The organism is Actinoallomurus sp. NPDC050550, assembly GCF_040655075.1.
GTDB lineage: Bacteria > Actinomycetota > Actinomycetes > Streptosporangiales > Streptosporangiaceae > Actinoallomurus.
Genome location: NZ_JBFAJC010000044.1, coordinates 1 through 53,752, shown reverse-complemented (window position 1 = coordinate 53,752; position 53,752 = coordinate 1). Strand labels below are relative to the sequence as shown.

The following is a 53,752-nucleotide window of genomic DNA, read 5'->3' as shown; positions in this document are numbered from 1 at the left end:
ATGACTCCGGCAGGGCCAGCTCCAGGGGCGGAAGTTCCCGTATCGCCCCCAGGATGTCCGCCAGATGTTCATCTACCTGTTTCATCGTGCTTCGCCACGAACTCGCGCAACCACGGCAGGAACTCGTCGGCCAGCTCGGGCCGGTCGGCCGCGAACTGCACCACGGTGCGCAGGTAGTCGAGTTTGTTGCCGGTGTCGTAGCGGCGGCCGCGGAACAGCACGCCGTGCACCGGGCCGCCCTCGGAGCGGTCCCGCCGGGCGAGCGTGAGCAGCGCGTCGGTGAGCTGGATCTCGCCGCCCCGGCCGGGCGGGGTCTTCTCCAGCACGTCGAAGATCGCCGGGTCGCAGACGTAACGGCCGATGACGATCCACCGGCTGGGGGCCTCCCCCGGCACCGGCTTCTCGACGAGGTCGGTCACACGGACGACGTCGTCCTCGTCGGTCGACTCGATCGCGGCGCAGCCGTACAGCGACACCTGCTCGGGCTCGACCTCCATCAGCGCCACCACGCTGCCGCCGTGCCTCTCCCGCACCTCCAGCATGCGCTGCAGAAGCGCGTCACGCTCGTCGATGAGGTCGTCGCCGAGCAGCACGGCGAAGGGTTCGTGCCCGACGTGCCGGCGGGCGCAGTGGACGGCGTGCCCGAGCCCCTTCGGCTCGCCCTGGCGCACGTAGTGCACGTCGCCGAGCTCGCTGGACTCCCGCACGGAGGCGAGCCGCTTCGGGTCGTCCTTGGCGCGCAGGGCCTCCTCCAGCTCGTACGCGCGGTCGAAGTGATCCTCGATCGGCCGCTTCCCACGGCCCGTGATCAGCAGGATGTCGTCGAGCCCGGCGGCGACGGCCTCCTCGACGACGTACTGGATCGCCGGTTTGTCGACGATCGGGAGCATCTCCTTGGGAGTCGCCTTGGTGGCGGGCAGGAACCGCGTGCCAAGGCCGGCAGCGGGAACGACCGCCTTGGTGACGGATACGTGGTCGGCCATGACAAGACCCTAACCGTCGATCGGGCCGGTTCAGCGGACGGTCCCCCCGTGCGGCGCTCATCTTCACGGAGATCTCACTCTGATTTCACGGGACAATGGAGACGTGCGCGACATGACCGAGGACAAGACGGCCCTGCGTTCGGATCTGCTGGCGGCCCGCGCCCGCCTCACGCCGGACGAACGCACCGCCGCCGGGCGGCTGTTGCGCGACACCGTGCTGACGTTGCCGGAGGCGGAGATGGCCGGCACCGTCGCCGCGTACGTCTCGGTCGGCACCGAGCCGGCCACGCAGAGCCTGCTGTTCGCGCTGTGGAAGCGCGGGACGTACGTCCTCGTCCCCCGGCTGCTGCCCGACGGTGACCTCGACTGGGCCTCCTACGAGGGCCCAGAGTCACTGGAGCCGGGGCGGTTCGGCCTGCTGGAGCCCACCGAGCCCGTACGGGGGCCGGAGGCGATCCGCAGCGCCGACCTGGTGATCGTGCCCGCGCTGGCGGTGTCGTCGACGGGCGCGCGCCTCGGGCGCGGCGGCGGCTCGTACGACCGGGCGCTGGCCCGCGTCGCCGAGAGCATCCTCACGATCGCGCCGGTGTACGACACCGAGCTGGTCGACGTCCTTCCCGCCGAGCCGCACGACCGGCCGGTACGGGCGGCGGTCACGCCATCGGGCGGCCTCGTCCGGTTCACCGGGACGGAGGCCGGCGCATGAGCGACCGCTTCAAGCTGCTCGCCCTCCCGCCCCTCGGCTCCGACCTGATCCACCATGTATTCGACCCGCTCGGCGCCGACGTCAGCGTGCCCGCCGAGCGGAGCCGCGAGGCCCTGCACTCTCTTCTGGCCGACGCGGAGCTGGTCGTCGGCGACTTCACCGGCGAGCTCGCGATCGACGCCGCCGCCGTGGCGGCCGCACCGCGCCTGGCGTTCGTGCAGATGCCGTCCGTCGGAGTGGACTCGCTCGACGTCGACGCGCTGACCGCCGCCGGGGTGCCCGTGGCCAACACCGCCGGGGCGAACGCCCGGTCCGTGGCCGAGTGGGCCCTGAGCGCCGCGCTGGACCTGTCCCGGCAGCTCTCGTGGGCGGACCGGCGCATGCGCGAGGGCGGCTGGCCGCAGCTGGAAACCGCCTCGCGCGGCTCGGACGAGCTGGCGAACCGCCGGGTCGGCGTGCTCGGCATGGGCGCGATCGGCGCGGAGGCGGCGCGGCTGTTCGAGGCGCTCGGCTGCCAGGTCGCGTACTGGTCACGGCGGCGCCGGGACACCGGCGTCTACAAGGAGATCGACGACCTGCTGGCCGGATCCGACATCCTCGTCGTCTGCCTGCCGCGCACTCCGGAGACCGTCGGGTTGCTCGACTCCCGTCGGCTCGCGCTGCTGCCGGCGGGCGCCTTTCTGGTCAACGTGGCGCGGGGCGGCATCGCGCCGGACGCCGACGTGCTCGCCGCGCTGGAGAGCGGCCGGCTGGCCGGGGCGGCACTCGACGTCTACGACGACGAACCCCTGCCCGCCGATCACCCGCTCCGGCGGCACGAGAGCGTCCTGCTGTCCCCGCATGCCGCGGGCTCGACCAGACAGTCGCAGCTGAACATCATCACGGCCGTGATCGACAACATCCGGGCGGCGGTAGAGGGCCGCCCGGTGGCGAACGTCGTCAACGGCCTCGACTCACTCATCCGCCACCGTTAGGACTCACGTCCCGGGCCCACAGGGCCCTGGCCGCGAGCCGACGGCGAACACGCGAACACACATCCGTGGTCGCGCGATACAGCGCGACCGCGTTCCTGGAACGTCCCCGGTCTCCGCACCGGGAGACGCCCTGTCCACCACCTGTGACCGGTTGTGAGAAAGTCCTGATCAAGGGGGTGTCGGTGGAACTCGACCTGTGGCTGCTGCTCGGCTCGGTCGTGGTCATCGCAGCGATCGTGGCGGTGCGCCTGGCGCACCGGAGCGGGCTGCCGAGTCTGCTCCTGTACCTGGCGCTCGGCCTGATGCTCGGCGAGGCGGGGTTCGGCATCCATTTCGACAACATGGTCGTCGCCGAGAACCTGGGCCTGGCGGCCCTGGTCCTGATCCTGGCCGAAGGCGGGCTCACCACCCGCTGGTCGGCCGTACGGCCGGGAGTGCCTGCCGCACTCTCGCTGTCGATCGCCGGCACGGCGGTCAGCATCGTGGTCGTCGCGGCGGCGGCGCACTGGCTCGTGGGCATCGAATGGCGTCTGGCGATGCTGCTGGGGGCGGTGCTCGCCCCGACCGACGCCGCGGCGGTCTTCTCCGTGCTTCGGCGGCTGCCGCTGCCCGAACGCCTGACCGGAGTGCTCGAGGCCGAGTCGGGCTTCAACGACGCGCCGGTCGTCATCCTCGTCGTCGCCCTGAGCTCCCGCCACGCGCCGACGCCGCTGCTCATGGTGGCCGAACTGGTCTACGAGCTGGCCGTCGGCGCGGTGATCGGCCTGGTGGTCGGCCGGTTCGGCGCGTACGCCCTGCGCCGGGCGGCGCTGCCCGCGTCGGGCCTGTACCCGATCGCGGTGCTGTCGCTGACCGTCGGCGCGTACGGCGGGGCGTCGATGGCACACGCCAGCGGGTTCCTCGCGACGTACATCTCGGCCCTGGTGCTCGGCAACAGCCCGCTGCCGCACCGCCCGGCCACCCGGGGGTTCGCCGAGGGGCTCGCGTGGCTGGCCCAGATCGGGCTGTTCATCATGCTCGGCCTGCTCGACTCGCCGCAGGAACTGCCCGCGCAGATCGGCGCGGCCTTGATCTGCGGCTTCGCGCTGGTGCTGGTGGCCCGGCCGCTGTCGGTGCTGGTCTCCACGCCGTTCTTCGGGATCGGCTGGCGCGAGAAGGCCTACCTGTCGTGGGCGGGGCTGCGCGGCGCGGTGCCGATCGTGCTGGCCACCATCCCGGCGTCGGCCGGCCTGCCCGGGGCGCATGCGCTGTTCGCGCAGGTGTTCATCATCGTGGTGGTCTTCACCCTGCTGCAGGGACCGACGCTCGCGTCGCTGGCGCGGCTCCTGAAGGTGACCATCCCCGACCGCGCCCGGGAGATCGACATCGAGGCCGCTCCCCTGGAGGAGCTGCACGCCGACCTGCTGGAGATCCGGATCCCGCCGGACTCCCACCTCAACGGCGTGGAGATCTTCGAGCTGCGCCTGCCCGAGGGAGCGGTGATCACCCTCGTCGTACGGGAGGGCCACAGCTTCGTGCCGGGCCCCGACACGGCCCTGCAGGCGGGCGACGAGTTGCTGGTCGTGGCCACGAGCGCCGCCCGCCCGGCGGCCGAACGCCGGTTGCGGGCCGTCAGCCGGCGCGGGAAGCTGGCTGGCTGGTACGGCGAGCGGGGCGAACAGTGAGCATGGGCGCCGGGAATGATTCGACGCCCGGTAGCATTAGCAGTCATTGAGTGAGAGTGCCAGTCCTGAGGGCTGTGTACAGCTAGGAGGAACTCGTGCCGACGTATCAGTACGCGTGCACCGAATGCGGTGAGCCTCTGGAGGTCGTGCAGAAGTTCAGCGATGACGCGCTGACCGAGTGCCCCGCTTGCGGCGGGCGTCTGCGCAAGGTGTTCTCCGCGGCCGCGATCGTGTTCAAGGGTTCGGGCTTCTACCGCACCGACAGCCGTAGCGGTGCGACCACCTCGTCCAGCGGTTCGGCGAAGAAGAACGAGCCCGCCAAGACCGAGGCGAAGAAGGAGTCGGCGTCCTCCTCCGAGTCTTCGAGCTCCTCAAGTTCTTCGAATTCGTCGAGTTCATCTGGTTCGTCGGGCTCGTCGTCCGGCGAGAAGGTCGCCTGACCCCGGCGCCGGACGACGCCCCGAGTGTGAAGGACACGCACGACGGGCCCCGCGGGTCGTGCCGCTCGGTGACCTTCGGTCACTTTCGCCAACCCGCCGAGGGCCCGTCCGGCGTGATCAGCGAACGGCCTGCGGCAGCGGCCGTTCGCCCGCTGCGACCGGCCGGTCCCCCGCCGCGCGGCCCGGCCACCAGACGCGCCGCCCCATCTGGTACGCCAGCGCCGGGACCACCAGGGACCGGATCAGCAGGCTGTCCAGCAGCACCCCGAAGGCCACCGCGAAGGCCATCTCCACCGTTCCGGTCACCGGCAGGGTCGCCAGTGCCGCGAACGTCGCGGCCAGCACCACCCCGGCCGACGTGATCACACCGCCGGTCACCGTGAGCCCGCGCAGCACGCCGCGCCGCGTACCCAGCCGCTGCGACTCCTCGCGCACCCGCGTCATGAGGAAGATGTTGTAGTCGACGCCGAGGGCGACCAGGAAGAGGAAGATCTGCAGCGGGAACCCCGAGTCTGCGCCCTCGAAGCCGAACACGTGCGTGAACACCAGCCCGCAGACCCCGAGCGATGCGGCGAACGACAGCACTACGGTCGCCATCAGCAGCACCGGCGCGACGACGGCCCGCAGCAGCAGGGCGAGGATCACGAACACGACGGCGAGGATGATCGGGATGATCACCTTGTTGTCGTGCGCGGCGGCACGCTGGGTGTCGAGGTTGACGGCGGTGTTCCCGCCGACCTTGGCGCCCAGGGGCCGTACGGCGGCGCGTAGGCGGTCGACCGTGTCGCGCGCCGCCTGTGTGTCCGCCGCGCTGGACAGCGTCGCCTCGTACTGCTCGTAGCCGCCGAGGGCGACCGGTGCGCTCACGTCGGACACCCCGGGCGTACGGGCGATCACGGCCCTGAGGCCGGGATCGCGCGGGCCGATCACGACCGCCGGGCTGCCGGCCCCGGCCGGGAAGTGCCGCGCCATCACCCGCTCGCCCACCACCGAGTCGGGCGTCCCGACGAACTGGCCGGCGTTGGACACCGGGCCGGTCTTCAGCGACAGCATGCCGAACGCCAGGGCCGCGAGCACGAGCACGCCGCCGACCGAGATCACCCGCGGCCGGGCGCTGACGAACCCCGCGACCCGGGCCCAGACGCCGTGCTCCTTCTCCAGCGCGTCGGGCTCGGCGACGTACCGGACGTCGTACCGGGGCACCGCCGGCCAGAACACGCGGCGGGGCAGGGCCGTGAGCAGGGCGGGCAGCAGTGTGGTCATGGCGACGAGCGCGCAGACGACGCCCACCGCCGCAACCGGACCGAGGCCGCTGGTGGAGTTGAGCTCGGCGACCAGCAGGCACAGCGTGGCGAGCGTGACCGTGGCGGCGCTGGCGAGGACGGCGGGTCCCGCGCGGCGCAGCGCGAGCCGCATCGCCTCGTGCCGGTCCTCGTGCCGGTGCAGTTCCTCCCGGTAGCGGGCGATGAGCAGGAGCGCGTAGTCCGTGCCCACGCCGAAGACCAGCACCGCCAGGATCCCGGTGCTCTGGCTGTTGACGGTGAGCCCCGCCTCGGCCAGTAGATAAACGAGCCCCTGCGACATCATGTACGCCGAGCCGACCGCGAACAGCGGGACGATCCACAGGAACGGGCTGCGGTACGTCAGCAGCAGCATGACGATCACCACGCCCAGCGTGACGAACAGCAGCGTGCCGTCGATCTCCTTGAAGACGCCGATCAGGTCCGACATCGTGCCGCCTGGGCCGGTCACCCGGACGTCGAGACCGGCGGGCGGGCCGCGCTCGACGACCTTCCGGAGCTCGTCGATGGCGGTGAGGACGGCGTCCCCGTCCCCCTGGATCGGGACGAGCAGCTGCATCGCCTCGCCGTCCCGTGACGTGATCGGGCCGGTCACCGGCCCGATGTGCGGCACGCCCGTCAACCGCTCGGCCGCCGACCGCACGGACGCCGCGTCCTGCGCGGTGAGGCCGCCGCGCCGCTCGTACGCCACGACGGTGAGCATCCCGTCCTCATGGTGCAGCTTCTTCTGCAGCTTGATGACCTGGGTGGCCTCGGCGCCGCCGGGCAGGTAGGCGTCGGCGTTGTTCTTCGTCGCGCCCTGCAGCCGGCCGCCGAGAGCGCCGCCGACCATCAGGAGGACGAGCCAGACGGCGAGGACGACCCACTTGGTACGGCGGCCGGCGGGGAGTCCGGCCAGTCGACTGGGCATGGTTCACCTTCCCTGAACGCGATATGTCGTCTCTGTTTGAGAGAAGATATTACGCGTCTGCCGATCCGACAAGACATATCGCGAGTTCGATATGAGTGGTGGCAGGACCCGGTCGCCGGGAGTTGTCCACAGGCTGTGGGGGGCGCTCTCGCGGGGCGGTGTGGCGGGCGGCTAGGGTCCGGCTCATGCATGCAGAGATCGGCGTGATCGGCGGGTCCGGCTTCTACTCCCTCCTCGACGACGTCGAGGAGATCCAGGTCGACACCCCCTACGGCCCGCCCAGCGACTCCATCGCCCTGGCCACGGTGGCCGGCCGCCGGGTGGCGTTCCTGCCGCGGCACGGCCGCGACCACCGCTACCCGCCGCACAAGATCCCCTACCGGGCCAACCTCTGGGCCCTGCGCTCCCTCGGCGTCCGGCAGGTCGTGGCCCCGAGCGCGGTGGGCTCCCTCGTCCCGGAGTACGGCCCCGGCGCGCTCGCCGTCCCCGACCAGCTCGTCGACCGCACCAGCGGCCGCGCGCAGACCTACTACGACGACGGCGCCGTGCACGTCGCGTTCGCCGACCCCTACTGCCCGCGCGGGCGTCGCACGGTGGTGGAGGCCGCCCAGGGCGCGGGCTGGCCGCCGGTCGACGACGGCACGCTGGTCATCATCGAGGGGCCGCGCTTCTCGACGCGGGCCGAGTCCCGGTGGTTCGCCGCGCAGGGCTGGACCCTCGTCGGCATGACCGGCCATCCCGAGGCGGTCCTCGCCCGCGAGCTGGCCCTCTGCTACATCCCGGCGTGCCTGGTCACCGACCTCGACGCGGGTGTCGAGGAGGGCGCGGGCGTGACCCACGAGGAGGTGCTCCGCGTGTTCGCGCAGAACGTCGACCGCCTGCGCGGCCTCGTCATCGACATCGTCGGCGCGCTGTCCGCCGAGCGCGACTGCCCCTGCCCGAACGCTCTCGACGGGCTCAAGCTCCCTCTCGACCTGCCATGACACGAAGGTGCGGCCGAGCCGGCGGTGTCACGCGAGCCGGCGGGCATCACGCGGCCCCCGGGGCCGAGGTCTTGGCTCCCCCCGCCAAGGCGGGCGCGCGGGGACGACGATGAGAGCGCTGCTGAGCCGGCATCGCCGCCTCATCGCCGCGGGGCTCGCGGCCGGTGCGGCGGCGTTCGGCCTGGCCGCCGCCCGTCCGCACCCGCGCGGCGCCCCGGTCCTCGTGGCCGCCCGCGACCTGCCGGCCGGCGCGACGCTGAGCGCCGCCGACGTCGGCGTGCGCACCCTGCCCGCCCGAGCCGTGCCCGACGGCGCGGTCCACCGGGCGGCCGGGCGCACCCTCACCGGGCCGATCCGCCGAGGCGAGCCGCTGACCGACGTACGGCTGCGCGGCGGCACCCTGCTGGACGACGCCGACCCCGGCACGGTCGCCATGCCGGTGCGGCTCGCCGACGCCGCCGTCGTGCGGCTGCTGCACGCCGGCGACCGCGTCGACCTCCTGGCCGCCCGCGCCGAAGGCCCGCTGCCGGCACGCACGGTCGCGGCCGAAGTCCTGGTGGTCGCGGTGCCCCGGCCCGGCCCCGACCCCGACGAGGGGGCCCTCATCGTGCTGCGCACCGGCCGCGCCCAAGCGGCCGCCATCGCCCGCGCCGCCGTCGACTCCCGGCTCTCGGTCTCGATCGTCGGCTAGTACGACGACGCAGGAGGGCCCTGGTCGCCGGTCAGTCGCTGGCGTCGGGGGTGTCTTCCTTCGTGTACTCCCAGTGCCACGGCTCGAAGGGGCTGCTGTAGGCCCACGCCGGGTGGAAGAACTCGTACGTCTTCGAATTGGCCTGGAGCCAGTTGAACTGCGCGGAGCCCTGGCTCTGCACGCCGCCGCACAGGTCGACGGCGGTGCCCCAACCGTGGTTGCTGTGCCCCGGCACGGCCGCCATGCCGGGCCGGTTGGCGTAAATCCGCTGCTGCTCGGCCAGCGGCCGGTAGGAGTCGGTGAGGCACATCTGCGTGCCGAAATGCGCCTTGTAGGCGTTGTTCAGCTTGTAGAAGGCCAACGCGGCGTCCGCGCGGAGGCTCCGGCCGGGCTGGGGCAGCGGGCAGAGGTAGCGCGAGGGGATCAGGCCGTTGGGGTACTTCCGCGCCTCGGGGACAAGGCTCTTCTGGCAGGTGAGCTGCAGCCGGGTGTTGGGATCGAGCTTCTTGAGCGCGGCGGTCAGCTGCGCGGTGATGCGGGAGGAGCGGTCCTTGAGCCCGCTCATCTCCTGCGCGAGCTTCGCCTCCTGGACCGCGTTCTTCGACTGCAGGTCCTGCGCCGACGCGGCCAGTTGCTCGCGTTGCTTCTGCAGGCGGCCCGCCTTGTCGATGAGGGACTTCTGGTCGTTGGTGAGCATCGTCAGGTCGGTCGCCGCGGCCAGCGCGCCGTCGGGGTCGCTGCCCCCGATCAGCCCCGGCACCCCGATGACGCCCGGCTGCTTGTACGCGCTGGCGGCCAGCTGGGCCAGCGGCTCACGGATCTTGCTCAGTTCGGCGCCGGCGGTGCCGAGGTCGGCGAGCGTCGTCTTGAGCTTGGCCTCGGAGGCGTTCAGCTCATTCTTCTGCTCCTGCCAGGCCTTGGTGGCCTTGGACAGCTCGTTCTTGGCCTTTTCGGCCTGCTGGCGCAGGGCTTTGACGCTGTCGGCCGATGGCGATTGGGCCGCCGACGACCGATCCGCAGCGCCGGTTATCAGCAAGAGCACGACCGTCGTGATCGCCGCCATCAGCGCCGCTGACCGAGTGCTTGGCACGCGGAGATCCTCCGGGGGACTGGGGAACTAGTGCGGCGGGACGACGGTACTACAGGTGACGGAGTGCTCCATGCTCTGCCGGAGACCTCAGGGGCGTCCGTGGCCGCCGCGCCGATGTTTGCACAGCTCCCACATCCAGGGCCATTTCTTCAGCTCCGGCGGGCATCGGGTGCCGGTGGGCGGGCCCGTGGTGGGGGCCGGCCGGGAATGCGGGCTCTGCGGCACGCGTGGGGCCCCCGAGGCGGACCTGGACGCGGGCCGTTCGCTGCGGGAGGCCACGAACTCGCCCCACGTGCGCTCCGCCCGGTCGATGGCGCTCGGGTCGTGCTGCCGCGCCGACGGCGCCGCGGCGGCCGTACGAGGCTGGGGCCCGTCGTCCTTTCCGTCTCCGTGGAGGGTGAAGAGACCACCGACGAGAAGGGCGGGCACGGCGATGAGGACGGCGATCAGCGTCACGCCGCGGCGGAACGGCAGCAGTTCGAACCATCCCCACAGACGGCTGATGATGGTCGTTCGCGGAGTGTCCGTTGCGTCCTCGTATACGCCATCCACAGGGAGTCAGAGTAGCGAGAAAGAGCCCGCTGGGTGGTCGTATCCGAAGGACCCGCACCGCCCGATTCAGGGTCACTCCCTGGCAGACTTACCAAGGTGGGCGATCGCATGAGATTTCCGGATCCGGACCGCATGCTGGGATGCCTGCTGGGAGGTGCCATCGGCGACGCGCTCGGCGCGCCGATCGAGGGCCGGCCGATCGCGGAGATCCGGGCGACATACGGCGAGGCAGGGCTGGCCGAGTACAGCGACGCCCGGGTGCGGGCGGGTGCCGTCACGGACGACACGCAGATGACGCTGTTCACCGCCGAGGCGCTCATCCAGGCGTCGATCCGGGAGCGCGGCAAGGGCATCGGCGGCGCCGCGCCCGGTCTGCTGCAGGCGGCGTACCTGCGATGGCTCCGCACCCAGGGCGAGGAGGTCCCCGAGCAGGACGTGTACGCCGGAAGCTGGCTGTTCGCCCAGCCGGAGATGCACCAGCGGCGCGGGCCGGGCCGGACCTGCCGGTCCGCCCTGCACACGATCGCCGCCCGGCAGCGCCCCTACGTCCCCGTGGGGAGCGTCGAGGAGCCGATCAACGACTCGAAGGGCTGCGGCGGGGTCATGCGGGCGGCGCCGGCGGGCTTCCCCTTCTCTCCGCGCGTGCCGGCGGGCGCCGCCGAATGCCGCCGGGCCGCGTTCGCGATGGGCGTCAGGTCGGCGGCTCTGACCCACGGCCATCCCAGCGGGTACCTCCCGGCAGGCGTGCTGGCCGCGTCCGTGTGGGGCCTGCTGCGCGGTGCCGACCTCGCGGACGCGCTCGACGCCGCCCGAACGGAGTTGGAGACCTCCAAGGGCCACGAGGAGACGTCGGCGTCCCTGGACGCGGCGGTCGCGCTGGCCCGGGAGGGCGACGCGCTCACGCCGGAGCGGCTGGAGACGCTCGGCGGCGGGTGGACCGGCGAGGAGGCTCTGGCCATCGGGGTGTGCGCGGCGCTGGCCGTACGCGACGGCGAGCCCGTCGACGTCGTACGCCGGGCGCTGCGGTGCGCGGTGAATCACTCCGGCGACAGCGACTCGACCGGGTCGATCTGCGGCAATCTGCTGGGCGCCCGGTACGGCACGGCCGCGCTACCCGGCCATTGGCAGTCCGGCGTCGAGCTGCGGCCGATCATCATTCGGATCGCCGCCGACGCCGCCCTGGAGTTCGGTCCCAACCCGCCGGCCGACCCGGAGACCGGCGACGTGCCGATGAACTGGCACACCCGCGGCGTCTAGGGAAGTGTGCACGGCACCCCCGATGGAAGGACGCAGTGGGTCCGCGTCGGCGTGACGACGGGCTTGCCAGGGGGGCGCGTCTCAGGCGGCCGTGTCGGCGGGGCCTCGGGCCGTGTCGACGTCGTCCGGACGACCGGCGCCCGGTGCGTGACCTTCGCGGCCGGTGTGGCCCGTGGCGATTCCGACGCGGCCGGCGCGACCGAGACGGACGGCTCGAACGGGTTGGCCGGCGCGGTCAGCATGGACGCCATGGCGGACGGCATCGTGCCCGTCGTATCGCCCTTCGCTTCGCGGCCATGGCGGAAGAGAACGGTCGCACCCACGATGACCAGGCCCAGAGCGGCGATGGATCCGCCGCCGAAGGCGATCCAGCGCAACGCCGACGCCGGCGCTCCCCGCGCGCCGTCCGTGCGAACTTTGCGCGCTTCATCCCGGTGTCTCCCACTCACGCGAGCAGAGTAGCGATCTTGGGTTGCCTGCGAAGATCGAATCGGCGAACACGCACCCCGCACGCACCGGGAGGCGTTCCGGCATGACAGGCTTTTCTCGGATTCCCGCGAAGAAGGGTCGTGCGATGGCCGAGACGACGCAGGGACGGACCCCGCAGCCGGTGCTGAGCCCGCTGACCACCGCGGCGGTCTTCCTCGTGGTCACGATCGACCCCGGCGGCGAGCCCATCGCCCGCGAGCTGCTGGCCGACCTTTCGGGGCTGACGCGGTCGGTCGGCTTCCGGGTCCCGGACGGCAGGTTGAGCTGCGTCGCCGGCATCGGGTCGGATGCTTGGGACCGGCTCTTCGGCGGGCCTCGCCCGGCCGAGCTGCATCCCTTCCGCGAGGTGCCCGGAGCCGTGCACCACGCCGTGGCCACACCCGGCGACCTGCTCTTCCACGTCCGCGCCGGCCGGCTCGACCTGTGCTTCGAGCTGGCCTCCCTGATCATGAACCGCCTGCGCGGGGCCGTCATGGTGGAGGACGAGGTGCAGGGGTTCATGTTCTTCGACGTGCGCGACCTGCTCGGCTTCGTCGACGGCACCGAGAACCCGGTGGGCCCGGCGGCGAGCGAGGCGGTCCTGATCGGAGACGAGGATCCGGAGTTCGCCGGCGGAAGCTACGTGATCGTGCAGAAGTACCTGCACGACATGGACGCGTGGAACGCCCTGCCGGTGGACGCCCAGGAACGGATCATCGGCCGCACGAAGCTGGAGAACGTCGAACTGGACGACGCGGTCAAGCCGTCGAACTCCCACGTCGCGCTGACAACGATCACCGACCCGGACGGCACCGAGCGCCAGATCCTGCGCGACAACATGCCCTTCGGCAACGTCGGCCGCGGGGAGTTCGGCACCTACTTCATCGGCTACGCCCGCACGCCGGCCGTGACCGAGAAGATGCTCGAGAACATGTTCATCGGCGACCCTCCGGGCAACCACGACCGGATCCTCGACTTCTCGACGCCGGTGACCGGAACGCTGTTCTTCGTGCCGAGCGCCGACCTCCTCGATGACCCGCCTCCCGCCGAACCCGCCGCCACGACGGACGTCCTCGGGACGGACACCGGCGCGACGGCGGCGGCGTCCGACACGACCCCCGGCAAGCCGAAGATCACGCCCGACGGTTCCCTGGGGATCGGCGGCCTGAACAGGAGCACGATCCGTTGAACAATCTGCATCGTGAACTCGCGCCCATCTCCGCCGCCGCCTGGGCCGACCTGGAGGCCGAGGCCCGGCGGACGTTCGAGCGCCACGTGGCCGGCCGCCGCGTCGTCGACGTCCCGGAGCCAGGCGGTGTCGAGCTGTCCTCGGTCACGACCGGGCACCTGGACCCGGTCGCCGCCCCCGGTGACGGCATCGTCGCGCACACGCGCCGGTCCCAGCCGATCGTCGAGCTCCGCGTGCCGTTCACCGTGGACCGGCGCCAGGTCGACGACGTCGAACGCGGGGCCAAGGACGCCGACTGGCAGCCGGTGAAGGACGCGGCCCGGCGGATCGCGTTCGCCGAGGACCGCGCGATCTTCGAGGGGTACGCCGAGGGCGGCATCGCGGGCATCCGCGCGAGCGCCTCGAACCCGGTGCTGTCCCTGCCGTCCGACGTGCGCGAGTACCCCGAGGCGGTCAGCCGGGCCGTGAGCGCGCTGCGGCTCGCGGGTGTCGGCGGCCGGAATGCGCTGGTGCTGAGCGCCGACGCGTACACCGCCGTCAACGAGACCACCGACCACGGCTACCCGATCCACGAGCACATCGCCCGGGTACTGGACGGCGAGATCGTCTGGGCGCCGGCGATCGACGGCGCGTTCCTGCTGTCCACGCGCGGCGGCGACTTCGAGCTGCGTCTCGGCCAGGACCTCTCGATCGGCTACCTGTCCCACGACGCGGACACCGTGCAGCTGTACTTCCAGGAGACCTTCACCTTCCTCGCCCACACTGGCGAGGCGGCCGTCGCGCTGACCGCGTAGGCGACGGCGGGGAGGTTCGGCGGCGGGGAGAAGACGTCTCCCCGTCGCCCGCGCTCAGTCCTGCCCGTCCTGACGGATGCGGGTCTTGCACTTCGCCGGCGATTTGCGCAGCCCGGGCGGGCAGTCGCGGCCGGGTGGCGACGCGGTCCCGCCGGTGAGCGCCGGGGACGGCCGCCCGCTCGCCGAGGGCCGCGTCGACATCGTCCGCACGGCCGGGGCCGGAGTCTGCTCGCGCAGCGAGGACCTGACGTGCGGCGAGACTCTGGAGGGGGACGTCGCGGACGGCGCCACTTCGGCCGCCCCTCCGTTCGGCCCCCTGCCTCCGGTAAAGAGGGTGGTCATTCCGCCGATGACCAGGACGAACGCGGCGATGATCCCGCCGACGAGCACTATCCGCCGACGCGGGGCACCCGCCGTCAGTGCACTCAGTCGCCGGACGGCGACCGTGCGCATTTCGCCTCTTTTGTCCCGATGTCGACCACTCACGCGAGCAGATTAGCGGTGTTTAATCACTCATATGGTCATTAGGGCGAGGATGACCGCCCATGGACGAGCGAGGCGGCGGCCACGGGCATAGGACACCGAACAAAACGGGTACGGCAGCTTGAAAGCGAACGAATGAAAGGAGGCGGGTGATGGGGATCGTGTCGCCGGGGTTCCACGGACGGCGGCGGGGAGAGGGCGTGAAGCTGCCCCCTGGCCAGTACCTCACCGAGGACTTCCCCGTTCTGTCGGCCGGCCCCACCCCACGGATCCGGACCGAGGACTGGGAGTTCACGGTCACCACCGAGACGGGCCGGGAGCACCGCTTGACCTGGCGGGAACTGATGGCGCTGCCCAGCGAGACGCCCACGGTGGACATCCACTGCGTCACCAAGTGGTCGAAGCTCGGCACCACCTGGGAGGGCGTGTCCCTCGACACCCTGCTGGAGGACGTCGACACCGCAGCCGACTACGCCCTCGTCCACTCGTACGGCGGCTACACCACGAACCTGCCGCTGGAGGACCTTCTCGACGGCCAGGCGTGGATCGCGTACCGCTACGACGGCGAGGACCTGGCGCCCGAGCACGGCGGCCCGGCCCGGCTGGTGGTGCCGCACCTGTACTTCTGGAAGTCCGCCAAGTGGGTGCGCGGCATCACGCTGATGGACGAGGACGAGCCGGGCTTCTGGGAGACCGCCGGCTACCACGACTATGGGGACCCATGGCGCGAGCAGCGGTACCAGGGCGACTGAGCTGGCGGGTCGCCCGGCTCGCCGAGGCGCGGACGGAGACGGCGACGGCCCGCACACTGGTCTTCGACACGCCCGGATGGCCGGGTCACCTGGCCGGTCAGCACGTCGACGTGCGGCTCACCGCCGACGACGGTTACACGGCCCAGCGCAGCTACTCCCTCGCCGCGCCCGCCGACGGCGACCGCGTCGAGCTGACCGTCCAGGACGTGCCCGACGGCGAGGTCTCCTCCTACCTCACCGAGGGCCTGTCCGTCGGCGACCCGGTGGAGATCCGCGGGCCCGTCGGCGGCTGGTTCGTCTGGCGGCCCGCCGACACCGCGCCGGTGCTGCTCGTCGCGGGCGGCTCGGGCATCGTGCCGCTGATGGCGATGGTCCGGGCCCGCCGCCAGGCGGGCAGCCGTACGCCTTTCCGCCTCGTCTACTCGGTACGGACGCCCGCCGACCGGTACTACGCGGCCGAGCTGCGCCGCCCCGACCCCGGCCTCGACGTCACGTACGTCTACACCCGGGAGGTGCCGGAGGGCTGGTCCCGCCCGGCCGGGCGGCTCACCGTCGCCGACCTGAACTCCGGCGGGTGGCCCGCCGACTTCGCGCCGGACTGCTTCGTCTGCGGGCCGACCGGGTTCGTCGAGACCGCCGCCGACATCCTCCTGTCCCTCGGCCACGACGCACGCAAGATCAAGACCGAGCGATTCGGCCCGACTGGAGGCTGACGTGATCGACGACTACGAGGACGGCAACGCGCTCGCCGGCCCACTGAGCGAGATCTTCACCTTCGACGTCACCACGGCGGACACCCGATGCGCGGGCTGCGGCCGTACGGGCCCGGTCGCGGACCTGCGGGTGTACACCCACGCGCCGGGGCTGGTCGCCCGCTGCCCCGGCTGCGAGGGGGTGGTCCTGCGCATGGTCCGCACGCCGACGGCGGCCTGGCTCGACCTGCGCGGCACCGTCGCCCTGCGGATCCCGCTGGACTGACCGGCCCCACCCGCGGGGAGGCTCTCGGTCAGGCGCCGGCGGGGACCGTCGGGGAGAACTTCACCGGCAGCGAGGTCAGGCCGCGGACCCGGAAGGACGGCCGCCATTCGAGCTCGTTCGGCGGCACCGCCAGGCGTACGTCCGGTAGGCGGTCCAGGAGGACCTCCACAGAAGTCTGGGCGATGACCTGGCCGAGCTCCGGCGCCGGGTAGGGGCAGCTGTGGTCGCCGTGGCCGAAGGAGAAGTGGGCGTGGTTGCTCTCCGCGCCGGTGCCGAGGTCCGGGTGTACCAGGGGGTCGGAGTTCCCGCCGGCGAAGCAGACGACGAGGGCGTCGCCGGCGCGGAGCTGCCGGCCGCCCAGCATGGTGTCGCGGGTCACCCAGCGGAAGGTGTTCTGGGCGGGCGACTCCTCCCACATGACCTCGTTCATCGCCTGACCCACACTGCGGCGCCCGCCCGCGAGGGTCAGGGAGAACCGGTCGTCGACCAGCATGAGCCGCAGCGTGTTGCCGATCCAGTTGGCCGTGGGGTCCTGGCCGGCGATCGTCATGATGAGGAGGTCCTGGGCGAGTTCGTCATCGGACAGGCCGGCCGGGTGGTGCACCATGCGGGACGCGACGTCCGGCCCGGGCTCGGCGCGCTTCAGCTGGACGAGACCGCCCAAGGTCGCCGCGAACCGCTGGTACGCCTCGAGCGACCCCTCCCCGCCGTCGATGATGGCGATCACGTCCTCGGCGACACTGGGCACCTCGGACTCGGGCAGGCCGAACATCCCGGCGAGTGTCAGGATCGGCATCCGGTTCGCGAACTGGGCCAGGAGCTCGGCCTCGTCGGCGAGGCAGAACTCATCGATGAGCCCGTCGGCGATCCGCTCGCACCGGGACCGCAGCTCGAACTGGTCGACCTCCGCCATGGCGTCGGTCATCACCTCGGCCCGCCGCTGGTGGGCGGCCCCCTCGCTGAACAGGATCGATCCGGGCTGGTAGCCGACGAGGACCATGAGGGGCCAGTCCGGCGGGACGTTCGGCCACTGGTTCCAGCGGCGCGAGTCGCGGGCGAACATCACCGAGTCGTTCAGCGCCTGGTGGACCTCCCGGTAGCCGACCACGAGCCACGCCGGAACGTCCCCCTCGAGCAGGATCGGCAGGACCGGTCCGTGCTCCTGCCGCAGTTCCCCGTAGAGCTGGGCGGGGTTCTCCATGTCGTACTGCGACCCGTACAGTCGCACGGCGCCCGGCGGGCTCGGGGACGGCGGCCCCAGGGGCCGGATCGTCGCGTCGGCGCTCGGCTCGAGCTCGGTCATTGATGGCCTTCCCAGCCGGGAGGTCGGTCGGGGTGGGTTGGTCGGGTGAAATACGAGGTCGGTCGGGGTTGGTTGGTCGGGAGAGATACAGCATGGTGAGGACCCGGCGGTGACCGGCGCCGGGGGACTTTCACGGGCGGTGGGGTCAGGGCCCGGTGGCGACCGAGGCCGGGGCGAACGTGACGGGCAGCGAGAGCAGGCCGCGGATCTGGAACGACGTCCGCCAGGTCAGCTCCTCGTCGGGCACCGCCAGGGCCACGTCCGGGATGCGGTCGAGGAGCACCTCGACGGCGGTACGGGCGATGACCTCGGCGAGCTCCGGCGCCGGGTGCGGGCATCCGTGGCTGCCGTGCGCGAACGTCAGGTGCGCGTTGTTGGCGGGCGCGCCGGCCACCGAGGCGGGCCGGACGTACGGGTCGGCGTTGGCGCCGGCGAGGCCGAGGATGAGCCCGTCACCGGCCCGGATGCGCCGCCCGCCCAGCTGCGTGTCACGGGTGGCCCAGCGCCCGAGGCTGTTCTGCACCGGGGTGTTCTCCCACATCACCTCGTTGAGCGCCTGACCGACACTCTGGCGGCCGCCGGAGAGGGTGAGGGAGAACCGGTCGTCGGTCAGCATCAGCTGGAGGGTGTTGCCGATCCAGTTCGCCGTCGGTTCCTGGGCCGCGAGCGTGAGGAGGAGCACGTCGAAGAAGAGCTCCTCGTCGGTGAGGCCCGCCGGGTGGGCCAGCATCCGGGAGGTGACGTCCGGGCCCGGCTCCGCGCGCTTCGCCGCGACGAGGCGCTGCATCGTGCCGGCGACCCTCTCGTACGCCGGGATGGCCGCCTCGCCGCCGTCGAGGGAGGTGACGAGGTCCCGTGCGACGTCCCCGACGTCGGCGACGGAGAGGCCGATGAGCCCGGCGATGGTCATGACCGGCATCGAGTAGGCGTACTGCGTCATGAGCTCGGCCTTGCCGCTGCCGGCGAACTCGTCGATCAGCGCGTCGGCGATCTCCTCGCACCGTGCGCGCAGCTCGAACTGGTCGACTCCGGAGAGGGCGTCGCTGATGGCGTCGACCCGGCGCTGGTGGGCCGGCCCCTCGCCGAACAGCACCGACGACTGGTAGGCGGTGTACTGGATGAGCGGCCAGTCCGGCGCGACGTTCGGCCACTGGTTCCAGATGCGCGGGTCGCGCGCGAACAGCTGCGGGTCGCTGAAGAGCTGGTGCAGCTCCCGGTATCCCATCACCAGCCAGGCGAAGACGTCGCCTTCGAGGAGCGCCGGAACGACGGGCCCGTACTCACGCCTGAGCTCCCGGAACAGTTCGGCCGGGTTCTCCTGGTAACGCGGGCCGTACAGCGGGACGGCGTCGGGCGGAACCGGGGACGGCGGGCCCAGGGGGCGGTTCGTCGGGTCGTTCGGGTCGAGCTCGATCATGGGGTGCCTTCCGGGACGATGAGGGTCATCCAGTGCGGGGCGGCTGGGCGTGGCCTAGTGGATCAAGACCCGGCGCCGGGGGGAGGATGCCACGGATCATGACCTCGTGGTGGGCACCGGGGAGAACTTCACCGGCAACGAGAGCAGTCCACGCATCTGGAAGGACGGCCGCCAGGTCAGTTCTTCGGCGGGCACCGCGAGGATCACGTCCGGGATGCGGTCGAGGAGCACCTCGACGGCGGTACGGGCGATGACCTCCGCGATCTCCGGTGCCGGATGCGGGCACCCGTGGCTGCCGTGGGCGAAGGACAGGTGCGCGTTGTTGGCCGGCGTGGCTCCCGGCGAGGCGCCCCGCACGTACGGGTCGGCGTTGGCGCCGGCCAGGCCGAGGATGAGTCCGTCGCCGGCCTGGATGTGCCGACCGCCGAGCTGCGTGTCGCGGGTGGCCCAGCGCCCGAGGCTGTTCTGCACCGGGATGTTCTCCCACAGCACCTCGTTGAGCGCCTGGCCGACACTCTGGCGGCCGCCGGAGAGGGTCAGGGAGAACCGGTCGTCGGTCAGCATCAGGTGCAGCGTGTTGCCGATCCACAGCGCCGTCGGCTCCTGGCCCCCGATCGCGAGGACCAGGAGGTCCTGGGCGAGCTCCGGGTCGGTCAGGGCCGCCGGATGAGCCAGCATCCGCGAGGTGACATCGGCGCCCGGCTCCGCGCGCTTCGCCGCCATGAGACGCTGCATCGTGACGACGACTCGCCCGTAGGCCTCCTGGGCGCCCTCGCCGCCGTCGAGCGCGGCGATGAAGTCCCGGGCGACGACCTCGATCTCGGACGTCGGAATGCCCATCATGCCGGCGACGGTCATCACCGTGACCGAGTACACGTACTGGGTGATGAGCTCGGCCTCGCCGCTGCCGGCGAAGCCGTCGATCAGCGCGTCGGCGATCTCCTCGCACCGAGCCCGCAGCTCGAACTGGTCCACGCCGGCGAGGGCGTCGCTGATGGCGTCGACCCGCCGCTGGTGGTCGGGCCCTTCACCGAACAGCACCGACGGCTGGTAGGCGATGAACGCCATGAGCGGCCAGTCGGGCGGGATGTTCGGCCACTGGTTCCAGATGCGGGAGTCGCGGGCGAACAGCTGCGGGTCGCTGAAGAGCTGGTGCAGCTCCCGATATCCGATCACGAGCCACGCGAACACGTCGCCCTCGAGCAGCACCGGCACGACGGGCCCGTGCGTCCGCCGCAACTCGCGGGTCAGCTCGGCGGGGTTCTCCCGGTAGCGCGGCCCGTACAGCGGGACCGCGTCCGGATGCTCGGCGAGCGCCTGCCCCGGCTCCGGCGGCTGGTGGGTCATGGGCTGCCTTCTGCTGCGGTGGAGAGGGCGTACAGGTGGTTCACGAGAGTGATCAGGACCTTCTTGCTCGACTCGCGCTCGCGGGCGTCGCAGTCGATCAGCGGAATGTCCGGGGACAGGTCGAGCGCCTCCCGGATGTCCTCCAGCTTGTGCGCCGGTCCGCCGAAGTCGTTGCGCGCGACGATGAACGGCATCCCGTGGTGCTCGAGCCGGTCGATGGCGTACCAGGAGTCCTGGACCCGCCGGGTGTCGACGAGGACGACCGCTCCGAGGGTGCCGGAGAACAACCGGTCCCACAGGAACCAGAACCGCTGCTGCCCCGGAGCCCCGAACAGGTAGAGCACCATCTGGTCGTTCAGGCTGATCCGGCCGAAGTCGAACGCGACCGTGGTCGTGGTCTTGTCCTGCACGCCGCCGGCGTCGTCGATGCCGACGCCGGCCCGGGTCATGACCTCTTCGGTGCTCAGGGGCCGGATCTCACTGACCGATCGGACCATCGTCGTCTTGCCCACGCCGAAGCCACCGACGATCACGATCTTCAGTCCGTTGCTGGCGGTGCTCCGCAGCGGCGTACTGGTGACCCGATCAGAGCTTTTCAAGTCCAAGGAGCACCTGCTTCAGGATGGCGGGGTCGGGGAGTTTGGTCTTGGCGGGGGCCGCGGTCGGGTGGCGAGCCGTGATCCGGCCGGTGTCGAGCAGGTCGCACAGGAGGATCTTCACCACGCTGACCGGCAGTCCGAGATCCGCGGCGATCTCCACGACCGCCATCGGGCTGGTGCACATGCGGAGGATCCTCACGTGCTCGGACTGCATGCCCGGAGCGGGATCGCACTCGCTGACGATCAGAGAGACCAGGTCGATGGAGCTCTCGTCGACCCGGCTACGCCCACCCGTGACGATGTAGAGCCGGTCCGGGTCCTCTCTGTCGACTGGCCGTGACGTCATCGCGCGGCGCTGCCCTGCTGCGGCTGCCGCGGAGCGGCGACCAGGTACTCGCCGAGCTGCTCGACCAGCTCGTGCATGTTGTGCCCGATCACGCCGACGTCGGCCTCATCGCTCGCGATGAGGGCCAGGTGGGCCCCTTCGCCCGCCTCGACGATGAACAGCAGCCCGCCGTGGAACTCGGTCATCGACTGGCGGAGCCCGCCGCTGCCGTCGCCGAACTCGGCGGAGGCACCGTACGACAGGGCCTGAATGCCCGAGGCGATCGCGGCCAACTGGTCGGCCTGGTCGACGGAAAGGCCGTACGTGTGGCAGAGCTTCAGCCCGTCCTTGGAAAGGACGATGGCGTGCCGGCTCTCCGGCGTCCTCTCCAGGAGGTTCTCCAACAGCCAGTCGAGATCGCGGTCTGTGGTCTTCATAGGTTGTTCGGGGCGGTGGTCCTGGCGCGGGCGCCGGAAACTCGTCCCCTGCCTCCAATCTCTTGTCGTGTCATTCCGGCCTGGCAGGGCGAGCCCGGCGTTCAGGCCTCATCCGTGTCGGAGGCGGGCGTGTCATCGCTCGTACGCTGGCGGCGTCCGGCCTCGCGGAAGGCGCTGAACCTTGCTCCGGGGTCGGACGCGGGCTTCGCGGATCGAGGCTTCGGTTCCTCGGCCGGCTCGGAGGACGCCGCCGCGAGCGTCTGTCCGCGGCGGCGCTTCGGCAGTCCGGCGATCATCTCGTCACTGGTCGTGGTGCTCTCGCTTTCGGCCTCGACGATGTTGAGCGGCCCGGTCGTCGCCGCGAGGTCCTCGTCCACGCCGGCGGGCGCTGCGGCCTCGACGGGGACGTCCACGCGCGTGGCGACGGCGCCGGCCGGCTCGGGAATGGCCAGATCGCCCGGGACGGCGTCCAGACCGGTCCGCTCGGAGACGCCCCGGCGGATGCCCGCGCCGACGGTGCGCGGCGTGCCCTCGACGGCCACCGGCGCCTGGGTGATCAGCTGCCGCGGGATCATGACGACCACGCCGGTGCCGCCACGGGAGGACGGGCGGAAGGAGACGGTCAGGCCGTGCTTGCGGGCGAGGCAGCCCACCACCGCGAGGCCGAGGCGCGTACCGGACAGCGTCGTCAGGTCGAGGGACTCGGAGGAGACGGCCCGCTCCGCGCGATCCAGCGCCGCGGCGCTCATGCCGAGGCCGCCGTCCTCGATCGTGACCACGACGCCCGCGTACACCTCTTCGACGTAGACGTGGACCTCTTCGGAGGGCGGCGAGAAGCTCGTCGCGTTGTCCATCAGCTCGGCCAGGGCGTGCATGACGCCTTCGGCGGCGTACCCGGCGACGGCGACGGTGCTGGTGGAGTGCGTCCGGACCCGCTGGTAGGCGCTGATCCGGCCGACGGAGCCGCGCAGGATGCTCTCCATCACGATCGGCTTGGTCCAGCGGCGGCCGGAGCGGGCGCCGGTCAGCACGGCGATGCTGTCGGCGAGGCGGCTGGCCTGCGCGGTCGCGTGGTCGACCTTGAGCAGGTCGCCGAGGACCTCCTCATCGTGGCGGTTCTCCATCTCGCGCAGGTCGGCGAGCATGCTCGTGGCCAGCGCCTGGACGCGGCCGGCGGCGTTCGCGCAGGCCGTCATGGCGGCCGCGCGCATGCGCTCTCCCCGCCCGACCTCGTCGACGAGAGTGCGGAGGATGCGCCGGTGGGTGGCGTCGCCCGGCTGTTCGACCGCGGACATGGCGGTGTCGGTGGACGCGCCGTCGCGCAGCCGCTTCACCACGGCGGGCAGCGTCTGGTCGGAGAGCCGGCCGAGGTCCGACTCCATCACGCCCATCCGGTCGCGGAGCATGCGGGCGGTCTGGAGTCCGTAGGCGGCGAGGGTGAGCGCGGTGCATATGACGAGCGCGGCGACCCCGGTGTAGGCGGCCACGACCGCACGGTCGGCGGCGGGGACCGAGGCCGTCGCCACCAGGCAGCCGCCCCCGGTGACGATCACCGCGGCCAGCAGGACGAGCAGGGCCCGGTCCATCGGCGGGCGCTCGGCCCGCTGGTGGGTTGGAACTTGTGCTGACATGAATCAGGTCCTCGTCGGCGGTTGGATCGGACTGGGGTCATCCGGGAGCCATGGGCCGGTCCACCCGCACGAACGGGGACGTCCGACCGCACTCACCAAATAGTCGGTAAATCGGCGTGAGCGCGCCGTTCGGCGCGGAAGGCGGCGACGTCCTCGACGGAGCGGCGCACGAAGAGGCGAGGAGAGCGGCAAAAAGTGAAAATTATTCGCTCTTGCCGACTCGCGCATTCGTACGTCTCTATCTCGATCCCCTCGCCTCAGCCGCGATGTTCGTCCTGGTTCGGGCAGGAGCCAGGTCGCGCATGGGAGGGAAATAGTAGTGGTTCTGTAGTTCTGGTGGGACGTTTTGTCACTTTTCCCGGCATTACCGCTTTGCGGCTCCGGCAAGCGCGAACGGTCTCCGCGGGGACCCGGAGTCCCTGCGGAGACCGTCGAAGGTCAGGCCGGCGTCAGCCGGTGACCGGAAGGTTGCTGGGGACGGGCGTGGGCTTGGGCGCCTGGCTGGGCGGGCTGGTGGGGGTACCGGGAGCGGTCGGGGTGGGGACCGGGGTCTCGGTCGGGCCGCCGGGCGGGGTGGTGCTCGTGCCGCCGCTAGACGCGCAGGTGGCGGAGGAGACGCTGATGGTCTGGGCGTCGGTGAGACGGACCTCGATCGCGGTGACGGTGAGGCTGCCGTCCGGGTTGCGTACCTGCTTGTTGAGCGTGACCCCGACGGTGCCCAGTCCCTGGACGGGGACGTTCAGGGCGCTGTTGGGGGCGGCGTCGACGGCGAGCCGGTGCCCGGCCAGGCGGGCGTCGGCCAGGTGGGAGACGCCGCGTCCGCCCTTGCAGGTGGCGGTGACGAGGCTGGCGGTCAGGGCGGCCTTGGCGACGCGCAGGTCGACCACGCTGGCGCGGGCGAAGGCGGGCTTGGCGGTGACGTGCAGGACCTTGACGTCGATGAGGGGGTTGGCCGGCAGGCTCACCAGGCTCTTGTCGGCGGTGGCGGTGACGGCGGGGGTCTGGGGGATGTTGACCAGACCGGTGGCGGCCAGGCCGTAGGCCGAGCCGGTGCCGGCGGTGGCCGAGGCGGTGCCGGTGAGGGCCAGAGGTGCGGCCAGCGCACCGGCGATGACCGCAGTGGTTGCGGCCAAACGTGTCGAACGCACGGGTGAAACTCCTTCGATGCGGAAAAGGCATGCCACAGTGCCCGGGCGGGCCGTGGCGAGGGCCGGGCGCGATGCCCGGGATTAGAAGGGTCGGCGGGCCGGATATCGGACCGCTGCCGACCGCTCCGGCCGGACGGAGAGACTGCTCCGCTCCGACGGTGAGATCAGGCGACGACGACCGGCGTGCCGAGGGGTACCTCGGACAGCTTCTTCAGGGCGTCCGCGGGTACACGGACGCAGCCGTGCGTGACCGCCTTGCCGAACACCGACGCGCTCGGCCAGCCGTGGAAGGCCACCGTGCCGGGGCCGCCGCCGAAGGTATCGAGCGTCTCGGAGTGCGCCCCGACCGGCAGGATCAGCGGGCTGAAGGTCTTCTTGGCGGGCGCGAGTGAGGCCAGCAGGAACGTACGCCCGACGGGAGTCGGCGTCTTGGCGGCGCCCACCGCGACGGTCCAGCCGCCGAGCTTGTGGCCGGACTTGGTGAGCGTGAGCGTGCGCGCCGAGGTGTCGACCTTGATGAGGTACGGGCTGCGGGCGGTGTCCAGGCCGACCTTCCCGGTGGGGATCCAGCCGGTGGAGCGGTTCGGCCGACTGGGCAGCAGGACGCGGTCCCAGCCCGGCTTCGTCTCGACGACCGGGACCCAGGTGGGGCTGCCGAGCTGGGTGCTGGGCAGCGCGGCGACCGGCGGCCCCCCGGCCGTGGCCGAGACCGGCACGGCCGCCTTCGGGTGCACCACCGCGCCGTCGGTCGCGGCGGCGGCGGTGTCCTGGCCGAGGCCTTTCACGGTCGTGTAGGTCGTCGCCTGCGGGAGCTTCCCGATGGATGGTGCCGCCTTGTCGCCGGCCGACGGCGACGAGTGGCTCTTGCCACAGCCCGTCGCCGCCATCGCGACGGCCGCGATGACCGCGGCGGCCGTCGTCAGACTGCGCGCGTCCGTCACCGCGTACGGCACCGCCGTACGCGCGCGACGGGCGCGATTGGAACGATCGGTCACGAATACTCCAGGAGATCGTGATTCAGGGGGGCGAGCGGGGGATCTCGCGAGACCGTTATCTCGGAGGGAAGCCAAATAACTACCACAGGTAACGATCGGCGCGTGGGTGACTCTGGATAATCAGTTGGCAACAGATGCCGACATGGGTCGACGTGGGGAGATGACGCTGGATATCGCCACCGTCACCGTACGGTGATAAAGACCTCACCCCGGGCGGCGTGTCCGCAACCCGTCGCCCAGCGCGGCGAGCCCGTCACGTATCGCATGTCCGGCCGCGGACCGAGGTGGGACCGGCCCGGCCCGCCCTGCGGAAGCCTCGTCCGGAAAGCGATGAGCTGCAATGATTCGGACTATGAGCATGCCCATCCTGATGACGGTCGACGATGATCCCTCGGTCTCCCGAGCCGTCGCCCGTGACCTGCGGCGACGTTACGGAACCGACTACCGCGTCGTCCGGGCCGACTCAGGTGCCGACGCCCTGGACGCCCTGCGCGAGATCAAGCTGCGCGGCGACGCGGTCGCCGCGATCCTCGCCGACTACCGAATGCCGAACATGAACGGCATCGCCTTCCTGGAGCAGGCGATGGACCTGTTCCCGCACGCCCGGCGCGCCCTGCTCACCGCCTACGCCGACACCGACGCCGCGATCCAGGCGATCAACGTCGTGGACGTCGACCACTACCTGCTCAAGCCCTGGGACCCGCCGGAGGAGAAGCTGTACCCGGTGGTGGACGCGCTGGTGGAGACCTGGCACGCCGTCGGCGACCGCCCGATCGAGGAGACCAAGCTCATCGGGCACCGCTGGTCGCGTCCGTCGTACGAGGTGCGTCAGTTCCTGGCCCGCAACTCGGTCCCCTACCGGTGGTACTCCGTCGACGAGCCCGAGGCCTCACGGCTGCTGGACGCGGCCGGCGCCACGCAGGAAGAGATCCCGGTGGTCATCACACCGGACGGCAAGGCGCTGCGCGCCCCGACCGGCCCGGAGATCGCCGCCGCCGTCGGGCTGTCGACCGAACCGACCGCGGAGTTCTACGACCTGGTCGTGATCGGCGGCGGTCCGGCCGGGCTGGGGGCCGCCCTGTACGGCGCGTCGGAGGGCCTGCGGACCGTCCTGGTGGAGAAGAAGGCCACCGGCGGCCAGGCCGGGCAGAGCTCCCGGATCGAGAACTACCTCGGGTTCCCCGACGGCGTCTCCGGCGCGCAGCTCACCGGCCGCGCGCGGCGGCAGGCGCTGAAGTTCGGCGCCGAGGTGCTCACCGCGCGCGACGTCGTCGGGCTGACCGTCCGCGGCTCGGCCCGGGTGATCACGTTCGGCGACGGCTCGGAGATCGCCACGCACGCGGTGGTGCTGGCGACGGGCGTGTCCTACCGGTCCCTGCAGGCGGAGGGCATCGAGCGGCTCACCGGCCGGGGCGTGTACTACGGCTCCGCGTCGACCGAGGCCCAGTCCTGCAGCGGCGAGGACGTCTACATCGTCGGCGGGGCGAACTCCGCCGGTCAGGCCGCGGTGTTCTTCTCCCGCTACGCCCGGACGGTCAACCTCCTCGTACGGGGCCCGGCCCTGGAACGCTCGATGTCGTACTACCTGATCGAGCAGCTGCGGGCCATCGACAACGTCCGGGTCCGGGTGTGCACCACGGTCGAGGCGGTGGAGGGCGAGGAGCACCTGGAGCGGGTGACGCTGCGCGACGCGAGCACCGGCGCCACCGAGACCCTGCCGACGAACCACCTGTTCGTGTTCATCGGCGCGGCACCTCGTACGGAATGGCTCGGCGACTCGATCTTCCGGGACTCCCACGGCTTCGTGTGCACCGGGCCGGACCTGCTCCGCGAGGGCCACCGCCCGCAGGGCTGGCCCCTCGACCGCGATCCGCTCTACCTGGAGTCGTCCGTACCAGGGGTCTTCGTCGCCGGTGACGTACGCTCGCAATCGGTGAAGCGTGTCGCCTCGGCCGTCGGCGAGGGCGCGATGGCGGTCGCGCTCGTGCATCGGTACCTGGAGGAACGTTGACCACTGCATCCCTCTCCCCTGCCGAGCTGCGGACCCTCTTCCTGTTCGAGGCGCTCACCGATGAGCAGGTGGCGTGGATCGCCGAGCACGCGTCCGAAGAGCACTACCAGGCGGGGGCTCAGGTCATCGCCGAGGGCGACCCCGCGACCTGCTTCTACGTGCTGCTGTCCGGCACGCTGCGCATGTGCCGTATGGTCCACGGCGACGAGGTGGAGGTCGTCCGGAGCGAGCAGCGGGGATCGTACTTCGGCGCGACCCAGTTCTACATGACCGATCGGCGCGAGCAGGGCTATGGAGCCTCGGTGTACGCCGTCACCGACATGACGGCCCTCACGCTGCCGACCGCGGAGTTCGGCGAACGCTTCATCGCGTGGTTCCCGATGGCGGCGCACCTGCTGGAGGGGATGTTCCTCGGGCGGCGCAACATCGACGCCACCGTCGGCCGGCGGGAGCGGCTGCTCGCGCTCGGCGCGCTGTCGGCCGGGCTGACCCATGAGCTGAACAACCCGGCCGCCGCGGCCGTCCGGGCCACCTCCTCACTGCGGGAGCGCGTGGCGGGGATGCGGCACAAGCTGGCGCTGCTCGCCCGCAACGCCATCGACCCCGACCTGCTCGAACGCCTCATCGACGTCCAAGAGGTGATGGTCAAGCAGATCGCCGACGCGCCCGAGCTGACCGCGATGCAGACCGCCGACCGGGAGGACGAGCTCACCGACTGGTTCGACGAGCACGGCGTCACCGACGGTTGGGACCTCGCCGCGGTCTTCGCACCGGCCGGCATCACGGTCGATCGTCTGAACGAGGTGCACGAGGCGGTCGGCACCGAACATCTGGGCACGGCGCTGCGCTGGCTCGGCTACGCGGTCGAGACCGAGACGCTGATGGGCGAGATCGAGGACGCCACCACCCGGATCTCCACGCTCGTCGGCGCGGCCAAGCAGTACTCCCAGATGGACCGCGCCCCGTTCCAGTGGGTGGACGTGCACGACGGCCTGGTGTCCACCTTGATCATGATGTCGGGGAAGATCGGGAAGAACGTCCGGGTCGTCAAGGAGTTCGACCGGTCGCTGCCGCACATCCCGGCGTACGCCGGCGAGCTCAACCAGGTCTGGACCAACCTCGTGGACAACGCGCTCGGCGCGATGAAGGGCGAGGGGACGCTCACGATCCGCACGAGCCGGAAGAACGACCAGGCGCTCGTCGAGATCTGCGACACCGGCCCGGGCATTCCCGAAGACCAGCGGGAGCGGATCTTCGAGCCGTTCTTCACGACGAAGCCGGTCGGCGAGGGCACCGGCCTGGGGCTGGACATCTCCTGGCGGATCGTGGTGAACCGCCACCACGGCGACCTGCGGGTCACGTCGGAGCCGGGCGACACCCGTTTCCAGGTGCTGCTGCCGCTGACGGAGCAGCCCGAGGCCTGAAAGGTTCGCGGCGCGGGAGGGTTCGCGGCGCGGGAGGGTTCACAGCCCGGGAGGGTTCACAGCTCGAGACCTGGCGGGCTCGAAGATCGCGCCTGGCGGGTTTTAACCGTCCCTGCGCCGGACATTGTCCCCCAATCACCACTTAAGCTCCTCTGAGCTCGCGGTGTAACGCTCCAAACACGCATAGCGACAGGAGGGGTACATGGCCGATCAAAGCCTTCAGAAGGGGTTGAAGAACCGCCACGTCGGCATGATCGCCATCGGCGGCGTCATCGGGGCGGGACTGTTCGTCGGCTCCGGCGCCGGGATCCACACGACCGGTCCGGCGATCCTCGTCTCGTACGGCATCGCCGGCCTGCTCGTCGTCCTCGTGATGCGAATGCTCGGCGAGATGTCCGCCGCGTCGCCGGACACCGGTTCCTTCTCGGCGTACGCCGACCGCGCGATCGGCCGCTGGGCGGGCTTCACGATCGGCTGGCTGTACTGGTGGTTCTGGGCCGTGGTCCTGGCCGTCGAGGCGACCGCCGGCGCGAAGATCGTGCACGGCTGGATCCCCGCGCTGCCGCAGTGGCTCCTGGCGCTGCTCCTGATGACCCTGCTGACCGCGACGAACCTGTTCTCCGTCGGCTCGTACGGGGAATTCGAGTTCTGGTTCAGCTTGATCAAGGTCGTCGCGATCGGCGTGTTCATCGTGCTCGGCGTCCTCGCCATCTTCGGGCTGCTGCCCGGCACCCACGCCGTCGGCATGACCAACCTCACCGGGCACAGCGGTTTCTTCCCGCACGGGTACGGCGCGATCATCACCGGCCTGCTGACCGTGGTCTTCGCGTTCATGGGCAGTGAGATCGTCACGATCGCGGCGGGCGAGTCGAAGGACCCGGGCCGCGCGGTCACCCGCGCCGTCAACAGCGTGATCTGGCGGATCCTGGTCTTCTACCTCGGGTCCATCGCCGTCGTCATCACCCTGCTGCCCTGGGACGCGAGCAGCGTCAAGCAGAGCCCGTACGTCGCGGTGCTCGACAACATCGGCATCTCCGGGGCGGGCACCATCATGGACGTCATCGTCCTCACCGCCGTCCTGTCATGCCTGAACTCCGGCCTCTACACGGCGTCGCGCATGGCCTTCTCGCTGGCCGAGCGCGGCGACGCGCCGAAGGTCTTCAAGGCCACCACCGCGCGCGGTGTCCCGCACGTCGCGATCTGGGTGTCGGTGGCGTTCGGGTTCCTCGCGGTGATCTTCAACTACACCAGCCCGGACACCGTCTTCCTCTTCCTGCTGAACGGCTCCGGCGCCGTCGCCCTCTTCGTGTGGGCGGTGATCGCCGTGTCGCAGCTGCGGATGCGCCGCCGCCTGGAGCGAGAGGCGCCCGACCGGCTGCTCGTCCGCATGTGGCTCTTCCCGTACCTGACCATCGCCACGGTCGCCGGGATCGCCGCGATCCTCATCACGATGCTGTTCGACGACAGCGGGCGGCCGCAGGTGCTGTGGTCGGTCGTGGTCGCCGCCGTCGTGCTCATCGCCGCGTTCGTCCGCCACGGCCGGGCCGGCGCGGCCGAACCCACCGCCGCCGAGACCGTCGCCGCCGACCGCTGATCCTCCCGCCGTCCCGTACGGGCCCGTCCGCCGTGGCCCGTACGGGACGGGCACGGGCGGTACGTTCCGCAGTGGAACGATCACATTCGGCGGGATCGCCGAGAATCGGTAACGTGCGTGCCGTGATGAGCGGCTTTCGTAAATTCATTCTGCGCGGCAACCTCGTCGACCTCGCCGTGGCGGTGGTCATCGGGACCCAGTTCAGCAACCTCGTCAAGAGCTTCGTCGACTCCTTCATCAGCCCCCTGCTCTCCCTGGTGGGAGGACAGCCCGACTTCAGCGGCCTCGTTCTGAAGATCGGCAAGACGAGTTTCACCTACGGCGCATTCCTCACCCAGGTCCTGTCCTTCCTCATCTCCGCGGCGGTCGTCTACTTCGTGATCGTGCTGCCGGTCGCGCGCCTGCTGCAGCTGTTCGATCGGAAGCAGGCGGAGACCGAGCGCGACTGCCCCGAGTGCACGATGAAGATCCCCCTGGCGGCGCGACGCTGCCCGGAGTGCACCGCCGTGATCATCCCGGCGGCCGAGCAGCCGCAGCCGATGAGGTGACCGCACCCTGAGCCTCAGGGCGACGAACCACCGCTCTGAGGCGCGGGAATAGCCTGAGGTGATGACGTCGGCGCTTTTCGGACAGCCGACCGGGCAGGGATTGGTGCAGGTCGGCGAGCTCGCGCTGGCGCTCGTGCTGTCGGCCGCGATCGGGCTCGAGCGCGAGATCCGGCAGAAGAGCGCTGGCCTGCGCACGCACACCCTCGTCGGCTTCGCCTCAGCCTTGATCATGCTGGTGTCGAAGTACGGATTCACCGATGTCCTGGGCGCGCACGTCGCCCTGGATCCGTCCCGGGTCGCCGCCCAGATCGTCTCCGGCATCGGGTTCATCGGCGGCGGGCTGATCTTCGTCCGCCGCGACGTGGTGCGCGGGCTGACCACCGCGGCCATCGTGTGGCTGACCAGCGCCGTGGGGATGGCGGCGGGCGCCGGTCTCTGGCTGCTCGCGGTGCTGGTGACCGCCGGGCACTTCCTGGTGATCTTCGGCCTGACGCCGCTGGCCGCGCGGCTGCCCCGGTCGAAGTACGCGCCCTCCCGGCTGCGACTCGCCTACCTCGGCGGACGTGGCACGCTGCGGGAGGCCATGGCCCACTGCACGAACCGGGGTTTCACAGTCAGCGAGCTGTCGATCGACCAACGCGACGAGGCGCACGATCCCCGGGTCGTCTCGGTCTGGCTGTCGGTGCAGGGCACCGAGTCGGTCAACGAGCTGGCCACGACATTGGCGGAGATCGACGGCATGCTCGTGGTCTCCGGCGACGACGCCAACATCCAGCGGGAGTGAGCGCCCCCCAGAGGTCAGCCCTGTGGGCCGGACAGGCGGTCGCCGCGGTGCGGATGCCCGTCCAGAGCCTCGCGGGCGGCGGGACGGACGGGGATCGTCTGGTCGACGCCGGACATCTCGAGCAGCCGTCCCAGGCGGTCAGGGACCACCGCGAGCATGAGCGACCCGCCCGCCTCACTCGCCCAGCGGCGCAGCATCGCGGAGAAATCTGGTCGTTCGGGAACAATGACGCTGCTCGCCCCGTTACACCTCACGTGGCCGATGTGCCTGGTGTCCCCGGGCCTCACCTTCTGCCTTCGCGGAATACCGTTCGGCTGGAGCCGCGTTGTGCCTTTCGCCGAGAGGCGACCCACACATCGGTACACATACGTCGATGGCCCTGCCGGGATTCCCGGCAGGGCCATCGGTCTTCTCCGGGGCGCCGCTGGTCGCGGTGAGCCGCCCATGCGCGGGCGGGATGGCGGGCATGCGAGATCGTCGCTGGTCGTCGGCCGCGCTCCGGTCCTACCGTGAGTCGCCATGGATCCGACGATCGGGCTGCACGCCCCGAACGGGTACTCCGCCGCGGGCCGGGACGGCGCCGCGCGCGTCGCCGCCCTCGCGGAGCGCCTCGGCTATGACTCACTCTGGGCCGCCGACCATGTGGTGCTTCCGTCTCCGCGAACCGAGTCGTCACCGCTCGATCCGGATGCTCCCCTGCTCGATCCACTGGTCGCGCTCGCCTTCGCGGCGGCGCACACCACGCGCATCCGGCTGGCCACCGGGGTGGTCATCCTCCCCCAGCGCGATCCGCTGGTCCTGGCCAAGCAGCTCGCGAGCGTGGACGTGCTCAGCGGCGGGCGGCTGATCTTCGGGTTGGGGATCGGCTATCTCGAACCGGAGCTGCGCGCCCTGGGCGTGCCGCCGACCGGGCGCGGACAGCGCGCGGAGGAGTACCTCGCGGCGATGCGAGCCCTGTGGGAGTCCCCAGAACCGGCCTTCCACGGGCGGTTCGTCGACTTCGCGAAGGTCGACGCGCATCCTCGCCCGCTGCAGCGCCCGGTGCCGGTGGTCGTGGGCGGGAACAGCGCCGCGGCGCACCGGCGCGCGGTCCGCCTCGCCGACGGCTGGTACGGCTGGATGCTGGGCCTGCGTGCCACCGCCGCTCAGCTCGACTCCCTGCGGGCGGCGGAACAGGAGACCGGCCGGCGGCTCCATGTGTCGGTCACCCCCGCACGCCGCCTCGACCCGGAGACCGTTCGCGCGTACGCCGAGCTCGGCGTGGACCGGCTCGTGGTGACACTGCCGCCGGGCCTGCCGCTTTCCGATCTCGAACGCTTCGTCGAGGAGAACGCGCCGGAGCGCCTGGGCGCGCGCGTCGCCGGCTGAGTCATCCGCCCCGGCCGGGGCCTGGACTGTTCTCCGCCGCCTCTCTCCGGAGGGTGCGCAACCCGGCGATCATGATCTGGACGCTGTACCGGAATGCCTCTTCCTGGGTGTCGCCGGTGGCCTGGCGTTCGGCCACGCCACGGGCGACGGTCGGGAAGAGCCTCTGCGCCTGTTCGATCTCGGTGGCGTCGAGCTCCGGAAGCGCCTGCTCCTCGACGGTACGGCCGACGACGAACCAGGTGAAGGAACCCGCCGCGCGGGAGGCGTCGCGGAGGCTGAAGCCGGCGGCGTGCAGGACCTGGGCGGTGCGTTCGACGAACATCCCGAGGGCGACCGCTCGGATGAGGTTCGCCCCGAGGGCGACCCGGGCGCCGTCGGTGTGCGCGAGCAGCGTCGAGCGCAGGAGCTCGGCGGTCCGCAGCAGCCACTGCGGCCATTCGTCCGGGTGGGCGGGCCCCGCGAGCGCGGGCACGGCGGGGGCGAGGATCACGTCGGCCATGTGGTCGAGCAGGGCGCGTTTGTTCGCGAAGTGCCAGTACAGCGCGGGCGCGCGTACGTCCAGTTCCGTGGCGATCCGGCGCAGGGACAGCTTGTCGAGACCCTCGGCGTCGAGGATGCGCAGGGCCGTACGGACGGCGTGATCCCGGTCGATCGCCATGAGTCCCCTCCTTGTCCGAGTTGACAGCTTAACGCGTTAAGGAGAATCTAGGCCTCGCCACTTAACAAGTTAAGGAGCCCCTGTGGACACTCAGGTCCTCATCGCCGGCGCCGGGCCCGTCGGGCTGATGCTGGCCGCCGAGCTTCGGCTGCACGGCATCGACGTGCTCGTCGTCGACCCGCTTCTCGAGCCGGTCCCGTACTCGAAGGCGTTCGGACTGCACCCCCGCAGCATCGAGACGGTGCAGCTGCGCGGCCTCGTGGAGCGCTTCGAGGAGCGGGGCGGCTTTCCCGGCTCCGGCGGGCCCGGCGGCGCGGCCGGCCGGTCACCGATCGCGCTCGCGCACTTCGCGGGGATCCGCACGATCCGGCTCGATCGCCTGCGGACGCGGTACCCGCGGCTCCTCGCGTCAGGGCAGGCCGCGATCGAGGCGGTGCTCGCCGAGCGCGCCATCGAGCTGGGCGCCGAGATCCGTCGCGGAACGGCGGTCGCCGGGGTGGCCCAGGACCAGGACGGGGTCACGGTCGAGACCGACGGCGCGGACGGGCAGCGGGTGTGGCGCGCGGAGTACCTGGTGGGCTGCGACGGCGGGCGCAGTGCCGTCCGCAGGCTCGCGGGTTTCGCCTTTCCCGGCACCGGCCCGACGATCACCGGCCGGCTGGCCGATGTCCACGTGCCCGCCCTGCTGGAGGACCCGGGGATGGGATGGCACCGCACCGACGGCGGGATCGTCCAGATCACGCCGTTCCGGGTGCTGACCGTGGAGTTCGACGGACCGCCCGCCGACCGCGCGACCCCGATGACCGAGCAGGAGATGACCGACTCGATCCGGCACGTCGTCGGCCGCGAGGTCGAACTCCCCGCCACGCCTCAGTGGCTGTCCCGGTTCACCGACAACACCCGGCTGGCCGAGCGCTACCGCCACGGCCGGGTCCTGCTCGCGGGCGACGCCGCCCACGTGCACTCGCCGTTCGGCGGCCAGGGCCTCAACCTCGGCGTCCAGGACGCGGTGAACCTCGGCTGGAAGCTGGCGGCCACCATCAACGGCCGGGCGCCCGAGGGGCTGCTGGACACCTACGAGTCCGAACGACGTCCCGTCGCCGCACGCGTCCTGCACAACACCCGCGCCCAGGTCGCGCTCATGAACCCGGACCCGCGGCTGACGCCGGTACGGGAGTTGTTCACCGAGCTGATGGAGCTGGAGCCCGTCAACCGCCACCTGGGCAACATGGTCAGCGCGCTGGAGGTCCGCTACGACCTGGCCGGATCCCATCCCCTCACCGGCGGCTTCCTTCCCGACCTGACCGTAAAGACCGCGGACGGCGAGCAGCCGGCCGGGGACCTGTTCCATGCCGGCCGGCCCGTCCTGCTCGACCTCACCGGCGGTGCGGCCGTACGGGAGGCGGCCCGGGGCTGGACCGACCGCGTCGACGTCGTCACGGCCGCCCCGACCGGCACGGCGCTCCTCGTGCGGCCGGACGGCTACGTCGCCTGGGCGGGCGACGACGAGACCGGCCTCCGCGAGGCCTTGGCCCGCTGGTTCGGCCCGGAAGCCCGTGCCTGATGCTCCGGCCGGGGCTCCGCCGATGAGCAGCGGGGGGCGTTCGCCGGGTTATCCGGCGGTGGGCTGCGGGGCCGGGGGCTCGGGGTGGAGCTGCTCGACGCGGTCGCGCTTGGTGTACATGTCCCAGTAGTACGCGGCGAGGTCGTCCGGGTCGACGACCGGGAATCCCGCGAGCGACTCGGTGGCGGCCGCGGCCACCTCGCTCATCTCGCTGCGCTCGATCATGGCCCCGATAGAGAGGGTGCCGGCGTAGACGCCGGTGCCGGCCAGCTCGGCGTTGAGGGAGTACAGGTAGTTGCGGGCGGCGGCCATGACCGGGCCGACGCCGCTGAGGTGGGGCATCGGGTGCACCGCCGTGTAGCCCTGCGTCAGCAGGAAGGCGCCGTCGCCGCGCTCGGTCCACTCCGGCAGCACGGCGCGGACCACCTCCACCGGGGTGAGCAGCAGCAGCGGGATCAGCCCCTCCAGGGTGGCCGCGTCCAGCTCGGCGGCCGGGGTGAAGCCCTGGTCGCCACTGATCGGCCCGTACTCGACCACGTCGATCCGGCCGAAGCGGTCGCGAATGGCCGCGGCGAGAACGGGCACCTCGTCGGGCTTGGACAGGTCGGCGGAGAAGGCGGCCGCCTCGATGCCTTCGCCGGCGAGCTGCTCGACGAGCGCGTCCAGGCGGTCCTTGCGGCGCGCCACCAGGGCGACCCGGAAGCCTTCGCGCCCGAAGCGGCGGGCCACGGACACGCCGAGACCGGTGCCGCCTCCGAGGACGGCGATCACTTTGGACATGGGGCTGCTCCTTACCTCAGTTATCCGAGCTCTTCCAAGAACGCGGCCTCCACGTGCCCCTGAAGGAGATCGCCCGGAGGGCCGGCGTGAGCCACGGCACTCTCTACAACCTCTTCGGCAGCCGCGAGGCGCTCATCGACGAGGTGGTGACCGACCTGGCGGCGGGCCGCCTCGACGAGGTCGCCCAGAAGGCCCTGTCCTTCGACGACGCCTGGGAGGGGTTCGCGTACTACATCGAGAAGCTCTGCGAACTGCAGGCCGGCGATCCCGCGGTCGCCGACGTGGTCAGTGGCCGCTACCCGGGTGCCGATCGCCTCATGGCCGTCTGCGGCCGGGCGAAGGACACCGCCGAGCGGATCATCGAGCGGGCCCAGCGCGCAGGTGCCCTACGCCCCGACTTCACCGGCGAGGACCTCGCGTTCACCTTCGCGGCCAACGCCCTGCTGGCCCGCGCCGCCGCCGACGCGGCCCCTGACGCCTGGCGGCGCGGTGTCGCCTTCCTCCTCGACGGTCTGCGCACCGAGGCCGCCACCCGGCCCCTCCCCGTCGGTCCCCCCACCCCACAGCAGGTCTACGAAGTGCTGCGGAGCCTCACCGGCAAGCCATGACCGGAGGTCATCCGCCGGCGCGTTCCTCGGTGTGGCCGGGTCGGTGACCTGCCAGGGCGCCGCCCACGGCCAGTGCGGCGGGCACGAGGAGGTAGGCCGCGCAGGACAGCAGCACCAGGCCGGTGAAGACGGTCGCCGCCGCGGCCACCGTACGGCCGCGGCCGGTGAGGAGCCGGACGGCGGCGGCCGTCCCGACCACCGTGACGGCGGCCAGGCAGGCCGCCGTGGCCCGCATGAGGGTGTCCAGGCCGAGCCCGTACGGCACGGCGACGGCGGTGACCAGGGCCGTGAGAGCCGCCAGCAGTCCGAGGCTGCGGTGCGGCACCTGACCGGCCGCCGACCCGCGGGCCAGCGGCGCGGGCAGGGCGCCGTCGCGGGCCAGCGCTGCCCCGAGCCTGGCCCCACCGGCGACGTACGTGTTGATCGCGATGAAGCTCAGGATCACCGCCACGACTCCGGTGGCGACCCTGGCCCCGTCCCCGAGTCCCTCCTGCAGGAGCAGCGCGAGCGGTACCGGTGAGGTGGCGGCCCGGCCGCCGAGCACGCCGATCACGGTGACGACCAGCCCGAGATAGAGGACGCCGACGATGAGGAGGGTCAGCACGGTGGCGCGGGGCATCAAGCGTCGCGGGTCGGCGAACTCCCCCGACAGGTGGCTCGCCGCCTCCCACCCCGCGAAGGCGAAGAACAGCACCCCTGCCGCGTGCACCACGCCGAGCACGCCGTGCGGCGCGAACGGCGTGAAGTTCCCCGACGACGACCGCGGTCCCGCCGCGACGATCGCGGTGGCCAGCAGCGCGGCCAGCCCGCACACCAGCACGAGTTGCACCCGGCCGGACATGCGCAGGCCGCCGTGGTTCGTGACGAACGCGGCGGCCAGCAGGGCGATCGCCACCACCACGACCCACGAGCGGTCCAGGCCGACGGCCGCGACGACGTAGTCGCCGCCGATCAGCGCACCGGCCAGCGTGCCCACCGGGACGATGCCGTAGAACCACCATCCGACGACCGCCGCCGTCCGGGGCCCGAACGCCCGCGCGGTGAACGACGCGACCCCGCCCCCGTCGGGGAACCGCGCCCCCAGCGCCGCGAAGGTCAGTGCGACCGGCGCGCTCAGTGCCAGGAGCGCCGCCCACGCGAGGATCGAGGCGGGCCCGGCCGCCGCGGCGGCCAGCTGCGGCAGGGCCAGCACTCCGGGGCCCAGGACGGCCCCGACGAACAGCGCGGTGCCCTGTGCCAGGCCCAGGCGGTGCTCGGGGACGTCGGCGACCGGCCTCGCCGGATGGCTCCGCGTCGGCAGCGTCACGTCGTCCTCCTCGCTGGTGGGTGATTCGCCTCGACGGTAGCCATACGATCGCTGGATCCAGCCTGCCGCCGAACGTTCGACCGGAATTGGAGTGCATAATCCGGCCATGGACGAACTCGACGTTGAAATCGTGCGCCTTCTCCAAACGGATGCACGGCAGTCCAACCGCGAGCTGGCCCGCAGGCTCGGCATCGCGCCGTCGACCTGCCTGGAACGCGTGCGCACGCTCACCCGCCGCGGGGTGATCCGCGGCTACCACGCCGACATCAGCCTCCCGGCCCTGAACCGGGGCGTGCAGGCCTTCGTCTCGGTGAAGCTGCGGGTGCCCAGCCGACCGATCATCGACGCGTTCAAGGACTTCGCGTCCCGGCTTCCGGAGGTGCTGAGCGTGTTCGTCATCTCCGGCGACGACGACTTCCTCCTGCACGTCGCCGTGCAGGACCTGGAGCACCTGCACGCCGTCCTGGTCGACCGGCTCAGCACGCGCCGGGAGGTCGCCGGCTTCCGCACCTCGGTGATCTTCCAGCAGGTCCGCAACACGGTGCTCGACCGCCTCGACGCCCCGCCCCCTGCACCCTAGGTTCGGACCCGCACCGAGCCACGGTTCGCAGCCGGACCGCCGGGGACACGCACGGCCAGGCCTGGGTCGCGGACCCGTCTCATCGCCTCCCGCTGACGCGCGCGGGCGGTGGCGTCCAGGACCACAGCCGGGTCGTCTTGCGAGCGCTGAGGTTTGCGGGTGCCAGGCCCGGTCGCCAGCCGGTAGGTCACCGGCGAGGTGGACAGGCTGATCCTCGGATCGAGCCGGGCCATGCGGGCGACCTGCTGACTGCGCGGCCGGCGGGCCCGGTCGTACGCGGCCAAGGCGTGGGGACGTCGGCGGCGTCGGCCAGTTCCGCGGCGAGGACGACCGCGTCTTCGAGGGCCTGGCCCGCTCCCTGCGCCAGGAACGGGGTCATCGCATGGGCCGCGTCGCCGAGGAGGGCCGCCCGGCCCTGGACGTAGGACGGCAGCGGATCCAGGCCGTGGATGCCGTGGCACAGCACCGATCCGGCGGGAGTGGCGTCCAGCAGTGCGGGAATCGGAAATAACTAGATGATCAATGAGGCGAGTGCTTCGTCGACGGCTTGGCCGAGTTCGGCGCGCAGCTGGGTGCATTCGCGGACCGGGTCGGACTTCGGGCAGGTCAGCAGGTGCTCGAGGAGCTTCTGAGCGCTCCGCAGGTGATCGATCTGCTGCTCGATCGCCTTGATCGAACCGGTCAGCACTTCGCGCCCCGAGGGCCGATCCGGGTCGTCGCTGATCAGAGTGGCGGTGTCGGCCAGGCTGACCAGGCCGTGCTGGTGCAGACGCCGGATGAGGGCGAGCCGGCGCAGCTCCGGACGGCCGTAGTGGCGGACGTTCCCCCGGCGTTCGACGGCCGGCAGGAGGCCCAGGTCGTCGTAGTAACGCAGCGTCGATACCGGCATGCCGAAGCAGCGGGCGACCTGACTGATCGAGTAGCGCTCGTCTCCCATGCCGCCATCTTGCGCTCAAGTCCGCTTGAGCGTGCAGGGTGAATCACCTGGGCAACCGCGAGAGGGAGCGTTCGATGCGTACTCAGGACGTGCCGGTACTGGTGGTGGGAGGCGGGCCGGTCGGCCTGTCGACGGGCCTGTTCCTCGCCCACTGGGGCGTCCGCCTTCGGTCAAGATCCCCGGCCAAGACGGCGAGCCGTACCTGATCGTCCCCTTCGACACCTCCAACGATTCGCCGCTGCCGCGCGCGCTGGCCTCCAAGGTCGTCCTGCGTGAGCGGGCGCGGCGAGATCGCCGAACCGATCCCGGAGTTCGGGACGGCGCTGCTGGACCGCATCGAGTGGCTTCCGTTGGAGTAGCCCCAGCGAACCCCGCCGATAAACCCGCGACTTCCAGCAGAAGCACCGGCGCAGGAGTTGCCGCCCAAACGCACGCTAGGACGATCAATCCCAAGAGGTCTACAACGCAAAGCCCTGAAGGAGACGTCATGTCCAACATCACCCCCGCCTTCCGCTTCGCCGCCACCTTCGCCGTCCACAACGACGCCGAGATGATCGAGGCGGACCCGGAGGTGAGCGCCCGCCTCCTCGAGGCTATCGAGGTGGCGCAGGCCCACAACTACCTGCTCATCCAGTACCCCGCCGTGGACTACTACGAGGAGGTGCCTAACGGTGCCGAGCTCGTGGAGATCCACGGAGCCGTGCGGCGAGCGTTCGCGCTCAAGCTCGGCGAGGAGGTCTGGGTCGGTTACTCGGAGGCCGGCAACGGCACTCCAGGATTCGTCTGGGAGAGCACTCCCGACGAGTTCGACCGGTTGGCCGCCTTCGCCCGGTAGAGCGAAGCATCGCGCTTCGGCGCCCAGGTGGACTCCAGCACGTGCAGCGTGCCGGAGTCCACCACCCTTTGCGGCGAAGGTAAGCATTCACGTGCCTAGTGCCGCATCAGGCAACGTTCGCCCCCGTTGATGGGGCCAGTGGTGTTGGAGTGAAGTCATTTCCGTTTGGTCGACGTGATCGACACAATGGAGGAGTAGGAGGTGTCGACTTCTCCAGAGCGCACAGGGAGTAACCGATGGCTGAGGCGTCTTCCGTGATGCAGTCGATTACGTTCGCGGCCTGGCGAGATGGCACTCCTTGCTCGTCCGGGGCGGCTCGTCGCCATTACGTCACTCTGGCCGAACTGCTGGTGCGTCTGGGAAGCTTTGGGCTCGGCCTTACCTGGAAGGCGCGAATTGACGACACTCAGCACATTGACGACACGCAGCACACGGTGTTCGCTGAGATGGAACGGGCGTCGGTGGGCTCCGGGATCGGCACCCTTGAGCTGTTGGCTCTGGCCGCGCCCCACTTGCAGGCGGTCGATGCAGTCTTCTGGGGCTATGCCGACGGCGACCTAGTGGTGATCTTGAGAGAGGTCGACAGCACGAGTTGGGACGTCTGCACGGCCAACGAGTGGGTGTTGTGTGAGATCCGACGACACTATCCAGATGCCAGTCCGATTCCTTCAGGTGGATGGGATACGTAGGCGTCCAGCCAGCCTGGAGGGCAGCAGCGCACGATGATTACTCCGCATTCGGCGTGAGGAAGGACGTCCAAACAGTCGCCGTTCAGGCGACGTTCTTGCGTAGGTGTTCGTCCGCGGCGTTCTTGTTCCGCCAGATGATGCAGCGGCGGATCATGCTGACGCCCTCCTCTCGGAGCAGAACCCGAAGGCCCTCGTGGCTGATGTCATCGACCACCCCCTCGGCGACCAGGAAGTCGGCCAGCTTGACCAGGCTCCAGGTCGAGGACGGCAGACCGTGCTCGGCCGGCTTGGACTTGGCGATCTTCTTGATCTCGCGGCGGTCGGGAAGGGCGAAGGTCCTCGGGCGTCCACCCTTGTACTTCGGGTAGAGCACCTCAAACCCGTCGGCACTCGTGGTCAAGGCTGCGCGCCCTGATATGGCCGACCCGCCGCCCATCCCTCCGTCGTCGATCGGGTCCAGGATGGACAGCAGGTGCATGGTCTTGTCGATGCGGCCGTACTCGGCGAAGGCCCGCCCGAGCGGCGTGGGGCGTCCGTCTCGGGCGAACATGCGCAGCAGGTCGTAGGCGCGGACCTCGAAAGTTACCCATTAGTACCGCCAACGGCTGTCCGCAGGTTCCTCAACCCCGGGATCGTCTACTCCCGCTCGTCCACCGCGACCCAGTCACTGCTCCGGCAGCGGCACATCCTCACCGAGGCCGGCCTGCTGGTCCGGACCGAAGGAGTCGCCGAAGGATTCCACCCGGCCGAGGGGGTCCTGCTGTTCGAGGACCCGGCGACCACATCCAAGATCCCCGCACTGCAGCGGCCCGCGTTCGCCAAGGTCGCCTCCGCCGCGCACCCCGGCGACACCCTCACCGTCTCAGAGCTGTTCCGCCTCTGCCGCGACCTGACGGACATCCACGCCGTCCGCAACTGGTGCCGGGCCCGCGCCGTCGTACTGCGAGTCCTGTCAGGACCGCTGTCCAACTTCCACGACCTGGCCGCCGACGACGCCACCACCACCGCCCTGATCATCAACGTGATCACCGCCGTCGGACAGTTCCAGCGCGACCTGCAAAACGAACTGACCGCCGAAGGCATCGCCGCGGCCGAAGCCCAAGGCCGCTACCGCGGCCGGCCACCCGCACTCGCCGGAGACCAGCTCGAGGAAGTGCGGGCGGCGTTCCGCGACGAGGGCGCCTCGATCGCGGGTCTCGCACGTGAGCACGGGGTCAGCCGAGTCGCCGTGCGCACCGCACTGGCCGACCTGCTGCCCGGCCCAAGGATCCCGCCCCCTCAGTCCTGATCGACAGATGGGCCACCCGCATCCGGACGGTGGACGGCGGTAACTCGGCCCGAACCGGCTCGCTATCGCCGTTGGCCGTTCGGTTGCTGCTCACGGGCCGTCTCCACCGTGGACCTGGCGGGCTCGCGCTGGACACTGTTCGCCGGCACCGACGTCCGGCGGTGGCGAGCCGCTTCACCGGGGATGGACGTGCGCGTCCACGAGCTCGGCACGATGGACGACGCCGCGCTCGTACGACCGGACGGCTTCGTGGCCTGGCGCGGCGCCACTGAGGAGTCCCTCCAGGCCGCACTCCGCGGTCTGGGCCGCTCATAGGAGCGGGCCTCCCTGCCCGGCGATGCCGGAAGGCGGCGGTGGCGGTCGTTCAGAAGTCGCCGCTCGAGGTGCCGCCGCCCGAATCGCCACCCGACGTGGACCCGCCGGAATCGCCGCTCCCGCTGGAGAAGTCACTGGACGATCCCGAGTCGAAGGCGCTGAAGGCGGCGCCGGAGTCCACGTACGAAGACTGATCCTCGTAGCTCCGGTACCGCCGGCCGCCCGATCCGCCGCTGGTGCTCCGCGCTCCCGCACTTTTGGCGACGACGCCGACCAGGATGATGAACGCGATGACCAGCACCGCGGCGAGGAGCCCTCCGGAACCACCGTGATGTTTCGATCCGGCGCCGACGGATTCGGGCGGCGAGAACGTCGCCCGCAGATGCAACGCGGTCTCGATGTAGGTCAGTGCGGAGTTCAGCGCCTTGCCGTAATTCGGCTCCATCTGGAAGCTGCTCGTGAAGTCCTCGCGTGCCGTGTCGGCCATGGAGTCCGACAGCCCGGAACTGGTCCCGCTGGCGATGATGATGTGCCGGGACTTGGTGTTCACGGCCATGATGACGACGTTGGCCGGCGCCGATCCGCGCAAGGTCTCGTACCGCTGGTCGAAGGCGGCCTTGTCGCGCGCCAGGTCGGTCGTGGTGTAGATCCAGACCGGGTCCGGATTCGCGTCTGACGAGCCGTAGATGGAAGGCGTGTCCCGCAGCGACGAACGATCGGCCTGGGACAGCACGTGTGAGTCGTCGGTGATCTTCACCGTGGCGGAGGACGTCGCCGAGGGATTCACCGACGGTTCCGGCGTGGCGGCCGACGCGTGGCCGCCGAAGAGCAGCGCCACGGCGAATGCGGGCACCGCCATCAGCCGGGCCATGCCTCGCAGCGCTCTTCGGGGGGTTCGACTCATCGCACTCTCCTCCAGGCCATCGCGGACGGCCCCTTGGACGGCGACCATGATCAATCGGTTCACCGTGTCCGGGCGTGGCCAACAGTGGCCCTGCACAGCCCACCGTGCGGCGCGAGCGCGACATTGCCGTCGCCGTTGACGCGCGGACACCAACAATTCGGGCAATCCACCGGCCATGCCGGCGGCATGGAGTCAACAGCGACGGCGGTCAGGCGCGTCGGCGGCATCGAGGTCCGCGCAGTGGCCGACGATGCGCTCGACGACCTCGATGCGGTCGTACGGCGGGTGGCGGACGGTGCCGAGGCCCGGCACCCGGTAGGAGATCGACCCCTCTCGCACCCAGACGTGGACCCCGGCGCGGACGCAGATGACGGCCATGCCGTGACCGATGGCGAGTTGCAGCGAGCCGAGGCGCCGGGCGGCGAGCAGGGCGTGGATCTCCTCCGCCGTCCGGCGAGCCGGGCTCGGCCTCGGGGCGACGAGCCCGGGCGGCACGGGCACGGTGAAGTACACGGCCTTCCCCGGAACGGGTCCCGCGCCGAGCCGCGACCGCGTCCGGCGCACACCCCACTCACCGCCGTACTCGGCGGTCAACGCGTCCACCACCTCGAACCCGCGCCCGCCCTCGGCGTACGGCGACGGCCGCAGCCGCCCGTCCGGCAGTGGCCCCTGCCAGGGCGCCGAGTCGTACATGGCGAGGACGACCTCCGGCCGCGCGCGCCACCGCACGTACGCCCACAGCTCCGGCAGCCCGGCCGGCGGCGGGTGCATCGGTGCCCGGCCGCCGTGCGCGTGCAAATGGACGTTGGTCGCCAGCTCGGAGAGGGCGACGGCGGCGTCGTACGTGGTGACGGCGGACATCCGCAGCTCGCCGAACACCTCTTTGAGCACGCTCCGCGCGAATCCCGCTCCCGTCGGGCCCGCGGGCAGAAGCCAGGCCGCACACCCGCCGCCCGGTACGACCCGCGGATCGACTCCCCCGATCGTCGTGTCCATGCTCACCCACTGTCTGTGCGCCGGAATTGTTTTCCACAGCCTCACCGACAGCCTCACATGGAGTAATGGCTATCTCTACACTCCGTTACATGCCGGTCAACCGGCCCCCGCCGGTTGCGAACGCCCGCCAACGGAGGTGGCTCATGCCGCGCCGACCCAATCCCCTCGACCCGTCGTCCTCTCCCCTCGCCCTCTTCGGCTCCGAGCTGCGGTTCCTGCGCGAGCGCGCCCGCCTGTCCCAGGACCAGGCCGGGTCGAAGGCCAACTACAGCGGCTCGCACATCGGCTCCGTCGAGCGAGCGGAGGACATGCCGCTCCGCGCCTTCGCCGTAAAGATGGACCAGGTCCTCGACGGCGACGGCATCCTCCCCCGCCTCTGGGACGGCCTCCTCAAACGCAGCGTCCACCCGCCATGGTTCGACTGGCCAATCCACGAGTCCGCCGCCGACCTGCTGCGCAGCTTCGAGCTCGCCCTGGTCTACGGCCTGCTGCAGACCGAGGCGTACGCGCGGGCGCTGCTGTACGGCGACGAGCAGAAGGTGCGCGCCCGGATGGCGCGCCAGGAGGTGCTACGGCGCACCGAACCGGAGCCGCCCTACCTCGCCTGTGTGCTCGACGAGAGCGTGCTCTGGCGAGAGGTCGGCGGCCCGGAGGTGATGCGCGAGCAGCTCCAGCACCTGGTCGCGGTGGTCTCCGAGAAGATCAGCGTGCAGATACTCCCGTGCGGGCTGCACCGGGGCGTCAACGGGTCGTTCGCGCTCGCCACAGTCGACGATCGGAGAGAGGTAGCGTACGTGGAGACTGCGGCGCGCGGGATCACGACGGGCGAGCCGACGGACCTGGCGACGCTGACCCAGCGGTTCGAGTCGATCCGGTCGCGGGCGCTGCCGGTCGATCAGTCCCTCGAACTCATCACGAGGACGGCGAAGGAACGATGGTGCTGAACACCCCCCAGTGGCGCAAGTCGTCCCGCAGCACAGACAACGGTGGCGCGTGCGTCGAGATCGCGGTCTGGCGCAAGGCCAGCCACAGCGGCGACAACGGCGGTAACTGCGTCGAGGTCGCGGTGCTGTCCCTCACTGGCGACGCGGACCGCGGCGACCGCGCCTGACCGGCGATCGTGCCGGGCGAGCGTCCGGCGTCTCTCCCGGCCGTACGACACCCGTCCACGTGGCGGTGAGCGACCATCCATTGGCCGTTCACCGCCGCGCCGCTCCATGATCATTAATAGGCCACTGCCAAGTTGATCTTGAAGTGGAGATTTGAGCGTCACTCCCCGTAGAGAGAGGAACGCTCAATGAAGCGAACGATCATAGGAGCCGCGGCGCTCGCCCTGACCGGGCTGATCGTTGGCGGTACGCCGGCGCAGGCGGCGTCGTACGTGTCGTACAAGAACGACGCGACGCACACGTGCCTGACCGGCAACCAGAAGAACAACAAGGCCTCCCTCGCCCGCTGCACCAAGAGCTCCTACCAGAAGTGGACCCGCCTGACGTACTCGTCCCACGGCGGTCACACAATCCGTAACCAGAAGACCGGCCGCTGCCTCAGCTTCACCGCGAGCGCTGATTACCAGAAGCCCCTGCACGTACTGACCCGCAAGTGCGACTCCCACCAGGGGTGCCTGTACTGGTCCATGAGCGCCATACACGGCAAGAACATCGGGCCCGCCACCGACATCTGCGGAATGGGATACCTGCATTCGGCGTCGAAAGGTGCCGTGTACGTCGCCGGTTCCTCGACGTCGGCCCAGCGGAGCTGGACCTGGAGGTGAGCTCCGCGCTGCCCTGAGATTCCGGCCGGCAGCGGCATAGGCGCCGGCAACCGGCGACGTTACGGGCGACCGCCCGCCGGGCCGCCTGGCCGCCGTTGAGCACGCACGACGGCGGCCGGGGGGACCGGGCAGGAGACGTGCTGGACCCAGGCGGCCGGGCGCCTCGGCCGCTGTGACCGCCGTGTGACTGGCTTGTGACCGGCCGGTCCGTAGCGTCGCGGCCCATGAATCGACGCACGTTTCTCCTGGGGTCCGGGCTGGCCGTCGGTGCCGCCGGCATCGTCCTGCCGATGGCCTCCGGCGGCGGAGGCTCCGCCGCCTCGCTCACGTCCGGGACGGCGACCACGGACCCTGACCAGCTCTTCCGCCTCGGCCGGTTCGACGCCGCGGATCGCGGTTACGCACAGCTCCTGCACACGGATCCGCGGAACGCGCACGCCGTGGCGCAGCGCGGATACATCGCCCTGCTGTCCAACCGGTTCGCCGCAGCCGAGAAGTACCTGTCCCGCGCGGTCGCCCTCGCTCCCGGTGACGTCGCTTCCAAGCAACGGCTCGCGGAGACGTTCGTACGGCAGGGCCGCTACGGTCGCGCCGTACCGCTGCTCCAGGAGACCGGCAGTCCTCGCGACAAGGCGTTCGCCACGCTGTATGACAAGTTCACCGGGACGCCGTGGCGGATCCATGGCACATCGAGCACGCGCGTGCCCTTCTACGGCCTGGATCCCATACCGTCCGTCGAAGCCTCGCTGAACGGCGGGGCGCCCAAGAAGTTCTTCCTCGACACCTACGCGACGCTCGATCTGTCGAAAGAGGTGGCGGAACAGGCGGGGCTGCGCGCGGTGGCCACCCTGTCGGGCGTCGCCAGCACCCAGCCGGTCACCATCTACCTCGGCGTTCTGGACTCATTTCGGATCGGGAACATCGAGGTCCGCAACCTTCCGGTGCAGTGGATCGATAACCGGCGGCCGCCCCTTCCGGACGGCTCGCAGCCGGCTGGTGTCATCGGGACGACGGTCCTCTACCACTTCCTCGCCACGATGGACTACGCCGGCCAGGCCCTGGAGCTGCGACGCAATACGGCGGTCCAACGGCAGAGGTTCCGGACGCAGGCCGAGCGGGCCGGGTTCAGCCGGCTCCCGCTGTGGCTCGCCGGGGACCATTACCTGTGCACCGTGGGCGCCCTCCGCGACTATGGGCCGCGGGTCGTCACTCTCGACACCGGCGGCATCGGGCACGGCCTCGACACGTCCGTGGAGATCGCCGAAAAGGTCGGCTTCACCGTCGACCGTGACCATCCGATCGGTACGGGCGAGACCGCGGTCTACCCGGTCACCGCCGACCGGGTCAGTCTCGGCAAGGCGGTCGGGCATGACATCAAGGGCTTCGCCGCCCCCCAGGTGTTCCCCGGTTTCCCCGGCCCCGGCCAGTCCGGCCAGTTCGGATTCGACCTGATCGCCAACTTCACCCACGAGTTCTTCAAGCCGTTCAGCATCACGTTCGACTACGAGGACATGGCCTTCTACACCGGGAAGCCGTCCCCGGTCCGGAAGCAGCGCGGCTGAGCCGCGCGAACGGGTCCCGGCTACGTACGCCTTTCCCGCGACACTGGCGGGCGTGGCCGTTCGAGAACACGTACCCGGTTCGGGAGCGGCGCGGGCTGAGCCGCGCGAACGGGTCGCGGCCACGTACGGTTTCCCGCGACACTGACGGGCGTGGCCGTGACGCAGCAGCTCGCCCGGGTCTCCAGTGCGGAGCTCGACGCCGCCGAGCGAGGTCTGGCCGTCGTCCTGTGGTGGGACTGACCGATACGGGCACCGGCCGACGACCTCGATGGCGGCGACGCGCGTGACCTGCGCCTAAACGCTCCGGTGCGCAGGCCGCCGAAATTTCCCGCCGGACCCGAGCAACTTTGGGGGTCTGAAGGACATCTTCCTTTGTGAGACCCATGATCATGAGCACGGCACCGCGCTCATGCGAGCTCGGGGAGATACCGATGGACACCAAGAACCGGCGGCGAAAGCCCGTGCTGATCGCGGCGGTCGTCGTCGCGGGCGTCGCCGTCACGGTGAACGCCGTCGCGCCTTCCACGTCCGCGTCCAGCGCCACCGCCGCCGCGGCGGCCAAGGTGACCGCCGGTGCGCCCGGCAAGTCCGCGTCCGGCGCCCCGAAGGTGTCCCTCGTCGTGTCGACCGCTGCTCCGGCGAACACCGGCCGTGACATAAAGATGTGCGCCGCCGCGCACGGCAAGTACCAGGGCACGGTCGTGCGGACGGTTCCCGTCATGGGTGAGATGGGCGCGGCGAAGGGCGGACGAGGCGGCACCGTCATCGTCATGCGGTCCACCGTCTGCGGAACCGCGTGGGCCCAGGTGAAGAAGGACAGGAAGTACGACAAGCGGGCGTACCCGACGAGCGTCTGGATCGCCACGTACGCTACGGAGGCCACCGAGCATTCGAAGCTCGGCGAGAACTATCGCGAGGCCGCCACCCGCGCGGTCCTCTCGACGAGGGCGGTACCGGCCGGTTGGCACGGGACGCTCGAGGTCGAAGCCCGCTGGGCAGGAGAGGGCTTCGCCTTCTACAACGCCGCCCCCATCGCCTACTGACGCTCGGCCGGCGTGCCGACGGCGAGCTCTTCTACTGGGACCACCGGATCGTTCGCGAACTCGACACGGGGGGCCGGCTACCCGATCAGGCCGTGCACGGCCCGTTCCAGGTGCTCTCGCATCTGCGTGACGGCCCGTTCCTGGTCACCGGACCGTACGGCCTCCAGCAGTTCCAAGTGCTCGGCCGCCAGATCGTGCGGCCCGGGGTAGGAATCACCAAGCTGGGCCAGGCACAGCTGCATCTCTTCCTGCATGGCCGGATAGATCCGGTCCAGCCGTTCGCTGCCCGCAGAGTGGATGAGGGCGATGTGGAACGCCGTGTGCGCCTCGACCCGCTCGCCCCAGCTCGCCGTCTCCGGAAGACCCTGCATCGCCGCCAGGGCCTCCTCGGCGGGCGCCAGCGATCGGCCCTCGGCGATGATCCGCCGCACGGCCTCCGACTCCAGCGGGGTGCGCACGAAGAACAGGTCACGTACGTCGTCCGGAGTGAACATGGGCACCTGCAGCGACCGGCCGGATCGCTGTGCCAGGTGCCGGGCGGCCAGCTCCTGCAGCGCCGACCGCACCGTCGGCCTGGCCACTCCGAACTCCGTCGCCAGTCCGTTCTCGGTCAGCGGCTCGCCGGGCTTGAGGTCACCACTGAGAATCCGGCGGCGAACCTCGGCCACGAGCGCGTCGCGTGTGCTCATGGTCTGCAAGGCCGTGGCCACCTGATGCACCTCTCCCGATCCCGAAGGCTCTCAGGCTATCAGTCAGACAGCATGACAATCCGTCAGCAGACGACGTCCCCGGGTGTTCCCTGATCGGGCGCGAGCAGGTGCACCACTCCGTCCTGGCCTTGCGCGCCGAGCAGCAGGAACTCGCTGCGGAAGCCGGCGATCCGCTTCGCGCCGAGGTTCACCGCGCCGACGACGAGTCTGCCGATCAGTTCGTCTTCGGCGTACTCCGTGACCTGCGCGCTCGTGCGCAACGTGCCGATCGGGCCAAAGTCGACAGTGATCTTCCAGGCCGGCTTGCGCGCCTCTGGGAACTCGGCCACGTCGACCACCCGGCCGACCCGCATGTCCACGGAGAAGAAGGCGTCGGCTGAGGTCTGGGGCTTGGTCATACGAACTCCTCAAGGTTGGTCGGCGCTGACGGACACACTGAGCGGCTTGTCATTCTGTATAACCGTATAGCAGACTGACTGTGTCTGTTCTTCCACCCAGGAGGCGACGATGAGTGAGATCCGCTGGGCGACGTTCGACTGCTTCGGCACCCTGGTCGACTGGCGGCACGGGATCGCCACCGGCGCTGAGCTGCTGTTCCCCGGTCGCGGCGCCGAGTTGCTGGAGATCTACAACCGCCACGAGCCCGAGGTGCAGCGCGACTTCCCGGCGATGCGCTACCGAGACGTCCTCACGGAGTCGCTACGCCGGGCGGCCGGGGAGGCGGGGCTCGATCTGCTCACGGACGACGCATCGGTGCTGGCCACGGGGATCCCCTACTGGCCGGTCTTCCCCGACACCCGGCGTGCCCTGGCGCAGCTGCGCGACGCCGGTTGGCGGATCGCGCTGTTGACCAACTGCGACCGTGACGTGATCGGAGAGACCCAGCGTCGTCTCGTCGTGCCGATCGACGCGGTCGTGACGGCCGAGGACGTCGGCAGCTACAAGCCCGACCACAACCACTTCCACCGGTTCGCGGAATCCTTCGGCGCCACCCGCGACAACTGGGTTCACATCGCGCAGAGCTACTTCCACGACATGCGGCCGGCCCACGCGCTGAACATTCCACGGGTGTGGATCAATCGGCTGAACGAGAAGGACGATCCGTCGATCACGGACGCCGTCCTGCCCGACCTGTCCGATCTGGTGAGGACCGTCGAGCAGGTCCGCCGCGCGGCCCGGTGAACGCGGGTTCTACGGGCGGTCGGCGGCGAGTTCTCCTACGACGCGGGCGAAGCCGTGGACCAGCGGGTTGTCCGTGGTGGCGGGCCAGGCGAGTGCGACCCGGAGCGGCTCGACGTCGGTGAGCGGAACCCAGGCGAGGTCGGGCCGGGCGTAGTAGCGGGCCATGCTCACCGGCGCGAAACAGATCGCGACGCCCTCCGCGACCTGCTCCAGCATCTCCTCGACGTTGTCGTTGGTCGGCCCCCAGCGCGGGACCGATCCGTCCGGCCGCGGGTTGACCGCCCACCAGTCGACCCACGCGCGCGGCGCGCGTTCGGTCCACATGAGGGGCTCGTCCTTGACGTCGAGGATCGACATCTCCGTACGGCCGGCGAGCGGGTGCCCGGCGGCCAGGCCGACCACTCTCGCCTCGGTATGGACGATCTCGCTGCGCATTCCGGTCAGGTCGGCGGGCAGCCACACGAAGGCGACGTCGACGCGCCCGTCCCGCAGCGCCGACGCCTCCTCGCCCCAGTCGAACCGCTTGGGCTCGACCCGTACGCCCGGATGGCGGCGGGCGAACTCCGCGCGGGCGCGCGTCGTCAGCTCCCCGGCTCCACTCGCCTCGAACCCCACCCGCAGCACGCCCGTCGCGCCCCTGCGGTGGCGTTCGGCGGCGGCGGTGACGCGTTCGGCCTGGTGGAGCGTACGGCGGGCCTCGGTGATCACGTCGCGCCCGGCCGGGGTGGCGGTCACGCCGCCGGCGTGCCGGTCGAACAGCCGTACGCCGAACTCCGCCTCGAGGTTCTTGAGGGCGTACGAGAGGGCGGGCTGGCTGACGAACAGCCGGTCGGCGGCGCGGCCGACGTTCCCCTCGTCGTCGATCGCGATCAAGTAGCGCAACTGGCGAAGCTCCACGCTGCGATGATAAACGCTCTTTATCGCTCAAACGATCTTCTGTCTTGGACGCCTCGCTCCATCCGCTGACATAACGGAGACATCAGCACTTCGACAGGAGTCAGCGATATGAGCATTGAGAACGCGCGTGAGGCGAGCGGCCGGGTCTGGTTGATCACTGGTGCGTCCTCCGGCTTCGGCCGGTCGATCGCCGAGGCGGCGCTGGCCGCCGGTGACACCGTGGTGGCCACCGCCCGCAAGCCGGAGGCCCTTGACGACCTGGTCGCCGCCCATCCCCACCGCGTGAGCGCCGTCCAGCTCGACGTCACCGACACGGCCCGCGTCGCCGCCGTCGTCGCCGAGGTCATGCTCTGGTACGGCCGGATCGACGTCCTCGTCAACAACGCCGGCCACAGCCAGATCGGCGCGGTCGAGGAGACGACCGACCGGGAGTTCCGCGACCTGATGGACGTGCACTTCTTCGGCCCCGCCGCGCTCACCCGGGCGGTCCTGCCGCACATGCGCGACCGGCGATCCGGGGCCATCGTGCAGATCAGCAGCATGGGCGGGCAGCTGTCGTTCGCCGGGTTCGGGGCGTACTCGGCGACCAAGTTCGCCCTCGAAGGGATGTCCGAGGCGCTCGCGGGGGAGGTCGCCCCGTACGGGATCAAGGTGCTGATCGTCGAGCCGGGCGCCTTCCGTACGAGCCTGTTCGGCGGCGCGCTCTACCAGTCGGCGGCCATGGACGCCTACGCCGAAACGGTCGGCCCGACCCGGGCGATGTCGGCCGGCGCCCACGGGCAGCAGCCCGGCGACCCGGCGAAGGCCGCCGCCGCCATCCTCACCGCACTCGACGCGGAGAAGACGCCGCTGCGCCTGCCGCTGGGCAACGACGCCGTCGACGCCCTCGTCGCGCACGCCGACGTCATCCGCGCGGAACTGCGGGAATGGGAGCCCCTCTCCCGCGGCACCGACTTCGACGACGCCTGACCCGCACCGTCGACCGCGACCATCGCGGAAAGCACACCTATCCGAACGTTTCAGGAGTGTCCTGATGAAGTCCCTGCCCAAGCCCTTCCCTGCCGCCCGCACCGCGGCCGCAGCGCCGGAGGCGGCCCGGGGCGGATCTCCCGTGGTGCTCGGCGCCGCCATGCTGGGCTTCTTCCTCATCTCGCTGGACGCGTTGATCGTCACCGTCGCACTGCCCCACATCGGCCGCAGCCTCGGCGGTGGCATGTCCGGCCTGCAGTGGGTGGTGGACGGATACACGCTGATGTTCGCTGCCCTGATGCTCTCCGCAGGCGCCCTCTCCGATCGCATCGGGGCCCGGCGGGCGTTCGGCGGCGGGCTGGTGCTCTTCGCGCTGGCCTCTGCCGCGTGCGGGTTCGCGCCCGGGCTCGGCGTGCTGGTGGTCGCGCGGCTGGTGCAGGGGGCCGCGGCAGCGGTGATGATGCCGGCGTCCCTCGCCCTGGTCCGGCAGGGCTTCCCCGATCAGGCGAAGCGGGCGCGGGCAATCGCCCTCTGGACCGTGGGTGGCGCGGTCGCGGTGGCGGCCGGGCCGGTGCTCGGCGGGGCACTCACCGCTTCCGTAGGGTGGCGGTGGATCTTCTTCGTCAATCTCCCGGCGGGCCTGCTGGCGCTCGCCCTGCTCGCCCGCGTGCCGGCCTCCCCGCGGCTGCCCTCGCGGCTGGACGCGATCGGGCAGGTGACGGCGGTGGTCGCGATGGGCGCGCTGACGTACGGCGTGATCGAGGGCGGCGCCGAGGGCTTCGGCCGGCCACCCGTGGTGGTGTCGCTGCTGGTGGCCGTGGCCGCAGCAGCCGCCTTCCTCGCTGCGCAGGCCAGGGGCGCGCACCCGATGCTCCCGCTGCCGCTGTTCCGCTCGCGGGTGGTGGCGGTCTCCTTGGTGGTCGGCTTCATGCTCAACGCCGCCTACTACGGCGGGGTGTTCATCTTCAGCCTGTACCTGCAGCAGGAGCGCGGGCAGTCCGCGCTGGAC

At 71.0% G+C, this 53,752-nt stretch carries 61 protein-coding genes and 2 pseudogenes (1 of these 63 cut by a window edge); 35 read left to right on the top strand and 28 right to left on the bottom strand.

Going from position 1 to position 53,752, the window contains the following annotated elements:
* Both glp and galU read right to left on the bottom strand, forming a co-directional pair.
* A protein-coding gene (gene glp, locus AB0I04_RS40600) for a gephyrin-like molybdotransferase Glp (RefSeq protein ID WP_360897474.1) crosses the window boundary here: on the bottom strand, positions 1-85 show its start. 1,130 nt of this gene lie to the left of the window's left edge; 85 of the gene's 1,215 nt are visible here — the first part of the coding sequence; its start codon is at positions 83-85; the stop codon falls past the left edge of the window.
* Positions 69-983 carry a UTP--glucose-1-phosphate uridylyltransferase GalU gene (gene galU / locus AB0I04_RS40595; RefSeq protein WP_360897472.1) on the bottom strand — a complete coding sequence of 305 codons (915 nt, stop codon included), beginning with the start codon at positions 981-983 and terminating at the stop codon, positions 69-71. The genes glp and galU overlap by 17 nt, the downstream gene beginning before the upstream one ends.
* Positions 984-1,095: 112 nt before the next feature.
* Between galU and AB0I04_RS40590 the strand changes: the two genes are divergently transcribed.
* The 4 genes from AB0I04_RS40590 to AB0I04_RS40575 all read left to right on the top strand — a co-directional run bounded on the left by AB0I04_RS40590 (position 1,096) and on the right by AB0I04_RS40575 (position 4,767).
* Positions 1,096-1,689: a 5-formyltetrahydrofolate cyclo-ligase gene (locus AB0I04_RS40590; RefSeq protein ID WP_360897538.1), complete on the top strand. Its 594-nt coding sequence runs from the start codon at positions 1,096-1,098 to the stop codon at positions 1,687-1,689.
* Entirely contained in the window at positions 1,686-2,663 is a 978-nt protein-coding gene (locus AB0I04_RS40585; RefSeq protein WP_360897470.1) for an NAD(P)-dependent oxidoreductase, read from the top strand. Before AB0I04_RS40590 ends, AB0I04_RS40585 begins: the two co-directional genes overlap by 4 nt.
* Positions 2,664-2,845: 182 nt before the next feature.
* Positions 2,846-4,327 (top strand): potassium/proton antiporter, encoded by a 1,482-nt coding sequence (locus AB0I04_RS40580; RefSeq protein ID WP_360897468.1) that lies wholly within the window; start codon positions 2,846-2,848, stop codon positions 4,325-4,327.
* Positions 4,328-4,422: 95 nt separating this feature from the next.
* Complete coding sequence (locus AB0I04_RS40575) at positions 4,423-4,767, top strand: FmdB family zinc ribbon protein (RefSeq protein ID WP_360897466.1); 345 nt, start codon at positions 4,423-4,425, stop codon at positions 4,765-4,767.
* A 117-nt stretch (positions 4,768-4,884) separates the two neighbouring features.
* Here the strand turns inward: AB0I04_RS40575 and AB0I04_RS40570 are convergent, their stop codons facing one another.
* The gene (locus AB0I04_RS40570) at positions 4,885-6,978 is read right to left on the bottom strand and encodes an MMPL family transporter (RefSeq protein WP_360897464.1); all 2,094 of its coding nucleotides are present in this window, start codon (positions 6,976-6,978) and stop codon (positions 4,885-4,887) included.
* 185 nt (positions 6,979-7,163) lie between these two features.
* Here AB0I04_RS40570 and AB0I04_RS40565 point away from each other — a divergent pair, with 185 nt between their 5' ends.
* Positions 7,164-7,961: an S-methyl-5'-thioadenosine phosphorylase gene (locus AB0I04_RS40565; RefSeq protein ID WP_360897462.1), complete on the top strand. Its 798-nt coding sequence runs from the start codon at positions 7,164-7,166 to the stop codon at positions 7,959-7,961.
* A gap of 109 nt (positions 7,962-8,070) precedes the next feature.
* On the top strand, positions 8,071-8,652 hold the full coding sequence (locus tag AB0I04_RS40560) for an SAF domain-containing protein (protein ID WP_360897460.1): 582 nt from the start codon (positions 8,071-8,073) through the stop codon (positions 8,650-8,652).
* A gap of 31 nt (positions 8,653-8,683) precedes the next feature.
* Here the strand turns inward: AB0I04_RS40560 and AB0I04_RS40555 are convergent, their stop codons facing one another.
* Both AB0I04_RS40555 and AB0I04_RS40550 read right to left on the bottom strand, forming a co-directional pair.
* Entirely contained in the window at positions 8,684-9,742 is a 1,059-nt protein-coding gene (locus AB0I04_RS40555; RefSeq protein WP_360897458.1) for a D-alanyl-D-alanine carboxypeptidase family protein, read from the bottom strand.
* Between the two features lie 87 nt (positions 9,743-9,829).
* Positions 9,830-10,294, bottom strand: coding sequence for a hypothetical protein (locus tag AB0I04_RS40550; RefSeq protein WP_360897456.1), 465 nt, complete (start codon positions 10,292-10,294; stop codon positions 9,830-9,832).
* Between the two features lie 108 nt (positions 10,295-10,402).
* On the opposite strand from AB0I04_RS40550, the gene AB0I04_RS40545 reads away from it, so the two are divergent.
* On the top strand, positions 10,403-11,551 hold the full coding sequence (locus AB0I04_RS40545) for an ADP-ribosylglycohydrolase family protein (RefSeq protein WP_360897454.1): 1,149 nt from the start codon (positions 10,403-10,405) through the stop codon (positions 11,549-11,551).
* On the opposite strand, the gene AB0I04_RS40540 is transcribed toward AB0I04_RS40545, so the two are convergent.
* Entirely contained in the window at positions 11,548-12,000 is a 453-nt protein-coding gene (locus AB0I04_RS40540) for a hypothetical protein (protein WP_360897452.1), read from the bottom strand. The two genes, AB0I04_RS40545 and AB0I04_RS40540, sit on opposite strands and share 4 nt — an antisense overlap.
* A 125-nt stretch (positions 12,001-12,125) precedes the next feature.
* Here AB0I04_RS40540 and AB0I04_RS40535 point away from each other — a divergent pair, with 125 nt between their 5' ends.
* Both AB0I04_RS40535 and AB0I04_RS40530 read left to right on the top strand, forming a co-directional pair.
* Positions 12,126-13,208 carry a Dyp-type peroxidase gene (locus tag AB0I04_RS40535; RefSeq protein WP_360897450.1) on the top strand — a complete coding sequence of 361 codons (1,083 nt, stop codon included), beginning with the start codon at positions 12,126-12,128 and terminating at the stop codon, positions 13,206-13,208.
* On the top strand, positions 13,205-14,002 hold the full coding sequence (locus tag AB0I04_RS40530; RefSeq protein ID WP_360897448.1) for a family 1 encapsulin nanocompartment shell protein: 798 nt from the start codon (positions 13,205-13,207) through the stop codon (positions 14,000-14,002). Before AB0I04_RS40535 ends, AB0I04_RS40530 begins: the two co-directional genes overlap by 4 nt.
* Before the next feature lie 54 nt (positions 14,003-14,056).
* Here AB0I04_RS40530 and AB0I04_RS40525 read toward each other — a convergent pair whose 3' ends face one another.
* Positions 14,057-14,455, bottom strand: a complete 399-nt coding sequence (locus AB0I04_RS40525; protein ID WP_360897446.1) for a hypothetical protein — start codon at positions 14,453-14,455, stop codon at positions 14,057-14,059.
* Between the two features lie 182 nt (positions 14,456-14,637).
* Between AB0I04_RS40525 and AB0I04_RS40520 the strand changes: the two genes are divergently transcribed.
* From AB0I04_RS40520 to AB0I04_RS40510, 3 genes are read left to right on the top strand one after another with little or no spacing between them, the layout of a single operon-like run.
* A complete protein-coding gene (locus AB0I04_RS40520) occupies positions 14,638-15,237 on the top strand; it encodes a sulfite oxidase-like oxidoreductase (RefSeq protein ID WP_360897444.1) in 600 nt (199 codons plus the stop codon).
* A complete protein-coding gene (locus AB0I04_RS40515) occupies positions 15,207-15,950 on the top strand; it encodes a ferredoxin reductase (protein WP_360897442.1) in 744 nt (247 codons plus the stop codon). The genes AB0I04_RS40520 and AB0I04_RS40515 overlap by 31 nt, the downstream gene beginning before the upstream one ends.
* 1 nt (position 15,951) lies before the next feature.
* A complete protein-coding gene (locus AB0I04_RS40510; protein ID WP_360897440.1) occupies positions 15,952-16,215 on the top strand; it encodes a DUF6510 family protein in 264 nt (87 codons plus the stop codon).
* A 28-nt stretch (positions 16,216-16,243) separates the two neighbouring features.
* Here AB0I04_RS40510 and AB0I04_RS40505 read toward each other — a convergent pair whose 3' ends face one another.
* From AB0I04_RS40505 to AB0I04_RS40465, 9 genes are all read right to left on the bottom strand, one after another.
* Entirely contained in the window at positions 16,244-17,518 is a 1,275-nt protein-coding gene (locus AB0I04_RS40505; protein WP_360897438.1) for a cytochrome P450, read from the bottom strand.
* A gap of 145 nt (positions 17,519-17,663) precedes the next feature.
* Positions 17,664-18,935, bottom strand: coding sequence for a cytochrome P450 (locus AB0I04_RS40500; RefSeq protein ID WP_360897436.1), 1,272 nt, complete (start codon positions 18,933-18,935; stop codon positions 17,664-17,666).
* Between the two features lie 96 nt (positions 18,936-19,031).
* Entirely contained in the window at positions 19,032-20,282 is a 1,251-nt protein-coding gene (locus tag AB0I04_RS40495; protein WP_360897434.1) for a cytochrome P450, read from the bottom strand.
* Positions 20,279-20,887 carry an ATP/GTP-binding protein gene (locus AB0I04_RS40490; protein WP_360897432.1) on the bottom strand — a complete coding sequence of 203 codons (609 nt, stop codon included), beginning with the start codon at positions 20,885-20,887 and terminating at the stop codon, positions 20,279-20,281. The genes AB0I04_RS40495 and AB0I04_RS40490 overlap by 4 nt, the downstream gene beginning before the upstream one ends.
* Positions 20,868-21,227: a DUF742 domain-containing protein gene (locus AB0I04_RS40485; RefSeq protein WP_360897430.1), complete on the bottom strand. Its 360-nt coding sequence runs from the start codon at positions 21,225-21,227 to the stop codon at positions 20,868-20,870. The genes AB0I04_RS40490 and AB0I04_RS40485 overlap by 20 nt, the downstream gene beginning before the upstream one ends.
* On the bottom strand, positions 21,224-21,643 hold the full coding sequence (locus AB0I04_RS40480) for a roadblock/LC7 domain-containing protein (protein ID WP_360897428.1): 420 nt from the start codon (positions 21,641-21,643) through the stop codon (positions 21,224-21,226). The genes AB0I04_RS40485 and AB0I04_RS40480 overlap by 4 nt, the downstream gene beginning before the upstream one ends.
* A gap of 101 nt (positions 21,644-21,744) precedes the next feature.
* The gene (locus tag AB0I04_RS40475) at positions 21,745-23,274 is read right to left on the bottom strand and encodes an ATP-binding protein (RefSeq protein WP_360897426.1); all 1,530 of its coding nucleotides are present in this window, start codon (positions 23,272-23,274) and stop codon (positions 21,745-21,747) included.
* Positions 23,275-23,723: 449 nt separating this feature from the next.
* On the bottom strand, positions 23,724-24,422 hold the full coding sequence (locus tag AB0I04_RS40470) for a hypothetical protein (protein WP_360897424.1): 699 nt from the start codon (positions 24,420-24,422) through the stop codon (positions 23,724-23,726).
* A gap of 164 nt (positions 24,423-24,586) precedes the next feature.
* Complete coding sequence (locus tag AB0I04_RS40465) at positions 24,587-25,417, bottom strand: L,D-transpeptidase (RefSeq protein ID WP_360897422.1); 831 nt, start codon at positions 25,415-25,417, stop codon at positions 24,587-24,589.
* Between the two features lie 352 nt (positions 25,418-25,769).
* Here AB0I04_RS40465 and AB0I04_RS40460 point away from each other — a divergent pair, with 352 nt between their 5' ends.
* The 5 genes from AB0I04_RS40460 (at position 25,770) to AB0I04_RS40440 (ending at position 31,778) form a co-directional block, all read left to right on the top strand.
* Positions 25,770-27,428 (top strand): FAD-dependent oxidoreductase, encoded by a 1,659-nt coding sequence (locus AB0I04_RS40460; protein ID WP_360897420.1) that lies wholly within the window; start codon positions 25,770-25,772, stop codon positions 27,426-27,428.
* Positions 27,425-28,852 carry an ATP-binding protein gene (locus AB0I04_RS40455; RefSeq protein WP_360897418.1) on the top strand — a complete coding sequence of 476 codons (1,428 nt, stop codon included), beginning with the start codon at positions 27,425-27,427 and terminating at the stop codon, positions 28,850-28,852. The genes AB0I04_RS40460 and AB0I04_RS40455 overlap by 4 nt, the downstream gene beginning before the upstream one ends.
* Before the next feature lie 202 nt (positions 28,853-29,054).
* Positions 29,055-30,446: an amino acid permease gene (locus AB0I04_RS40450; RefSeq protein ID WP_360897417.1), complete on the top strand. Its 1,392-nt coding sequence runs from the start codon at positions 29,055-29,057 to the stop codon at positions 30,444-30,446.
* 125 nt (positions 30,447-30,571) lie between these two features.
* On the top strand, positions 30,572-30,994 hold the full coding sequence (gene mscL, locus AB0I04_RS40445) for a large conductance mechanosensitive channel protein MscL (protein ID WP_360897415.1): 423 nt from the start codon (positions 30,572-30,574) through the stop codon (positions 30,992-30,994).
* Between the two features lie 61 nt (positions 30,995-31,055).
* Positions 31,056-31,778, top strand: coding sequence for an MgtC/SapB family protein (locus tag AB0I04_RS40440; RefSeq protein WP_360897413.1), 723 nt, complete (start codon positions 31,056-31,058; stop codon positions 31,776-31,778).
* A 14-nt stretch (positions 31,779-31,792) separates the two neighbouring features.
* On the opposite strand, the gene AB0I04_RS40435 is transcribed toward AB0I04_RS40440, so the two are convergent.
* A complete protein-coding gene (locus AB0I04_RS40435; protein WP_360897411.1) occupies positions 31,793-31,975 on the bottom strand; it encodes a hypothetical protein in 183 nt (60 codons plus the stop codon).
* Between the two features lie 322 nt (positions 31,976-32,297).
* Between AB0I04_RS40435 and AB0I04_RS40430 the strand changes: the two genes are divergently transcribed.
* The gene (locus AB0I04_RS40430) at positions 32,298-33,146 is read left to right on the top strand and encodes an LLM class F420-dependent oxidoreductase (protein ID WP_360897409.1); all 849 of its coding nucleotides are present in this window, start codon (positions 32,298-32,300) and stop codon (positions 33,144-33,146) included.
* 1 nt (position 33,147) lies between these two features.
* Here AB0I04_RS40430 and AB0I04_RS40425 read toward each other — a convergent pair whose 3' ends face one another.
* A complete protein-coding gene (locus tag AB0I04_RS40425; RefSeq protein ID WP_360897407.1) occupies positions 33,148-33,804 on the bottom strand; it encodes a TetR/AcrR family transcriptional regulator C-terminal domain-containing protein in 657 nt (218 codons plus the stop codon).
* An 82-nt stretch (positions 33,805-33,886) separates the two neighbouring features.
* Here AB0I04_RS40425 and AB0I04_RS40420 point away from each other — a divergent pair, with 82 nt between their 5' ends.
* Positions 33,887-35,368 (top strand): FAD-dependent monooxygenase, encoded by a 1,482-nt coding sequence (locus tag AB0I04_RS40420; protein WP_360897405.1) that lies wholly within the window; start codon positions 33,887-33,889, stop codon positions 35,366-35,368.
* Positions 35,369-35,416: 48 nt separating this feature from the next.
* Here AB0I04_RS40420 and AB0I04_RS40415 read toward each other — a convergent pair whose 3' ends face one another.
* Positions 35,417-36,148, bottom strand: coding sequence for an SDR family NAD(P)-dependent oxidoreductase (locus AB0I04_RS40415; protein WP_360897403.1), 732 nt, complete (start codon positions 36,146-36,148; stop codon positions 35,417-35,419).
* A gap of 38 nt (positions 36,149-36,186) precedes the next feature.
* On the opposite strand from AB0I04_RS40415, the pseudogene AB0I04_RS40410 reads away from it, so the two are divergent.
* Together AB0I04_RS40410 and AB0I04_RS40405 are read left to right on the top strand one after the other, a co-directional pair.
* A pseudogene (locus tag AB0I04_RS40410) lies at positions 36,187-36,282 on the top strand (helix-turn-helix domain-containing protein); the annotation flags it as partial.
* A gap of 9 nt (positions 36,283-36,291) precedes the next feature.
* On the top strand, positions 36,292-36,756 hold the full coding sequence (locus AB0I04_RS40405) for a hypothetical protein (protein WP_360897536.1): 465 nt from the start codon (positions 36,292-36,294) through the stop codon (positions 36,754-36,756).
* A 7-nt stretch (positions 36,757-36,763) separates the two neighbouring features.
* Here the strand turns inward: AB0I04_RS40405 and AB0I04_RS40400 are convergent, their stop codons facing one another.
* Complete coding sequence (locus AB0I04_RS40400; RefSeq protein WP_360897401.1) at positions 36,764-38,062, bottom strand: amino acid permease; 1,299 nt, start codon at positions 38,060-38,062, stop codon at positions 36,764-36,766.
* 106 nt (positions 38,063-38,168) lie between these two features.
* Here AB0I04_RS40400 and AB0I04_RS40395 point away from each other — a divergent pair, with 106 nt between their 5' ends.
* Positions 38,169-38,642 carry an Lrp/AsnC family transcriptional regulator gene (locus AB0I04_RS40395; RefSeq protein ID WP_360897399.1) on the top strand — a complete coding sequence of 158 codons (474 nt, stop codon included), beginning with the start codon at positions 38,169-38,171 and terminating at the stop codon, positions 38,640-38,642.
* 187 nt (positions 38,643-38,829) lie between these two features.
* Here AB0I04_RS40395 and AB0I04_RS40390 read toward each other — a convergent pair whose 3' ends face one another.
* Positions 38,830-39,108, bottom strand: coding sequence for an FAD-dependent monooxygenase (locus tag AB0I04_RS40390; protein ID WP_360897397.1), 279 nt, complete (start codon positions 39,106-39,108; stop codon positions 38,830-38,832).
* A gap of 45 nt (positions 39,109-39,153) precedes the next feature.
* Positions 39,154-39,579, bottom strand: a complete 426-nt coding sequence (locus AB0I04_RS40385) for a MerR family transcriptional regulator (RefSeq protein WP_360897395.1) — start codon at positions 39,577-39,579, stop codon at positions 39,154-39,156.
* A 74-nt stretch (positions 39,580-39,653) separates the two neighbouring features.
* Between AB0I04_RS40385 and AB0I04_RS40380 the strand changes: the two genes are divergently transcribed.
* The 3 genes from AB0I04_RS40380 to AB0I04_RS40370 all read left to right on the top strand — a co-directional run bounded on the left by AB0I04_RS40380 (position 39,654) and on the right by AB0I04_RS40370 (position 41,103).
* The gene (locus AB0I04_RS40380; protein WP_360897393.1) at positions 39,654-39,785 is read left to right on the top strand and encodes an FAD-dependent monooxygenase; all 132 of its coding nucleotides are present in this window, start codon (positions 39,654-39,656) and stop codon (positions 39,783-39,785) included.
* Positions 39,786-40,066: 281 nt separating this feature from the next.
* The gene (locus AB0I04_RS40375; protein WP_360897391.1) at positions 40,067-40,414 is read left to right on the top strand and encodes a hypothetical protein; all 348 of its coding nucleotides are present in this window, start codon (positions 40,067-40,069) and stop codon (positions 40,412-40,414) included.
* 236 nt (positions 40,415-40,650) lie between these two features.
* Positions 40,651-41,103, top strand: a complete 453-nt coding sequence (locus AB0I04_RS40370) for a hypothetical protein (RefSeq protein WP_360897389.1) — start codon at positions 40,651-40,653, stop codon at positions 41,101-41,103.
* A gap of 82 nt (positions 41,104-41,185) precedes the next feature.
* Here the strand turns inward: AB0I04_RS40370 and AB0I04_RS40365 are convergent, their stop codons facing one another.
* On the bottom strand, positions 41,186-41,653 hold the full coding sequence (locus tag AB0I04_RS40365; protein WP_360897387.1) for a hypothetical protein: 468 nt from the start codon (positions 41,651-41,653) through the stop codon (positions 41,186-41,188).
* On the opposite strand from AB0I04_RS40365, the gene AB0I04_RS40360 reads away from it, so the two are divergent.
* Complete coding sequence (locus AB0I04_RS40360) at positions 41,576-42,391, top strand: recombinase family protein (protein ID WP_360897385.1); 816 nt, start codon at positions 41,576-41,578, stop codon at positions 42,389-42,391. The two genes, AB0I04_RS40365 and AB0I04_RS40360, sit on opposite strands and share 78 nt — an antisense overlap.
* A 105-nt stretch (positions 42,392-42,496) precedes the next feature.
* Positions 42,497-42,706, top strand: a pseudogene (locus AB0I04_RS40355) (hypothetical protein); the annotation flags it as partial.
* Between the two features lie 49 nt (positions 42,707-42,755).
* Here AB0I04_RS40355 and AB0I04_RS40350 read toward each other — a convergent pair.
* Together AB0I04_RS40350 and AB0I04_RS40345 are read right to left on the bottom strand one after the other, a co-directional pair.
* Complete coding sequence (locus AB0I04_RS40350) at positions 42,756-43,610, bottom strand: hypothetical protein (protein ID WP_360897383.1); 855 nt, start codon at positions 43,608-43,610, stop codon at positions 42,756-42,758.
* Positions 43,611-43,802: 192 nt separating this feature from the next.
* Positions 43,803-44,606 (bottom strand): hypothetical protein, encoded by an 804-nt coding sequence (locus tag AB0I04_RS40345; RefSeq protein ID WP_360897381.1) that lies wholly within the window; start codon positions 44,604-44,606, stop codon positions 43,803-43,805.
* Between the two features lie 143 nt (positions 44,607-44,749).
* Here AB0I04_RS40345 and AB0I04_RS40340 point away from each other — a divergent pair, with 143 nt between their 5' ends.
* The 5 genes from AB0I04_RS40340 (at position 44,750) to AB0I04_RS40320 (ending at position 48,985) form a co-directional block, all read left to right on the top strand.
* A complete protein-coding gene (locus AB0I04_RS40340; protein WP_360897379.1) occupies positions 44,750-45,550 on the top strand; it encodes a helix-turn-helix transcriptional regulator in 801 nt (266 codons plus the stop codon).
* The gene (locus AB0I04_RS40335; protein ID WP_360897377.1) at positions 45,541-45,717 is read left to right on the top strand and encodes a DUF397 domain-containing protein; all 177 of its coding nucleotides are present in this window, start codon (positions 45,541-45,543) and stop codon (positions 45,715-45,717) included. Before AB0I04_RS40340 ends, AB0I04_RS40335 begins: the two co-directional genes overlap by 10 nt.
* A 186-nt stretch (positions 45,718-45,903) precedes the next feature.
* The gene (locus AB0I04_RS40330) at positions 45,904-46,380 is read left to right on the top strand and encodes a ricin-type beta-trefoil lectin domain protein (RefSeq protein WP_360897375.1); all 477 of its coding nucleotides are present in this window, start codon (positions 45,904-45,906) and stop codon (positions 46,378-46,380) included.
* Between the two features lie 224 nt (positions 46,381-46,604).
* Complete coding sequence (locus tag AB0I04_RS40325; RefSeq protein WP_360897373.1) at positions 46,605-47,942, top strand: aspartyl protease family protein; 1,338 nt, start codon at positions 46,605-46,607, stop codon at positions 47,940-47,942.
* 431 nt (positions 47,943-48,373) lie between these two features.
* On the top strand, positions 48,374-48,985 hold the full coding sequence (locus AB0I04_RS40320) for a hypothetical protein (RefSeq protein ID WP_360897371.1): 612 nt from the start codon (positions 48,374-48,376) through the stop codon (positions 48,983-48,985).
* Positions 48,986-49,062: 77 nt separating this feature from the next.
* Here the strand turns inward: AB0I04_RS40320 and AB0I04_RS40315 are convergent, their stop codons facing one another.
* Both AB0I04_RS40315 and AB0I04_RS40310 read right to left on the bottom strand, forming a co-directional pair.
* Positions 49,063-49,695 carry a GntR family transcriptional regulator gene (locus AB0I04_RS40315; protein WP_360897369.1) on the bottom strand — a complete coding sequence of 211 codons (633 nt, stop codon included), beginning with the start codon at positions 49,693-49,695 and terminating at the stop codon, positions 49,063-49,065.
* A gap of 62 nt (positions 49,696-49,757) precedes the next feature.
* The gene (locus AB0I04_RS40310; protein ID WP_360897367.1) at positions 49,758-50,093 is read right to left on the bottom strand and encodes a tRNA-binding protein; all 336 of its coding nucleotides are present in this window, start codon (positions 50,091-50,093) and stop codon (positions 49,758-49,760) included.
* A gap of 109 nt (positions 50,094-50,202) precedes the next feature.
* On the opposite strand from AB0I04_RS40310, the gene AB0I04_RS40305 reads away from it, so the two are divergent.
* Positions 50,203-50,877, top strand: a complete 675-nt coding sequence (locus AB0I04_RS40305; RefSeq protein ID WP_360897365.1) for an HAD family hydrolase — start codon at positions 50,203-50,205, stop codon at positions 50,875-50,877.
* Between the two features lie 9 nt (positions 50,878-50,886).
* Here AB0I04_RS40305 and AB0I04_RS40300 read toward each other — a convergent pair whose 3' ends face one another.
* Entirely contained in the window at positions 50,887-51,774 is an 888-nt protein-coding gene (locus tag AB0I04_RS40300) for a LysR family transcriptional regulator (RefSeq protein WP_360897363.1), read from the bottom strand.
* Between the two features lie 108 nt (positions 51,775-51,882).
* Between AB0I04_RS40300 and AB0I04_RS40295 the strand changes: the two genes are divergently transcribed.
* Positions 51,883-52,743 (top strand): oxidoreductase, encoded by an 861-nt coding sequence (locus AB0I04_RS40295; protein WP_360897361.1) that lies wholly within the window; start codon positions 51,883-51,885, stop codon positions 52,741-52,743.
* Between the two features lie 64 nt (positions 52,744-52,807).
* On the top strand, positions 52,808-53,752 hold a 945-nt coding region (locus tag AB0I04_RS40290), incomplete at its 3' end, for an MFS transporter (protein WP_360897359.1).

Bases quoted from the DNA above. Each gene is read 5' to 3' on its own strand.
- galU (WP_360897472.1), bottom strand. From the start codon at position 983: ATGGCCGACCACGTATCCGTCACCAAGGCGGTCGTTCCCGCTGCCGGC.
- AB0I04_RS40590 (WP_360897538.1), top strand. From the start codon at position 1,096: ATGACCGAGGACAAGACGGCCCTGCGTTCGGATCTGCTGGCGGCCCGC.
- AB0I04_RS40585 (WP_360897470.1), top strand. From the start codon at position 1,686: ATGAGCGACCGCTTCAAGCTGCTCGCCCTCCCGCCCCTCGGCTCCGAC.
- AB0I04_RS40570 (WP_360897464.1), bottom strand. From the start codon at position 6,978: ATGCCCAGTCGACTGGCCGGACTCCCCGCCGGCCGCCGTACCAAGTGG.
- AB0I04_RS40565 (WP_360897462.1), top strand. From the start codon at position 7,164: ATGCATGCAGAGATCGGCGTGATCGGCGGGTCCGGCTTCTACTCCCTC.
- AB0I04_RS40560 (WP_360897460.1), top strand. From the start codon at position 8,071: ATGAGAGCGCTGCTGAGCCGGCATCGCCGCCTCATCGCCGCGGGGCTC.
- AB0I04_RS40545 (WP_360897454.1), top strand. From the start codon at position 10,403: ATGAGATTTCCGGATCCGGACCGCATGCTGGGATGCCTGCTGGGAGGT.
- AB0I04_RS40535 (WP_360897450.1), top strand. From the start codon at position 12,126: ATGGCCGAGACGACGCAGGGACGGACCCCGCAGCCGGTGCTGAGCCCG.
- AB0I04_RS40525 (WP_360897446.1), bottom strand. From the start codon at position 14,455: ATGCGCACGGTCGCCGTCCGGCGACTGAGTGCACTGACGGCGGGTGCC.
- AB0I04_RS40520 (WP_360897444.1), top strand. From the start codon at position 14,638: ATGGGGATCGTGTCGCCGGGGTTCCACGGACGGCGGCGGGGAGAGGGC.
- AB0I04_RS40515 (WP_360897442.1), top strand. From the start codon at position 15,207: ATGGCGCGAGCAGCGGTACCAGGGCGACTGAGCTGGCGGGTCGCCCGG.
- AB0I04_RS40505 (WP_360897438.1), bottom strand. From the start codon at position 17,518: ATGACCGAGCTCGAGCCGAGCGCCGACGCGACGATCCGGCCCCTGGGG.
- AB0I04_RS40500 (WP_360897436.1), bottom strand. From the start codon at position 18,935: ATGATCGAGCTCGACCCGAACGACCCGACGAACCGCCCCCTGGGCCCG.
- AB0I04_RS40495 (WP_360897434.1), bottom strand. From the start codon at position 20,282: ATGACCCACCAGCCGCCGGAGCCGGGGCAGGCGCTCGCCGAGCATCCG.
- AB0I04_RS40485 (WP_360897430.1), bottom strand. From the start codon at position 21,227: ATGACGTCACGGCCAGTCGACAGAGAGGACCCGGACCGGCTCTACATC.
- AB0I04_RS40480 (WP_360897428.1), bottom strand. From the start codon at position 21,643: ATGAAGACCACAGACCGCGATCTCGACTGGCTGTTGGAGAACCTCCTG.
- AB0I04_RS40475 (WP_360897426.1), bottom strand. From the start codon at position 23,274: ATGTCAGCACAAGTTCCAACCCACCAGCGGGCCGAGCGCCCGCCGATG.
- AB0I04_RS40460 (WP_360897420.1), top strand. From the start codon at position 25,770: ATGAGCATGCCCATCCTGATGACGGTCGACGATGATCCCTCGGTCTCC.
- AB0I04_RS40450 (WP_360897417.1), top strand. From the start codon at position 29,055: ATGGCCGATCAAAGCCTTCAGAAGGGGTTGAAGAACCGCCACGTCGGC.
- mscL (WP_360897415.1), top strand. From the start codon at position 30,572: ATGAGCGGCTTTCGTAAATTCATTCTGCGCGGCAACCTCGTCGACCTC.
- AB0I04_RS40440 (WP_360897413.1), top strand. From the start codon at position 31,056: ATGACGTCGGCGCTTTTCGGACAGCCGACCGGGCAGGGATTGGTGCAG.
- AB0I04_RS40435 (WP_360897411.1), bottom strand. From the start codon at position 31,975: ATGCTGCGCCGCTGGGCGAGTGAGGCGGGCGGGTCGCTCATGCTCGCG.
- AB0I04_RS40430 (WP_360897409.1), top strand. From the start codon at position 32,298: ATGGATCCGACGATCGGGCTGCACGCCCCGAACGGGTACTCCGCCGCG.
- AB0I04_RS40425 (WP_360897407.1), bottom strand. From the start codon at position 33,804: ATGGCGATCGACCGGGATCACGCCGTCCGTACGGCCCTGCGCATCCTC.
- AB0I04_RS40415 (WP_360897403.1), bottom strand. From the start codon at position 36,148: ATGTCCAAAGTGATCGCCGTCCTCGGAGGCGGCACCGGTCTCGGCGTG.
- AB0I04_RS40395 (WP_360897399.1), top strand. From the start codon at position 38,169: ATGGACGAACTCGACGTTGAAATCGTGCGCCTTCTCCAAACGGATGCA.
- AB0I04_RS40385 (WP_360897395.1), bottom strand. From the start codon at position 39,579: ATGGGAGACGAGCGCTACTCGATCAGTCAGGTCGCCCGCTGCTTCGGC.
- AB0I04_RS40380 (WP_360897393.1), top strand. From the start codon at position 39,654: ATGCGTACTCAGGACGTGCCGGTACTGGTGGTGGGAGGCGGGCCGGTC.
- AB0I04_RS40375 (WP_360897391.1), top strand. From the start codon at position 40,067: ATGTCCAACATCACCCCCGCCTTCCGCTTCGCCGCCACCTTCGCCGTC.
- AB0I04_RS40370 (WP_360897389.1), top strand. From the start codon at position 40,651: ATGGCTGAGGCGTCTTCCGTGATGCAGTCGATTACGTTCGCGGCCTGG.
- AB0I04_RS40365 (WP_360897387.1), bottom strand. From the start codon at position 41,653: ATGTTCGCCCGAGACGGACGCCCCACGCCGCTCGGGCGGGCCTTCGCC.
- AB0I04_RS40350 (WP_360897383.1), bottom strand. From the start codon at position 43,610: ATGAGTCGAACCCCCCGAAGAGCGCTGCGAGGCATGGCCCGGCTGATG.
- AB0I04_RS40345 (WP_360897381.1), bottom strand. From the start codon at position 44,606: ATGGACACGACGATCGGGGGAGTCGATCCGCGGGTCGTACCGGGCGGC.
- AB0I04_RS40340 (WP_360897379.1), top strand. From the start codon at position 44,750: ATGCCGCGCCGACCCAATCCCCTCGACCCGTCGTCCTCTCCCCTCGCC.
- AB0I04_RS40335 (WP_360897377.1), top strand. From the start codon at position 45,541: ATGGTGCTGAACACCCCCCAGTGGCGCAAGTCGTCCCGCAGCACAGAC.
- AB0I04_RS40330 (WP_360897375.1), top strand. From the start codon at position 45,904: ATGAAGCGAACGATCATAGGAGCCGCGGCGCTCGCCCTGACCGGGCTG.
- AB0I04_RS40325 (WP_360897373.1), top strand. From the start codon at position 46,605: ATGAATCGACGCACGTTTCTCCTGGGGTCCGGGCTGGCCGTCGGTGCC.
- AB0I04_RS40320 (WP_360897371.1), top strand. From the start codon at position 48,374: ATGGACACCAAGAACCGGCGGCGAAAGCCCGTGCTGATCGCGGCGGTC.
- AB0I04_RS40310 (WP_360897367.1), bottom strand. From the start codon at position 50,093: ATGACCAAGCCCCAGACCTCAGCCGACGCCTTCTTCTCCGTGGACATG.
- AB0I04_RS40305 (WP_360897365.1), top strand. From the start codon at position 50,203: ATGAGTGAGATCCGCTGGGCGACGTTCGACTGCTTCGGCACCCTGGTC.
- AB0I04_RS40295 (WP_360897361.1), top strand. From the start codon at position 51,883: ATGAGCATTGAGAACGCGCGTGAGGCGAGCGGCCGGGTCTGGTTGATC.